This is a genomic window from Paraburkholderia solitsugae, from assembly GCF_013177695.1.
Taxonomy (GTDB): Bacteria; Pseudomonadota; Gammaproteobacteria; order Burkholderiales; family Burkholderiaceae; genus Paraburkholderia; species Paraburkholderia solitsugae.
The window spans coordinates 57672-103045 of the sequence record NZ_WOEY01000013.1 but is presented as its reverse complement, the minus strand read 5'-3'; the positions used below and the strand labels follow the sequence as shown (position 1 = coordinate 103045).

Annotated in this window: 40 protein-coding genes and 1 pseudogene; 9 read left to right on the top strand and 32 right to left on the bottom strand. The window is 59.1% G+C overall.

The genetic code is table 11. The annotated features are described in order from the left end of the window. The 9 genes and pseudogenes from GNZ12_RS02990 to GNZ12_RS02950 all read right to left on the bottom strand — a co-directional run. The coding region (locus GNZ12_RS02990; RefSeq protein WP_172308921.1) for a porin at positions 1-140 on the bottom strand (140 nt) is incomplete at its 3' end. A 485-nt stretch (positions 141-625) separates the two neighbouring features. Further along, positions 626-763, bottom strand: a pseudogene (locus tag GNZ12_RS02985) (IS6 family transposase); the annotation flags it as partial. 111 nt (positions 764-874) lie between these two features. Further along, a complete protein-coding gene (locus GNZ12_RS02980; protein ID WP_172308920.1) occupies positions 875-3112 on the bottom strand; it encodes an NADP-dependent isocitrate dehydrogenase in 2238 nt (745 codons plus the stop codon). 577 nt (positions 3113-3689) lie between these two features. Next, positions 3690-4703 (bottom strand): M14 family metallopeptidase, encoded by a 1014-nt coding sequence (locus tag GNZ12_RS02975; RefSeq protein WP_172308919.1) that lies wholly within the window; start codon positions 4701-4703, stop codon positions 3690-3692. A gap of 15 nt (positions 4704-4718) precedes the next feature. After that, entirely contained in the window at positions 4719-5939 is a 1221-nt protein-coding gene (locus GNZ12_RS02970) for a pyridoxal phosphate-dependent aminotransferase (protein WP_172308918.1), read from the bottom strand. Positions 5940-6008: 69 nt separating this feature from the next. Continuing rightward, entirely contained in the window at positions 6009-6704 is a 696-nt protein-coding gene (locus GNZ12_RS02965; RefSeq protein ID WP_172308917.1) for an ABC transporter permease, read from the bottom strand. Between the two features lie 33 nt (positions 6705-6737). Continuing rightward, positions 6738-7454, bottom strand: coding sequence for an ABC transporter permease (locus GNZ12_RS02960; RefSeq protein ID WP_172308916.1), 717 nt, complete (start codon positions 7452-7454; stop codon positions 6738-6740). A 33-nt stretch (positions 7455-7487) separates the two neighbouring features. Then, positions 7488-8285, bottom strand: a complete 798-nt coding sequence (locus tag GNZ12_RS02955; RefSeq protein ID WP_172308915.1) for a transporter substrate-binding domain-containing protein — start codon at positions 8283-8285, stop codon at positions 7488-7490. Between the two features lie 101 nt (positions 8286-8386). Further along, a complete protein-coding gene (locus tag GNZ12_RS02950) occupies positions 8387-9193 on the bottom strand; it encodes an ABC transporter ATP-binding protein (RefSeq protein WP_328805937.1) in 807 nt (268 codons plus the stop codon). Positions 9194-9526: 333 nt separating this feature from the next. Here GNZ12_RS02950 and GNZ12_RS02945 point away from each other — a divergent pair, with 333 nt between their 5' ends. Continuing rightward, positions 9527-10183, top strand: coding sequence for a TetR family transcriptional regulator C-terminal domain-containing protein (locus GNZ12_RS02945; protein WP_328805936.1), 657 nt, complete (start codon positions 9527-9529; stop codon positions 10181-10183). A gap of 202 nt (positions 10184-10385) precedes the next feature. Here the strand turns inward: GNZ12_RS02945 and GNZ12_RS02940 are convergent, their stop codons facing one another. From GNZ12_RS02940 to GNZ12_RS02900, 9 genes are all read right to left on the bottom strand, one after another. Then, complete coding sequence (locus GNZ12_RS02940) at positions 10386-11978, bottom strand: 5-guanidino-2-oxopentanoate decarboxylase (RefSeq protein WP_172308914.1); 1593 nt, start codon at positions 11976-11978, stop codon at positions 10386-10388. A gap of 66 nt (positions 11979-12044) precedes the next feature. Continuing rightward, the gene (locus tag GNZ12_RS02935; protein ID WP_235993546.1) at positions 12045-12677 is read right to left on the bottom strand and encodes a MarC family protein; all 633 of its coding nucleotides are present in this window, start codon (positions 12675-12677) and stop codon (positions 12045-12047) included. 11 nt (positions 12678-12688) lie between these two features. After that, positions 12689-13624 carry an electron transfer flavoprotein subunit alpha/FixB family protein gene (locus tag GNZ12_RS02930; RefSeq protein WP_172308912.1) on the bottom strand — a complete coding sequence of 312 codons (936 nt, stop codon included), beginning with the start codon at positions 13622-13624 and terminating at the stop codon, positions 12689-12691. 79 nt (positions 13625-13703) lie between these two features. Further along, positions 13704-14453, bottom strand: coding sequence for an electron transfer flavoprotein subunit beta/FixA family protein (locus GNZ12_RS02925; protein ID WP_172308911.1), 750 nt, complete (start codon positions 14451-14453; stop codon positions 13704-13706). 29 nt (positions 14454-14482) lie between these two features. Next, positions 14483-15211 (bottom strand): NAD(P)H-dependent oxidoreductase, encoded by a 729-nt coding sequence (locus GNZ12_RS02920; protein WP_172308910.1) that lies wholly within the window; start codon positions 15209-15211, stop codon positions 14483-14485. 28 nt (positions 15212-15239) lie between these two features. Next, complete coding sequence (locus GNZ12_RS02915) at positions 15240-16034, bottom strand: ABC transporter permease (RefSeq protein ID WP_172308909.1); 795 nt, start codon at positions 16032-16034, stop codon at positions 15240-15242. Positions 16035-16055: 21 nt separating this feature from the next. Further along, a complete protein-coding gene (locus GNZ12_RS02910; RefSeq protein ID WP_172308908.1) occupies positions 16056-16931 on the bottom strand; it encodes an ABC transporter permease in 876 nt (291 codons plus the stop codon). Positions 16932-16971: 40 nt separating this feature from the next. Further along, positions 16972-18081 (bottom strand): ABC transporter substrate-binding protein, encoded by a 1110-nt coding sequence (locus GNZ12_RS02905; RefSeq protein ID WP_172308907.1) that lies wholly within the window; start codon positions 18079-18081, stop codon positions 16972-16974. A 48-nt stretch (positions 18082-18129) separates the two neighbouring features. Further along, positions 18130-19347 (bottom strand): ABC transporter ATP-binding protein, encoded by a 1218-nt coding sequence (locus GNZ12_RS02900; protein WP_216673080.1) that lies wholly within the window; start codon positions 19345-19347, stop codon positions 18130-18132. A gap of 138 nt (positions 19348-19485) precedes the next feature. Here GNZ12_RS02900 and GNZ12_RS02895 point away from each other — a divergent pair, with 138 nt between their 5' ends. From GNZ12_RS02895 to GNZ12_RS02885, 3 genes are all read left to right on the top strand, one after another. After that, complete coding sequence (locus GNZ12_RS02895; RefSeq protein WP_172308906.1) at positions 19486-20274, top strand: enoyl-CoA hydratase/isomerase family protein; 789 nt, start codon at positions 19486-19488, stop codon at positions 20272-20274. Positions 20275-20277: 3 nt separating this feature from the next. Continuing rightward, positions 20278-21435 carry an acyl-CoA dehydrogenase family protein gene (locus GNZ12_RS02890; RefSeq protein WP_172308905.1) on the top strand — a complete coding sequence of 386 codons (1158 nt, stop codon included), beginning with the start codon at positions 20278-20280 and terminating at the stop codon, positions 21433-21435. Positions 21436-21555: 120 nt separating this feature from the next. Beyond that, positions 21556-23682 carry an acetate--CoA ligase family protein gene (locus tag GNZ12_RS02885; protein WP_172308904.1) on the top strand — a complete coding sequence of 709 codons (2127 nt, stop codon included), beginning with the start codon at positions 21556-21558 and terminating at the stop codon, positions 23680-23682. 102 nt (positions 23683-23784) lie between these two features. Here the strand turns inward: GNZ12_RS02885 and GNZ12_RS02880 are convergent, their stop codons facing one another. Beyond that, the gene (locus GNZ12_RS02880) at positions 23785-25146 is read right to left on the bottom strand and encodes an FAD-binding oxidoreductase (RefSeq protein ID WP_235993544.1); all 1362 of its coding nucleotides are present in this window, start codon (positions 25144-25146) and stop codon (positions 23785-23787) included. Positions 25147-25248: 102 nt separating this feature from the next. Further along, positions 25249-26379 (bottom strand): porin, encoded by a 1131-nt coding sequence (locus GNZ12_RS02875; protein ID WP_172308902.1) that lies wholly within the window; start codon positions 26377-26379, stop codon positions 25249-25251. Positions 26380-26772: 393 nt separating this feature from the next. On the opposite strand from GNZ12_RS02875, the gene GNZ12_RS02870 reads away from it, so the two are divergent. Beyond that, positions 26773-27342: a thioesterase family protein gene (locus tag GNZ12_RS02870; protein WP_172308901.1), complete on the top strand. Its 570-nt coding sequence runs from the start codon at positions 26773-26775 to the stop codon at positions 27340-27342. Positions 27343-27356: 14 nt separating this feature from the next. Next, positions 27357-28841 (top strand): aldehyde dehydrogenase, encoded by a 1485-nt coding sequence (locus GNZ12_RS02865; protein ID WP_172308900.1) that lies wholly within the window; start codon positions 27357-27359, stop codon positions 28839-28841. A 180-nt stretch (positions 28842-29021) separates the two neighbouring features. On the opposite strand, the gene GNZ12_RS02860 is transcribed toward GNZ12_RS02865, so the two are convergent. The 7 genes from GNZ12_RS02860 to GNZ12_RS02830 all read right to left on the bottom strand — a co-directional run bounded on the left by GNZ12_RS02860 (position 29022) and on the right by GNZ12_RS02830 (position 37589). After that, positions 29022-30587 (bottom strand): DUF3138 family protein, encoded by a 1566-nt coding sequence (locus GNZ12_RS02860; RefSeq protein ID WP_172308899.1) that lies wholly within the window; start codon positions 30585-30587, stop codon positions 29022-29024. Positions 30588-30966: 379 nt separating this feature from the next. Continuing rightward, the gene (locus tag GNZ12_RS02855; protein ID WP_172308898.1) at positions 30967-32361 is read right to left on the bottom strand and encodes an aminotransferase; all 1395 of its coding nucleotides are present in this window, start codon (positions 32359-32361) and stop codon (positions 30967-30969) included. Between the two features lie 34 nt (positions 32362-32395). Continuing rightward, entirely contained in the window at positions 32396-33277 is an 882-nt protein-coding gene (locus GNZ12_RS02850; protein WP_172308897.1) for an ABC transporter permease subunit, read from the bottom strand. A 2-nt stretch (positions 33278-33279) separates the two neighbouring features. After that, a complete protein-coding gene (locus GNZ12_RS02845; protein ID WP_172308896.1) occupies positions 33280-34188 on the bottom strand; it encodes an ABC transporter permease subunit in 909 nt (302 codons plus the stop codon). Continuing rightward, positions 34185-35378, bottom strand: a complete 1194-nt coding sequence (locus GNZ12_RS02840; protein ID WP_172308895.1) for an ABC transporter ATP-binding protein — start codon at positions 35376-35378, stop codon at positions 34185-34187. The genes GNZ12_RS02845 and GNZ12_RS02840 overlap by 4 nt, the downstream gene beginning before the upstream one ends. A gap of 347 nt (positions 35379-35725) precedes the next feature. Continuing rightward, a complete protein-coding gene (betI, locus tag GNZ12_RS02835; RefSeq protein WP_172308894.1) occupies positions 35726-36367 on the bottom strand; it encodes a transcriptional regulator BetI in 642 nt (213 codons plus the stop codon). Positions 36368-36494: 127 nt separating this feature from the next. Further along, the gene (locus GNZ12_RS02830; RefSeq protein ID WP_172308930.1) at positions 36495-37589 is read right to left on the bottom strand and encodes an extracellular solute-binding protein; all 1095 of its coding nucleotides are present in this window, start codon (positions 37587-37589) and stop codon (positions 36495-36497) included. Between the two features lie 422 nt (positions 37590-38011). On the opposite strand from GNZ12_RS02830, the gene GNZ12_RS02825 reads away from it, so the two are divergent. Further along, positions 38012-38665 (top strand): TetR family transcriptional regulator C-terminal domain-containing protein, encoded by a 654-nt coding sequence (locus tag GNZ12_RS02825; RefSeq protein ID WP_328805935.1) that lies wholly within the window; start codon positions 38012-38014, stop codon positions 38663-38665. Between the two features lie 219 nt (positions 38666-38884). Further along, the gene (locus GNZ12_RS02820; protein ID WP_172308893.1) at positions 38885-39136 is read left to right on the top strand and encodes an MCP four helix bundle domain-containing protein; all 252 of its coding nucleotides are present in this window, start codon (positions 38885-38887) and stop codon (positions 39134-39136) included. A 197-nt stretch (positions 39137-39333) separates the two neighbouring features. Here GNZ12_RS02820 and GNZ12_RS02815 read toward each other — a convergent pair whose 3' ends face one another. Further along, the gene (locus tag GNZ12_RS02815) at positions 39334-39606 is read right to left on the bottom strand and encodes a DUF4148 domain-containing protein (RefSeq protein ID WP_172308892.1); all 273 of its coding nucleotides are present in this window, start codon (positions 39604-39606) and stop codon (positions 39334-39336) included. 1085 nt (positions 39607-40691) lie between these two features. Between GNZ12_RS02815 and GNZ12_RS02810 the strand changes: the two genes are divergently transcribed. Next, on the top strand, positions 40692-42317 hold the full coding sequence (locus GNZ12_RS02810) for an adenylate/guanylate cyclase domain-containing protein (RefSeq protein WP_328805934.1): 1626 nt from the start codon (positions 40692-40694) through the stop codon (positions 42315-42317). 76 nt (positions 42318-42393) lie between these two features. On the opposite strand, the gene GNZ12_RS02805 is transcribed toward GNZ12_RS02810, so the two are convergent. The 4 genes from GNZ12_RS02805 to GNZ12_RS02790 form a co-directional block, all read right to left on the bottom strand. Further along, on the bottom strand, positions 42394-42690 hold the full coding sequence (locus GNZ12_RS02805; RefSeq protein WP_407947677.1) for a cupredoxin domain-containing protein: 297 nt from the start codon (positions 42688-42690) through the stop codon (positions 42394-42396). Positions 42691-42775: 85 nt separating this feature from the next. After that, the gene (locus GNZ12_RS02800) at positions 42776-43720 is read right to left on the bottom strand and encodes a metallophosphoesterase family protein (RefSeq protein ID WP_172308927.1); all 945 of its coding nucleotides are present in this window, start codon (positions 43718-43720) and stop codon (positions 42776-42778) included. A gap of 404 nt (positions 43721-44124) precedes the next feature. Continuing rightward, the gene (locus GNZ12_RS44105) at positions 44125-44298 is read right to left on the bottom strand and encodes a hypothetical protein (RefSeq protein WP_328805939.1); all 174 of its coding nucleotides are present in this window, start codon (positions 44296-44298) and stop codon (positions 44125-44127) included. 690 nt (positions 44299-44988) lie between these two features. Beyond that, positions 44989-45333 carry a hypothetical protein gene (locus tag GNZ12_RS02790; RefSeq protein ID WP_235993542.1) on the bottom strand — a complete coding sequence of 115 codons (345 nt, stop codon included), beginning with the start codon at positions 45331-45333 and terminating at the stop codon, positions 44989-44991. Between the last annotated feature and the right edge of the window lie 41 nt (positions 45334-45374).

Sequence of the window (45374 nt, the reverse complement as noted above, 5' to 3'; positions counted from 1 at the left end):
CCAGTCGTCGAACCGAGCGACGTCTGGCTGCTCTGGTAGCCGATCCCCGTATCGACGATACCGTACAACGTCACGCTGGTTTGAGCGTGCGCGCCGAGGGCGACCAACCCAAGGGCCGAGGTTGCTAATGCCTTTTTCATTTCTGCTCCTCTGTAAAAAATCTTTTCTCAATCTCTAACACCAGCAATCGCCCCGGCAATCTAAGGTGTGCAGAGCTAGCCGGCTCAGCGTGCCGGTGCAAATGCGAAGAGGGGTGAGCACTGAGTGGCGCCTGGATTTGCAAACCAGCCCGAAGTGTCGTTCAAACGCGATCTGATGTCTTTCAGGGTTTATACGAATTTGTACGATCTAGTTAGTTTTTTTCTGGCGTAGGTTCGGTTGAGCTAGGGTAGCCGCTTTGATTGCGGTGAAGCGAGATGGGGAAAAAGCTGGAGGATCTGGACGAACTTTTAAAAAAGTCAAAACCAGTATCCGCAGATGCAAGAGCTAAGCTCGAATCTGGTGCACGGGGGAGTTGAGGCGGGAGACGGCGCTGTCACGTTAAATTGTGCGCGACGCAATGGCGGAGAGGACACACGCTTGCTCAGAAAACGGACGGAACTTGGGCGGCCTCAGTGAAACGATGCTAGGCGGCGAAGCGTGCGACGAGCTGTTTGCGATAGAGTGAGGCGCGTAGCATGTGTCGTTTGAGCGCGAAGTGCTGACGGATCGGACCGAAGCTCGATAAGAAAGCCTGCGTACGTTCAGGATCGCGGGATACGCGCAGGTGCTCAACGTGTTGCGCCACTGCTGGATGAACCAAGCGCGCTAATCAGTGGAAATCGCAATGCGGCAGATCATAGGCAGCCCTGATTGACAGGGCAGCCGGAACTTCTTAAGCCTGAGTCGCCGACAACGCCGCATTCAGCGTCTTGCTCGGGCGCATCACGGCGTCCAGCTTTTCGCTGTCGGGCTTGTAGTAACCGCCAATGTCCACCGGCTGGCCTTGCACGGCCGAGAATTCGGCCACGATGGCCTGCTCGTTCTCAGTCAGTTGCTTCGCCAACGGCGCAAAATGCGCGGCAAGCTCGGCGTCTTCGGTTTGCGCGGCCAGTCCCTGGGCCCAGTACATGGCGAGATAAAACTGACTGCCGCGATTGTCCAGTTGTCCTGTCTTGGGCGACGGGTTCTTATTGTTTTCCAGTAGCTGGCCCGTGGCGGCATCCAGCGTCTTTGCCAGTATTTTGGCCTTGGCATTGCCGGTCTTGATGCCCAGGTCTTCCAGTGACACCGCCAGCGCCAGGAATTCACCCAGAGAATCCCAGCGCAGGTGGTTTTCTTCCACCAGTTGCTTGACATGCTTGGGCGCCGAGCCGCCCGCCCCGGTTTCGTACATGCCGCCACCGGCCATCAGCGGCACGATGGAGAGCATCTTGGCGCTGGTACCCAACTCCATGATGGGGAACAGATCGGTCAGGTAGTCGCGCAGGATATTGCCCGTGACCGAGATGGTGTCCAGCCCGCGAATGACGCGCTCCAGCGTATAACGCATGGCTCGCACCTGCGACATGATCTGGATGTCCAAACCGGTCGTGTCGTGGTCCTTGAGGTAGGTCTCGACCTTCTTGATCACCTCGGCCTCGTGAGGGCGGTACGGGTCCAGCCAGAAGATGGCCGGCATGCCGGAGTTGCGGGCCCGGGTGACCGCCAGCTTGACCCAGTCGCGGATCGGCGCGTCCTTGACCTGGCACATGCGCCAGATGTCACCTTCTTCGACGTTCTGCGTGAGCAGCACTTCGCCTGTATCGATATCGACGATGCGGGCTTCGCCTGCCTCGGGCACTTCAAAAGTCTTGTCGTGCGAGCCGTATTCCTCGGCCTGCTGCGCCATCAGCCCGACGTTGGGGACCGTGCCCATCGTGACCGGGTCGAAGTTGCCGTTGGTTTTGCAGAAGTTGATGATCTCCTGGTAGATGCGGGCGAACGTGCTCTCCGGGATCACGGCCTTGGTGTCCTTCGGACGACCGTCGGCGCCCCACATCTTGCCGCCGATGCGGATCATGGCCGGCATCGAGGCGTCCACGATCACGTCGTTCGGTGCATGCAGGTTGGAGATACCCTTGGCCGAGTCCACCATCGCCAGCTCGGGGCGATGCTCGTGGCAGGCGTGCAAATCGCGGATGATTTCTTCGCGCTTCGAGCTAGGCAGGCTTTCCAGCTTGTCGTACAGATTGACGAGGCCGTTGTTGACGTTCACACCCAGTTCGTCGAACAGCTTGCCGTGTTTCTCGAAGGCTTCCTTGTAGAAAATCTTCACCGCGTGGCCAAAGACAATCGGGTGCGAGACCTTCATCATCGTGGCCTTGACGTGTAGCGACAGCATCACGCCGGTCTTGCGGGCGTCTTCCATCTGCTCTTCGTAGAAGTCGCACAGCGCCTTCTTGCTCATGAACATGCTGTCGATGATCTCGCCGTCCAGCAGCGACACCTTGGGCTTGAGCACGATGGCCTTACCGCTTTGGGTCAGCAGTTCCATCTTCACGTTGCGGGCGTGGTCCACCGTCATGGACTTTTCGCCGTGGTAGAAGTCGCCGTGCTTCATGTGCGCCACGTGGGTGCGCGAAGCCATGCTCCACTCGCCCATGCTGTGCGGGTTCTTGCGGGCATAGTTCTTCACGGCGGCGGGTGCGCGGCGGTCCGAGTTGCCCTCGCGCAGCACGGGATTGACGGCACTGCCCAGACACCTGGAGTAACGCTGACGGATGGCCTTCTCGGCGTCGGTCTTCGGTTCCTCAGGGAAATCCGGCACGTTGTAGCCCTTGCCCTGCAGCTCCTTGATCGCACCGACCAACTGATGCACTGAGGCACTAATATTGGGCAGTTTGATGATGTTGGTATCGGGCAGCAAGGTCAGACGACCGAGTTCGGCCAGGTTGTCAGGCGCCCGTTGCGCCTCGGTCAGGAATTCTGGAAATTCGCCCAGGATGCGGCCGGCCACTGAGATGTCGCTCGCGGTGACCTGGATGCCGGCCGACGCGGTAAACGTGCGGATGATGGGCAGGAAGGCACTCGTTGCCAGCAGCGGGGCCTCGTCGGTCAGGGTGTAGATGATGGTAGGTTGCTGGGTAGCCATTCATTGCCTCAAGAACGTGAAGTGGGTTGGCGAACTGCATCAAAGACCGGCATCGATGCTGGAATTTTGCCTGAGTTCGTGCACCAGCGGCGCTGAACCGCACGCCTTTTTTACATTACGCTTTCATTGCAATCGCAGAATGGAAAATCCGCTTACAAGCGGACCTTTCTATACCTGGATCGTGTCAGTTCGTGGTCGTATGATTACGACATGAACACACGCTGTTGGCAACCGTTACCGGCCGCCTGGCGTTCACCAAACCATCGCCTAGGTTGATCAGTCCTTTCCGCGGCCGAACCCGTTCGGCGGATCGCCCGGCGTACGCACACCGCTTACACGAGCCGACGACATCGCTCAGTTGCTGCCGCATCGCGGGTCACCGATCATTACTGCCTGATAGAGCGCTACGGCGCTTTCACCGGGTGCTTACGCTCGAGTGGAGCAATGCTGCGTAAATCTGGTGCCGTAAACGCAGAAACTCCACCTTTTTTGGTGGAGTTTCTGAAGAGGAATCTTACGCGACCACCTCGCCAACGTGACAGAGCCCTCAAGACGAGTGTCACGTCCTCAGTCCGCGTCATGGATCGAGCACACCACCGGTCCAGCTGGCAGATGGCTTCGACCCCGTCAACTTGACTGCTACGTCGCCCTGCGCAATCAGACGATCGCGGCTGCGTGTAACAAGCCGCCCCGCTTGAGGCGCCCGCAAAACATGCTCGCTGCTCGGGTCGCCCGGGCGCGCGACGATTCGCGCGATGCGCTCACCCTCGGCGACCTGCGCGCCCAGTTCGCGTTCGTACACAAGCACGCCCGACACCGGCGCGAACACCGTTTCCATGTGGCCCATCGGTATCGTTTCACCCGACCATTCACGCTGAACGCGACGATCCTCTATGACGCCCCGGCCGCACAGAAACGCGTAGATGCCTTGAGCGTCCCGATCGGCCAGGTCATCGGAGACGTCGGATTGACCACGCAACTCGACGGTTGCCGCCAGGCGGCCCTCGATTTGCTGCGCCCGCAGCCAGTGCGACACCATCGCACCTTCGAATGCGCCATCGTCATCGTTATCCCAGAGAATGGCGACGTCCGCTTCCAGCGCACCTGCCAGATCACGCGCATCCGGCCAGAAGCAGCGGTTGACGTAGATATAGGGCAACGCCTCGGAATCGGTATGCAGATCGAGCACGATCTGTGCGTCGACCGCGAGACCGACGATCGCTTTCTGCCACGCGGCGAACGTCGTGGCCGGCCGTTGCAGCGCAGAAGACTCAATGAAATGACGATTGAAGTTGCGACTTGTCGATTCATGAAAGCGGCCGAGGATGTGGCCGTTGCGAAACTGCGCGATGCCGAGCGGATTGGCTTGCGGCACAACAGTCACCGTGCCGCGTAGACGTCTGTCCGCGTGCGCATGCTCGAGGCGCGGCAGCAGTTTGTGCAACACCAGCATGCCGGCGATCTCATCGGCGTGAACGCCCGCCTGTAAATGCACACGCGGGCCACCACCCTGCCCTGCAAGCCGCCACGCCCGAACCGGCACGGGATGGCCCGAATCGCTGTTCACTGTCAGGGAAATATCTTCGAGCATGAACAGGCTCCTGATTCAGGCGCACCGCGCCGCTTCACCCGCCGCTTCACCTGCTGATGCACCGATACCCAGACCCCGGACAAACGTGGTGATGCGCTCACACGCATCCACCAACCGCGCTTCATCGACGACGAAGCCGAAACGCACGAAACCGTTTGCCGTATCGCCAAACGCACTGGCATCGAGCAACGCCACGCCTTGCGCGCGAAATAGCTGCCATGTGAAATCGAACGCGTTGAGGCCCGTGCCCGTCACGTCCACCATCATGAACATGCCCGCTTCCGGCAACAGGCAACGCAAGCCCGGCACCTGACGCAAACGGTCGTAGACCACATCACGCCGACGTCTGTAGACCTCGCGCATATCGGCGACGATCTGCGCTTTGTGCTCCAGCGCCGTCAGCGCCGCCTGCTGGATAAAACCCGGCAAACCATAGAGCATGCATAGCGCGAGGCGTTCAAGATGTCCGACGAGCGGCGCGGGCCCAATAACCCAGCCTATCCGCCAGCCGGGCATCGCGTGGGACTTCGACAGACTGCTTATCGTCACCGTGCGCCCGGCCATGCCGGCGAGGGATGCAATACTCACGTGCTCGCGCTCGAAGGTCAGGTCTGCGTAGACCTCGTCGGCGAGCACCCACAGATCGTGCTGGCAGGCCAGCTGTGCAATCCGTTCGAGATCGGCCCGTGGCATCACGACGCCAGTCGGATTGCAGGGGGTGGCAAAGAAAATCGCCTTCGTGCGCGGCGTGATGGCCGCTTCGAGCGCATCGCAATCGATATGAAAGCCGCGCGCCGGATCAACCGGCACGGGCACGAGGGTAGCGCCCGATGCGCGCACGCTTGCCTCGTAGGTCAGATACATCGGCTCCGGCACGATCACCTCATCGCCTGCCTGGCACAGGCAGAGCGATGCGGCGAACAACCCATTTTGCGTACCCGCCACCACAATCACATTCTCTGCGGCGACAGCGTGGCCCGTCGCACGCGTATGTTCCTGTGCAATCGCCGTGCGCAACGCGGCGCGGCCCGCCACCTCGCTGTAATGCGTATCGCCGCTGCGCAATGCCGTGACCGCGCGCTCGACGATGACATCCGGCGTAGCAAAATCGGGATCCCCTACGCTCAGCAGAATGACGTCCTCGCCTTGGGCAAGCGCCTTCTGTGCGGCGTAGTGAATCTCCCAGGCCGAGGTCCGCTTACCTTGCAGGCGTTCCACCAGATTCGAATACTTCATTCAAACACTCCTTGCAGCGGCAGACGCGAGACAGCTTGTTTGCGCGAGGCCCATCGCCGCGGTTCGGGTTCAGCGTGACGAACGGACCGGCACGCGATGTTCCAGATAGCCAAACGCCTTTTCAATGACGAAGGCGAGCACGACATAAATGATCGCGATCGCGAGCAACGGCTCGTAGGTGCGCAGGGTTTGCGCGCGAATATAGTTCGCGGCACCCAGCACATCCATGACCGCGACCGTCGACGCCAGCGCGGTCGATTTCAGCAGCATGACCGTTTCACCCGCAAGGGTCGGCAACAGGATCTGGATTGCGCGCGGCAGCCAGACCCGACGTATCACAAGACGAGGACGCATCCCCATGGCGCGCGCGGCTTCTATTTCGCCTTTCGGCACACCGCGCAGTCCGGCGCGGATCACTTCGCCAACATACGCGCCCACGCTGATCACGAGCGCAAGCGCGACATACCAGAAGCCATCGCGCAGAAACGGCCACAAGAAGCTCTCACGCAGCGACGGCCAGCCGGCAAAGAGCGAGCCGAGCCCGTAGTAAATGAGGTAGATCTGCACGAGCAGCGGCGTACCGCGAATCACCTCGGTAAAGCCTTTGCTCAGACGCGCAATCAGCACGTTGTGCGAAATCCGCGCGAACGCCACTGCGACGGCGAGCAGAAAACCGAACACGCCAGAAATCACCAGCAGCTTGAGCGTCGTGACCACACCCAGCAGGAGCAACGACGCATACGACGACAACACACTCAAATCCATGGCAGGCACCCGGCTAAGATCGATAAGCGGCAATCAGGAATTCGGCATCCAGCGGCCGAAGCGGCGCTCGATCTCACGAAAGAGCAGACCGGACAGCGACGTGATGACGAAATAAACCGCCGCCACCATCAGGTAGTAGCGGAGATATTCACGCGTCGAACCCGCCGCCTGCTTGGCGGTGTAGAGCAATTCGTTGTAGCCCACCACGCTGATAAGCGCGCTATCCTTGACGAGGATCAGCCACAGGTTGGCGAATCCCGCGAGCGCGTAAGGCGCCATCGCCGGCAGGATGACGCGCCGGAACACTAGAGCCGGCCGTGCGCCAAACACCCTGCCCGCTTCGATCTGGCCATACGGAATGGCAAGGATCGCGCCACGGATGATTTCCGCCGCGTACGCGCCCTGTACGATACCCAGCACGATAACCGCTGCTGCGAAGCCATTGACGTTGACCGGCCCGATGCCCACCGCCGTCATGAGCAGATTGATGGCGTCGGTGCCTGCGTAGTAAAGCAGCAGGATCAGAAGCAGTTCCGGAACCGCGCGGCACACGGTGGTGTACCCCTGCGCGATCCGCTCGAGCGCGCGCACACCTGAGAGCTTGGCGAATGCACCAGCCAGTCCAAGGACGATGCCCACCACGAACGCGCCAACTGAGATTTCGAGCGTCACTATGGCGCCCTGCAGCAGCGCTACGCCCCAGCCGTCCGGGTCCATCCCCAGGTACGCTACCCAAGCCCATGAATTCATGCGGTCTCCCGTCTGTGGTGGCGTCGATGGATATCAGTGCGGCCAGAGATCGATCGGGAAATACTTCTTCGAGATCTCTGCGTACTTACCCGAATCGTGCAGTTGCGTCAGCGCCTGGTCCATACGCTGTTTGAGCGCGGTGTCGCCCTTGCGCATACCCGCACCCACGCCGGAGCCGTAGACGGCCGGGTCCATCTTGACGCTGCCCGGACCTTTCAGTTCGAGCGCGGCGCCGTCCTTCGTCTTGAGGAAATCAATGACGCCCAGCTGATCGAGATACATCGCGTCGATGCGGCCGGCCACGAGATCCGCATTGCAATCATCCTGGGTGTTGTACAGGCGCACAGTCGCCGTCTTGCCATAGCTGTTCTTGATGAACTCGGCGTTCGCAGTGGAACCCTGCACGCCGATGATCTTGCCCTTCAGGCCTTCCGGCGAGAAGGTCATCTTCACGTTCTTCGGCCCCACAAAGGCACCGGGCGTTTCATAGTAAGGACGCGAGAACGCGATGACCTTCTCACGCTCCGGCGTGATCGACATCGAATTGAATATCACGTCGATCTTGTCGCTTTGCAGCGCGGGGATGATGCCGTCCCACGCCATTTCCTTGATCTCACACGTGGCTTTCATCTGGACGCACAGTGCGCGGATCAGATCGGCTTCAAAACCGGTCCATTGACCTGTCGGCGACTTCATCGAAAACGGCGGGTAGGGTTCAGCGGCCACACCGAAACGCAGCGTATCCTGTGCTGCGCCGGCAGGCACCGTGAAAGTGAGCAAAACGAGGACGGCGCTTGCCATGAAGCCCAGATTGCGCAATATTTTTTTCATGATCGATCTTCTTCTCTGTTGGGATTAGTCGGGCGCTGCGAACGAATGATTCACTGAAAGATTCACTGCCAGACTCGAACTCACGAGCCTCGATGCGTTACTCAATGGCGTTGCTTGTGCGCGGTTACGAACTGGCGGCATCGCTCGCTCTGCGGTGCGTCGAAAACCTCCGCGGGCGCACCGCTCTCTTCCACGCGGCCTTGATGCAGGAACATGATCTTGCTCGAGACGTCTCGCGCGAAGTCCATTTCGTGCGTCACCAGAATCATGGTGCGGCCTTCGCAAGCCAGATCGCGGATCACCTTCAGCACTTCGCCGACACGTTCGGGGTCGAGCGCGGAGGTCGGCTCGTCGAACAGCATGACTTTTGGCTGCATCGAGAGGGCACGTGCAATCGCGACACGCTGCTGCTGTCCACCGGAAAGGAAAGCTGGGTAGATATCGCGTTTATCGGCAAGGCCGACACGTTCGAGCAGATGTTCGGCACGCGCGACAACTTCGGTGCGCGCTTCGCCAAGCACGTGAACAGGCATTTCGATGACGTTTTCGAGCACAGTACGATGCGCCCAGAGATTGAAGCTTTGAAAGACCATGCCGAGCCGGGTGCGGATTCGCTCGACCTGCCGCGGATCGCGCGCGACGGGACGTCCCTTTCGGTCGACACCCAACTGGATCTGTTCGCCGTCTACGACGATCTTGCCTTGTGAAGGTATTTCCAGCAGGTTGATGCATCGAAGCAAGGTACTCTTACCGGAACCGCTTGCGCCAATCAGGGAAATCACTTCGCCTTCATGCGCTGTGAGCGAGACGCCTTTGAGAACCTCCAGATCACCGAAGCTCTTATGGAGATTCTCGATACGCACTCGCTCCGCCATCTCTACTCTGCTGCCATTTACTGGGGCTAACATGCTGTCTCCTTACTCCCTCGCTGGCATTTCCCGTAACCGGTGCCGCGATGTCTTGTTGAATGGTCGACCAACCTGCATGTGCGCACGAGTATATGTTCTGCTGAACAATGGTTCAACAGTTTTCAATATTCGCTGGCAGAAGATTTTCCCGGTCTTCCCTGGGCTTGTAAGCAGGTCTCGCACAATGCGCTGAATACACTTGCTTGCAGGGTTCGAATCGCAACGGCGCCTTGTCCAGGAAAAGCCTGGAAGCGAAGCTCGGTACAGATCAATTGAACAATCGTTCTGTACTCACATATAATCGGCCGCGTAACGACTCTGAAAGGCCATGGAGTGAAAAAGATCATCGGTAAGGAACCCGTCCCGACGCGCGGACGCGGTGTCCGCGAAATGCCGGCTGTGCGTCAGCAATCGATCATCGACGCGACGATGCGCTGCATTGCCCGCTACAGCTATTCCGAAACCACCATCGACCGGATCTGCGTCGAGGCGAAAGTCTCGCGCGGCCTGATCAACCATCATTTCCAGTCGAAAGACGAACTGATGGCGCAGACTTACAAACGGCTGGCAGCGGATCTGCTTGCAGTTTCCAGGGAGGCAGCGGCGAATGCCGCAGGCCCTGAGGAGAAACTCGACGCCATCATCAAGGTGTGTTTCGCTCCGCCCGTGTTCGCGCCCAAGAACGTCAAGGTCTGGCTCGGGTTCTGGAGTGTCGCGCATAGCGACCCCGTGATCCGCAAGGCGCACAAGGAACTGTACAGCGGCTACAAGCAGGCGCTGAAAAGACTGTTCGACCAGATCGGCGAGGTGCGCGGTGCGCCGATCGACAGCGAACTCGCTGCATTGACGCTGACAGCGGTCATCGACGGGTTCTGGCTCGAACTTGCACGCGACCCCACCTCGTTCACGGCCGAAGACGCGCTGCGCAGCTGTCTGCAGGTCGTGGAAAGCTTCCTGCCGCCGGCGAAGACCAGCAGGAAGCGGGCGTGACGAGTGCGTAAACAGTACGTAAGTTTTCGCGTGCCGGCCGGTTGACCGGCCGGGTAAAGAAAAAGCCGCCGTCCCGGGTTTGAACTGCACCCCAAAAGTTGGACACTCGCCCAACGATTTTGGGGTGTTTTTTCATGAGCAGGTACAGCCCGATCATCCGTCATGGGCCTACCGGCGTTGCAGCAATAGCGGCTCGGCGGACTCAAGCGGCCGTGATTTCGATCAGCGAGGGTACCCTCTGCTGCGCCGCGCGTGCGAGTGCTTCAGCTAGCGGCGTGCCTTCGTCGAGTCGCTCGGCGGCCCACCCATAGGCCTGCGCAATCGCGACGAAATCGGGTGTATGCAAATCGACTCCGATCGGTTCGACCTGGCGATTGAGCATCGCGCTTTTGATTTCACCGTATCCACCGTTGTTGAGCAAGAGCACGATTACGCGCGCCTCATGTTGCGCCGCCGTGCCGAGTTCGCCCAAGGTGAACTGAAAACCGCCATCGCCGGCGAGACACACCACGGGACGGGTGGCGTCGCCAAGACTCGCGCCGATCGCGGCAGGCAGGCCGTAACCGAGCGAACCGAACCCCACTGATGCGTTGAACCACGAACGCGGGCGCGGCGCGGCGTAGCCGATATTGCCGGAGTACACAAAACGCGTAGAGTCGCCGACGATGCTCGCGTTCGGCAAAGCCTGCCTGACACAAGCCAGCACGTCGAGATCACGCCGCGTGACGGCATCGAGTTCGCGCTTGCCAGCGGCACGGCACGCCGCCGCCCGAGTGGCCCCGTTGCCGCGATGTTCAGGCGCGGACCACGCCCGACGCAGCGCGGCCAGCGTCTCGCCGACATCGCCTAGCATGGGCAGCATCGGCGCCGCGTTGCGAAAGAGCTGCTGCGCGTCGATATCCATGCGCAACAGGTTCGCTGGCGGCACAAAACTGCCGTCCGCGTAAAGATCGTAGTCGGTCGGTCCGAGCTCGGTGCCGAGCGCGACAATCAGATCGCTCTCACGCATCAAGGCGCGCACTGCCTGGCTCGATGCCGACAGCGAGATGCCCAGCTCATGCTCAGGTGGCAGGATGCCGCGTCCGTTGATGGTCATGATGACGGGCGCGTCAAGCGCTCGTGCAAACCGTTGCACTTCATCGGCCGCGGCTAGTGCCCCACCGCCCGCAAGAATCAACGGTGCACGCGCAAGGCCGATGAGTTCGAGCGCCTCCTCGATAGCGCGCGGCGCGGCCGGTCCCGCGCTCACGCGTGGGGGTGCCGCGGGGATAGCGGGCAGATCCTGCGCCGAAGCGGTAATGACGTCGAGCGGCAACTCGATATGCACCGGGCGCGGCCGTCCACTCGAGAACACCGCGAATGCACGCGCCACCACTTGCGGCAACTCCTCGGCACGCGTGACCGTATGACTGAACTCGGCTACGCCGCTCGTGAGCTGCCGTTGATCGGGCAATTCATGCAGGTGGCCATTGCCGGAGCCGAGATGCCCCAAAGCATTGACGCTGGAGATCACCAGCATCGGAATCGAATCGGCATAGGCCTGCGCCATCGCCGTGGCGATATTGGTCACGCCAGGGCCGGTGATCACGAAGCACACGCCTGGACGGCCGGTTGCTCGCGCGTAGCCGTCCGCCATGAAACCCAGTCCCTGTTCATGGCGCGCCGTGATATGGCGTATCTTGCTTCCGGAAAGTCCACGGTACAGGTCGATCGTATGCACGCCTGGAATGCCGAAGACGGTGTCCACGCCATAGGCCGCGAGGAGTTCGACGAGATACATACCCACTGTTTTCATGCGTTTCACCCATCAGTCAGGAGGCCGGTTCAATGCACTGTTCCGGTGTAAATCATTGTTTTACGCTCACGAAGCGAGACCAGGTAACAGTTCGCGGATGCCTTGCGCCAGCATCTGGAAGGCGATCGCGGTGAGCACAATCCCCGAAAGCCGTTCGACAAGGGTCATGCCTATCTCACCGAGACGCTTGCACCATGTTCCCGAAAACACGTACGTCAGACCAATCACGCCAGCGTGCAATACGCACACCATGCTGATAATGCACAGGTCCGCAACGGTGTGAAAGCGCGTCGCGGTCGTGATCACAAGCGAGACGACAGCACTGCCGATCGACAGCGGAAAGATCAATGGCACAGCAATAAAACTGCGCCATTGCGCGTATTCAAGTTTGACCGTTCCGCCGCGCCGCTCATCGTTATTGGTGCCGCGCATCATCGGAATCGACCACAGGCAAAGCACGAGGCCGCCCGTCAATGTCAGCGCGCCAAGGGTCAAGCCGAGCATTCGCAGCAAGAACTGGCCGCCCCAAACCGCACCTACCATTAATGCCCCAATCCAGACGAATAGGCGCCATGCAATTTGCCGTTGCGTCGAATCGGGAAAATGTCCGGTCACGGACGCATACATCGGCATCGCCACCGGTGGGCAAAAGAGCGTGAGAAGCCCCGTGATGAAGAGCAGTACGTCGCTGGACGTCATGGTCATCGCGTTTAGCTCAATTGCGCGTCCAGTTCCGGCACCACCGTGAACAGGTCACCCACCAGACCATAATCGGCGACGCTGAAAATCGGCGCTTCCGGGTCCTTGTTGATGGCGACGATCACCTTCGAGTCTTTCATGCCGGCCAGGTGCTGGATCGCACCCGAGATGCCGACCGCCACATACAGTTGCGGCGCAACGATCTTGCCGGTCTGGCCGACCTGGTAGTCGTTCGGCACGAAGCCCGCATCCACTGCGGCGCGTGACGCACCGAGTGCTGCGTTCAGCTTGTCTGCCAGCGGTTCCAGAATCTTGGTGTAGTTCTCGCCATTGCCCAGACCACGGCCACCCGAGACGATGATCTTCGCCGAGGTCAGTTCCGGACGGTCCAGCTTCGTCACTTCACGGCTCACGAATTGCGAGAGGCCCGTGTCGGCTGCCGCTTCGATCTTCTCGACGGTTGCGCTACCGCCTTCTGCTGCCACCGGGTCGAAACCGGTCGTGCGGACCGTGATGACCTTGATCGGGTCTTGTGACTGAACCGTCGCGATTGCGTTGCCTGCATAGATCGGGCGTTCAAACGTTTCGGCCGAATCCACTGCCGTGATTTCGCTGATCTGCGCGACGTCCAGCTTCGCGGCGATACGCGGCGCGATGTTCTTGCCGTAAGCAGTCGCCGGCGCGAGGATATGCGTGTAGTCCTTCGCGATGTTCAGCACCGTCGCTTCGACGTTTTCTGCCAACCCTGCTGCGAGTTGCGGCGCGTCGGCCAGCAGGACCTTCGAAACACCTGCAATCTTCGCTGCCGCATCCGCTGCGGCTTGCGCGTTGTGACCCGCCACCAGCACGTGAATATCGCCGCCGATGTTCTGTGCGGCCGCAATCGTATTCAGCGTCGCGGCCTTGATCGACGCGTTGTCATGTTCTGCAATTACCAGATGCGTCATTTCGTCCGTCTCCTGTGTCGACCGGAGTTAGCCCTTTAACGCTTACTCCGGTCCCATGCAAGTTGATTGCGCGTTGTCCTTAGAGCACCTTGGCTTCGGTCTTCAGCTTCTCGACCAGCGTCTTCACATCCGGCACCTTCACACCGGCGGAGCGCTTCGGCGGCTCGACGACCTTCAGCGTCTTCAGGCGCGGCGTCACATCAACGCCGAGGTCTTCCGGCTTGATGACTTCCAGCGGCTTCTTCTTCGCCTTCATGATGTTCGGCAGCGTCACGTAGCGCGGCTCGTTCAGGCGCAGGTCGGTCGTGATCACGGCGGGAAGCGTCAAGGACAGCGTCTCAGCGCCGCCGTCGACTTCACGCGAAACAGTAGCTTTACCATCTGCAACAACAACCTTCGACGCAAACGTAGCCTGCGGCAAGCCAGCCAAAGCAGCCAGCATCTGGCCGGTCTGGTTCGAATCGTCGTCGATGGCCTGCTTGCCAAGGATGACCAATGAAGGCTGCTCTTTATCGACCAGCGCCTTGAGCAGCTTGGCGACCGCCAGCGGCTGCAACTCTTCGTTCGACTCGATCAGGATCGCGCGGTCCGCGCCGATTGCCAGCGCCGTGCGCAGCGTTTCCTGCGCTTGCGTCACACCCGCCGACACGGCGATCACTTCAGTCGCCACGCCCGCTTCACGCAGACGCACGGCTTCTTCAACCGCTATTTCGTCGAACGGATTCATCGACATCTTCACGTTCGCGATGTCGACGCCCGTGCCGTCCGATTTCGCCCGGACTTTCACGTTGTAATCGACTACTCTTTTCACCGCCAGCAAAATCTTCATACTCGTTCTCACTATTCCCGTTCGTCGGTTCAGTCCTGCTCCGTCATCTGCGGCGTTCGCACGCGCGGGTACATTTCCGCATCGAAATCATCGAGCGACGGGAAAGACAGCGGTTCAAGCTGATCGAGTTTCGTCAGATAGTCGCCGTACCGCCCGAGCATCGCCTCACGCTCGGCCGGCTTGACGTAAGGCACGTGATAGGCCACGAACGACGGCAGCACCTCAAAGCCGGCATAGCCCAACGTGCCGCGCAGCACATGACGCAACATCAGGTCCATTTCGCCGTGAACGCCCTCTGCATCGAACATGAAATCGCGGCCGCCGCACGTATAAGCCAGCATCGCGCGCTTGCCGCGCATGCCGCCGCGGTCATAGAAGCGCTGCCCGCCATAGACCTTGCCCGATACCAGCACGCGGTCCATCCAACCTTTCATGATCGCCGGCACCGAGCACCAGAAAAGCGGAAAGCTGAAGATGATCAGATCGCAAGCGAGCAGCTTGTCGAGTTCCGCGCGAATGTCCGGCCCAATTGTGCCCGCGGCGACGTTCTCGCGCTGTTCGAGCGCATAGACCAGATAGTCGTTGTTCTTGCGCGTGCCAAAGTCGGCCGCACTCGCCACCGGGTTCCAGTTCATCGCGTACAGGTCCGACACCATCACTTCGTGCCCCTGTCCCTGCAATGTTTCCACTGCGTGTCGTTGCATCGACGCGGTAAAGGACTGTGGCTCGGGATGAGCGTGAACGATCAATACCTTCATGTTGAAAACCTCTCCAAAGTAGCCGAATTCAAAGGTCGCCGGCCGCCTGCTTGCGGATCAGCGACAAGGCAATCACGACGCAGGTGGCCAGCAGCAACAGCGTGGAGACGGCGGCAATCGCCGGATCGACGTTTTCCCGCATGCCGTCCCACATCCTGCGCGGCAGCGTATAGATGTGCCGGCTCGAAATGAACAGCGTCACCACCAGTTCATCCCACGACAGGATGAAGGCGAACACGGAGGCCGACAACACGCCTGGGCGGATCGCCGGCAGAATCACGTAGCGCAGCGTCTGATACAGGTTCGCGCCCAGGTTGCGCGATGCCTGCTCGATCTTCACGCCGAGCGTGGCCAGCGACGCCGACACCGCCACCACGACATACGGCACGGACAACACGACGTGGGCAAGGATGGTGCCCGGGTAACTGTCGAGCAGTCCCCAGTCCGCCCAAAGACGGTAGAACGCCAGCGCTGACACAATCGGCGGCACAATCAGCGGAAATAGAACGATGAGCCGCACCGCTTCGCCGCGGCTCGACGCGATCTTCCATAAGCCGATCGCGCAGAGCGTGCCGAGAAACACCGAAATCGTCGCGGAGACGAGCGCGATCAATCCGCTTTGAAGAAAGCTCGTCGGCCAGTCATCATCCGTAAACAGCACTCGGTAGTGATCGAGCGACAGATGTCCCTGCGGCATGGAGAGGTAATCGTTTGGCGTAAACGAAACCGGTACCGACACCGCTAACGGCAACAGCAGGAATAGAATCGCTGCCCATGCAAGCCCGATCACCAACGCGCGCTTGAGGGTGAGTTTTTGGTTCATCGCATTCCTCGTCTTGGGCGACTACTTGGCGCCGAACAGTTCGCGCAGATTGACGAACCTTGAGAGCACCGCAAGTGCGAGCAGAATCGACACCAGCAGCACCGAAGCGAGGACCGCGCCGTTGCCCCAATCCACCAGTTGCAGGATCTGGATGCTGATGTACTCGGCGATCATCACCGTACGGCCGCCGCCCAGAATCACCGGGGTCACGTAAAAGCCGAGCGAGAAGATGAACACGAGAATTGCCGCGCCGTAGATGCCTGGCAACGTCTGCGGAAAAAACACTTTGCGAAACGTCAGGAATGCGCCGGCGCCGAGCCCTTGCGAGGCGCGCGCCAACTGTGGATCAATCCCCTTCATGTTCGAGTAAAGCGGCAGTACCGCATACGGAATCATGAAGTGCACCATGCCGATGACGACACCGATCTGATTGCGCATCAGCGCCAGAGGATGATCGATCAGGCCGGCCGACATCAGCATCGTATTGACGAGCCCCTGCTCGCCGAGCAAGAACAGCCACGAGAACGCGCGCACCAGCACCGACGCCCAGAACGGCACCAGCAGCCCGAAGAATAGCGCCATCCGTTGTCGCGGTCCGACATGCACCATCGCAAACGCAATCAGATAGCCAATCGTCACTGAAAACACCGTCGTGATGCTGCATATGCGCAGCGTGGTCAGCAACACGCGGTGAATACTGTCGTTGGCGATGAAGCGCGCATAGTTCTGCAACCCCGGCTCCGGCACCGTGAAGCTCAACCACAACACGCGCAGCAGCGGAAACACATACAGCACGGCCAGCAGCGCGAGAAGCGGCCAGACCAGCAGCCAATACCGGTCGAGCCGTGCCCTGTGGGTCGAGGTCCCGACCGGAACCGGTGAAGAGAGAGTATTCATGGCACGCAGTGCTCCATGGAGGATCGTGGCCCGGGTCCGCTCACGACGACATCAAATCGGTGTACTTCTGCAAGGTGGCGTCGTAGTTCTGCGCCCACCACTCGGGATTGATCTTGCACTGGCGTGCCCAATTCTCAGGCGTCCCCGGATTATCTTCACGCAAGGCTTGCGGAACCGCCGCGGTCGCGGCAGGCGTCACCGGGCCGTTGCCCAGTTGGCTCAGCAGCTTGAGTTGCGGCTCGATCCCCTGCACGAACTTGATGAACTGCCAGACGTCATTGCCGGCCGGATTGTTCATCGGCACGCCCCACACATCGCACGACGCGAGGCCCTGCTCCCACGTATAGCGGAATCGGCCTTTGCTTTCGCGCTGGATCACGTTGGCGCGCGTGTGCCACACACAGGCCATGCTGACCTCGCCGTTGCGCAGCAACTGCAGACTGTCCGCGCCCGAATCCCACAGCAACACATTCGGCTTGAGTTCCTTGAGCTTGTTCATCGCGCGGTTCACGTCGAGCGGGAACACCTTGTCCTTGTCGACGCCATCCGCCATCAGCGCGGCTTCGAGCGAGCCGCCCATCCATTTCCACAACCCGCGCTTGCCGGAAAATTTGCCGACGTTCCAGAAGTCCGCCCAGTTCTTCGGCGGATTCGCACCGAACTTCTGCGCGTCATAGACGAGGACATAACTGAGCAAATAGGCGGGAGCACCGAAATCCGACGCGAGACCTGGCAGCGAGACCCGGCTCACCACCGAATAATCGATCGGGCGCAGGAAGCCTTGCTTGCCCAGTTTGATCGCCGCGAAGCCGTCGAGATCCATCACGTCCCAGATGACGTTCTTGTTCTCCACCATCGCCTTGATCTTGCCGTCGTCGGGCGACGAGTCGTAAGCCATCTTGACGCCCGAGGCGTTCGAGAACGGATCCATGTACGAATTGCGAAATGCGTTTCTGGCTTCGCCGCCCCAGGCGCACAACACGATCTCCTTGGCGGTCGATGCGCGCGCGCTGGCGCTCCACACCGACAGCAGCGTCGGCGCGATGCCGGCCACCGCGCACAGCTTGATGAAATCGCGGCGTCCCTGCACAGTGCGCGGTTCGAGGTCCTGTGCCTGTTCGATCAGGTCGCGCAAATGCCGTTGCGTCATGGTGTCTCCTTCCTTGTTTTCAGGTAATGGGTGAGCCGAACGAGATAACTAGCGACCTGCCGCTGCGGCGGCATTCCGATATGGCGCCTGATGAGGTGCTGCCTGATGAGTTTCCGCCGCGAGCCGGCAGGTGGCGCTGCGCTCCCAGTTCACGAAGACTTCCATGCCGGTATGTGGCGACGCGAGTCCTTTCCATGCCGGCACGTCGGCCGTCACGCGGCCAAGTTCCGCCGTTTCGATTTCGAAGCGAAACGATGAGCCGAAGTAGTTCCAGTGCAGAATGCGCCCACACACTTCATTGAGCGTGCCGCCGCATGACGTCGCGGATACGCCGACTTTCTCCGGGCGCAACGCGAACACCACGGCTTCGCCGGGCAGCGCGCCGCATGCCTCCGCGCCAAAGCGCCGGGCCCCGCACTGATAGACCGTCGCGCCGTCTGCGTTGCCTTGCGCCACGCCTTCAATGAAATTACTCTTGCCCAGAAAATCCGCGACAAACCGGTTGCCGGGCCGCTCGTATAGCTCACCCGGTGCGCCGATCTGCTCGAGCTGTCCGTCGCGCATGATCGCGATGCGGTCGGACATCGACAATGCCTCTTCCTGGTCGTGCGTGACGAACAGAAAGGTGGACCCGAGCCGCTCATGCAGCGCCTTCAGCTCCACCTGTACCTCGCTGCGCAGCTTACGATCGAGCGCGCCGAGCGGTTCGTCGAGCAGCACGACATCCGGATTGAACACCAGCGCGCGCGCCACCGCGACGCGCTGCTGCTGACCGCCGGAAAGCTGGCGCGGCAGGCGCCCGGCAAGATGTCCAAGCCGCACGAGTTCCAGCGCGTCCTTGACCTTCTTCATCGCGTCCGGCCCTTTCTGCCCGCGCACCATCAGCGGATACGCAACGTTTTGCTCCACTGTCATATGCGGAAACAGGGCATAGCCCTGAAACACCATGCCGAAATTTCGCTTCTCGGGCGGCAACGCCACGATGCTTTTCGCTCCGACCCTGAGGTCTCCACTGGTCGGTTGCTCGAAACCGGCCACCATCATCAGCAGCGTCGTTTTTCCCGAACCGGAGGGACCGAGAATGGTGAGAAACTCGCCACGCGGAATATCGATGGTGGTTTCCCGCACCGCCATCACCTTCCCGTAGCTCTTTGACACACGGTCGATCATCAAACCCGCGCCGCTCGATACCCGGCTTGCGCTCATCCGCGCCACCGGCGAGCGCCACGCGGCGGCTTCGTTGATATGTGCATGACCTGCTTCCATTCCTTGTCTCCCGGCCATTTCCCGATTTGGGTTGAACGTTCATTTAATTGAACTTATACTATACCGAAATGCAGGCCGCAAGTAGCGCCGACCCTTGCTGGCTATGAGATACAACCACGAAGGAGACAGGCGATTACCATGACAATCGAAGACATTCATGTTGAGCAACGTAACGGTGTCAGAACCATTCGTCTCGACCGTCCAGCTAAACGCAACTCGCTGGCACGCCCTCATCTAGACGGTCTGCGCGAACTACTCATCAGTTATGCAAAGGATCCGTTGGTGCGGTGCCTGGTGATTACGGGAACCGGCAAAGCTTTCTGTGCGGGTGCCGATGTCGACGAATGGGCCGAAGCTGAAGCGCGCGGCGAACTTGATACCTATGGCTGGACCGATAAGGCGCATGCTCTGGTGCAGGTGCTAGCGGCCTTTCCGCGCCCCACGGTGGCCGCCATCAACGGCTCGGCTGTCGGCGCCGGCACGGACATCAGTTTCGCCTGCGATTTCCGGATAGCCAGCGCATCGGCCTCGCTGCGATGCGGGTATACGGGAATGGGCTACAGCCCCGACATGGGCGGCACCTGGTTTTTGCCGCGCATTGCACGGCCGGATGTGGCGAAACGCTTCATCTTTCTGAACGAGCGCTGGTCGGCGCAGGACGCCTGCGCCGCCGGGCTCGTCTCCGAGGTGATCGAAGACAACGCCTTTCAGGAACATGTCGACCGCTTTGCCGACCGGCTCGCGAGCGGCCCGAGTGTCGCATTCGGTCACACAAAGGCCTTGCTCTCCACCTCGTTGTCCGCCACGCTGGCCGAACAACTGGAGCGCGAGATGGCGGCCGGTGTCGCTTGCGGACATAGCGAGGATGGTCAGGAAGCATTGCGCGCATCGGTTGAAGGACGCGCCCCACAGTTTGCAGGGAGATAATTCATGGATTTTTCGCTAACCCACGAGCAGGACATGCTGGTCTCTACACTGCGCACTTTCGTTGAGAAGGAACTACAGCCTCACGAATTCGCGGTCGATCGCGCGGACGAAGTTCCACCAGAACTGGCCGCCTCCATTCGCAAGAAAGCCATCGAGCTCGGCTTCTATGCCTTCAACATGCCCGAGAGCGTCGGCGGTGCAGGACTCGACTATTTGACGCAGGCACTCGTCGAGCGCGAACTGGGTCGTACGAGCTGGGCGCTGCATGTGTTCGTCGGCCGTCCGAGCAAGATCCTGATGGCCTGCAAAGGCGACCAGATCGAGCGTTATCTGAAGCCGACGGTGCGCGGCGAACTGGTGGACTGCTTCGCGCTGACCGAACCGGGCGCCGGCTCTGACGCGATGGGCATTCGCACCCACGCGGTCCGCGATGGCGGCGACTACGTCATCAACGGCAGCAAGCATTTCATCAGCCACGCTGAAACCGCGGACTACGTGATTCTTTTCGCGGTCACCGGTGAAGAGGAATTCCGTGGACGCAAACGCAAACAGGTCACCTGCTTTCTGATCGACAAGGGTACGCCTGGCATGACGATGCATCGGGGCCCGCATTGCACGAGTCTGCGCGGCTATCATCAGTCGGAAATCTTCTTCTCGGATTGCCGCGTCAGCGCGCAGCAAATACTTGGCGAAGAGCACCGCGGCTTCGAGCTGGCGAGCGAGTGGTTGACGGCCGGCCGCGTGATGGTGGCGGCAAACAACATCGGCCGCGCACAGCGGGCGTTCGAAATGGCCGCCGAATGGGCGGCCACGCGGCAGCAGTTCGGCAAGCGCATCGGCGAATTCCAGGGGACGTCGTTCAAGCTCGCCGACATGGCGACCGAGATTCGCGCCGCGGAACTCGTGACACTCTTCACTGCCGACAAACTCGACAAGGGCACCATGACCGATGGCGATGCCGCGCTCGCCAAGCTCCTCGCGACAGAAACACTCGGGCGCGTCACCGACCATGCTGTTCAGATCTATGGCGGAATGGGTCTGATGGACGAACTGCCGATCGAACGCTTCTGGCGCGACGCACGCATTGAGCGTATCTGGGAAGGCACTTCGGAAATCCAGCGGCATATCCTCTCGAAGGAAATCCTTAGAAGGTATAGCTAAAGCCGTTGTACTTGCGGCCGGCGCGGCGATCGTGCGCACACCCTGCACGATCCGGCGCTACCAACAAAAAATGCAGGGCGCGCATTGCAGGCGCGTCCTCAATCTTTCAAGAGACATGCCATGGGACATACTCCCGCCGCCGCGAACCGCGACGCTCTGCGGGCCGCGAATCTGCGCCGACTTCTCAATCCCGCCAGCATCGCGTTTATCGGTGGCCGCAGCATCGCCGGCGCCGTGCAGCGTTGCCGCGACTTCGGCTTTACCGGCGATATCTATCTCGTCAATCCGACCCACGCCGAGATCGACGGCGTCCGCTGCCACGCGAGCATCGCCGAGCTGCCCTCTGCGCCTGACGCGGTATTCATCGCGGTGCCGGCGGCACAGACGGTCGGCGTCGTGCGCGATCTCGCCGCGCGCGGAGCCGGCGGCGCAGTCGCGTATGCATCGGGCTTTTCGGAGATGGGAGGGGACGGCGCCGCCTTGCAAGCCAGCCTGCTCGAAGCCGCCGGCGACATGGCCGTGCTCGGTCCGAACTGCTATGGTTTGCTCAACGGCCTGAACGGTAGCGCGCTGTGGCCGGTCGCGCACGGCGCCGCGCGCGTCGACGAGGGCGTGGCGGTCATCACGCAAAGCGGCAATCTCGCGTACAACCTCTCGATGAGCAGCCGTACGGTGCCCTTCGCGTATCTCGTGAGCGTCGGCAATCAGGCGATGATCGACGTGGCCCTGCTGATCGATGCGTTTCTCGACAACCCCAGGGTCCGCGCCATCGGCGTCCATCTGGAAGGGCTCAGGAACGTCCATGCGTTTAGCGCTGCGGCCGCCCGCGCCCTGGCGCGGGGTGTGCCGATCGTCGCGCTCAAGAGCGGCGTATCGAAGCTCGGCGCGCAACTCGCGCTTAGCCACACGAGCTCGCTCGCGGGCTCCGACGCGTTGTACGACGCGCTCTTCAAACGGCTCGGCATCATCCGCGTCAAGGATCCTGTCAGTCTCGTGGAAACGTTGAAATTCCTGTCGCTAGGCGGTGTGCCGAAAAACGGCAAACTCGCGGCGCTCGCGACGTCCGGCGGCGATGCGGGTCTCGTCGCCGATCTCGCGGAAACACACGGTATCGAGTTTCCGCCTGTCAGCGCACAAGGCCGAGCCGCGCTGCGGCAAGTACTGCCCGCTTACGCGAACATCGCCAACCCGCTCGACTTCACGACCACGCCGTGGGGCAATCCGGAAGCGATGCGCGCCTGCTGCGACGCCTTGCTGAGCGATAGCCCGGGTGCGGCAGCCATGATTCTGGACTACCCCAAAGAAAGCACCGGCGAGCGCCCCGATTGCGATATCGCCGCCCACGCGTTCGCCGATTCGGCTCGCCGGCATGGTGTAACCGGCGCTATCATTTCGGTGTTCCCCGATCTGACACCACCCGACCATGCCGCGCAAATGGCGGCCGTCGGCGTCGCGCCCTTGCAGGGACTCGCGGAAGGTATCGCGGCAATCGGTGCGGCGATGTGGTACGGCGCCACGCGCTCAGGCATTCTGGAAGCGGACAGCCTCTCAGCGCTGCCGGTGTTGCAAGCAGGACAGGGCACGGGGTCGAGCCGCCTGTACGACGAATGGGACAGCAAGCGAATGCTCGCGGAATACGGATTGACGGTGCCCGCGAGCGAACTGGTGGCGCCCGCCGATGCACCGGCTGCGGCCCAACGGTTAGGTTTTCCGGTGTGCGTGAAGGTCGTGAGCGAGCAGCTCCCGCACAAGACCGAAGCCGGCGCGGTGGCACTCAAACTGGATTCGCCGCAAACCGTCGCGCAGGCAGTCGAGCGCATGACGCAAAGCGTCGCGCAGTATGCACCGGAGGTGAAGGTTGGGCGCATTCTGGTCGAGCGCATGGCAGGCGCCCCGATTCTGGAACTGATCGTCGGCATCAAGCGTGAGGACGATTTCGGGTTGGCGCTCGTGCTTGGCAGTGGCGGCGTGCTGGTTGAACTGATCCGCGATACGGCAACCCTGCTGTTGCCCGTTCGCGAGGAAGACGTGCGCGCGGCGCTGTTGGGTCTGAAGCTCGGCCCGCTCCTCACCGGCTATCGCGGTAGCCGGCATGCCGATCTCGATGCGGTCGTGCGCAATATCATGGCGATTGCCCGATTCGCGCAGACACACGCCGACAGGCTGATGGAACTCGATGTCAATCCGCTGTTGGTGCTCGAACACGACGCGGTGGCGGTGGACGCCTTGATCCGTCTCGACGCTTGATGCAATGCCGCTTGCCCGCTTTGACCTGGGTGGTTAAGGCGGGCAAATAAGGCGGGCAACCAAGGCTAGCAACTAAAGCGGCCAACTAAAGCGGCCAACGGTTCAGATGACCTTACCCGGATTGAGAATGCCGAGCGGATCGAAGGCACGCTTGAGCCGATGCATTGCTTCGATTTCCTCGTGGCTGCGGGAGCAATGAAGCCACGCGCGTTTATGGACGCCAATGCCGTGCTCCGCTGAAATGGAGCCGCCCGCATCGCTCACCTGCCCATAAACGACAGCTTCGACATCGTGTGCGCTTTCGCCCTGCGCATAAGGGGCCGACACACACAGATGCAGATTGCTGTCGCCGAGATGACCGAAGAAAAACACATGCGCCTCTGGCCAGCGCGCTTTTAACGCACGTTCGCAGGCCACGACAAATGCTTCCATGCCGCCGTGTGGCACACCCACATCGAAATTGATCAGATCGGGCAGGCTATCTATCGCGAGCCCCTCGCGTATCGTCCAGAAGGCCTGGGCTTCAGCGACGTTCTGGGCCACCACGGCATCGACGACAAGTTCGCTTTCGAGCCAGCGTTCAAGCGTAGCGTTAAAGCGCGCGGCCGTTTCCTCGGCATGGCTCCCCGCGCATTCGAGCAAAACCGGAAAGCCCCCGTCAACGAGTTGCGGCGCGCGAACCTCGGGCGTATGCACCGCCACGAATGTGTAGAACGCCGGCCACATCGCTTCGAAGCTCAGCAATTCGGGGAGCGCGGCGCGCGCCGCATGCAGCAGTTCGAGCGCCGCCGGGAAGTCCTTTGTCACGCAAAGTGCTGTACTCGACGCGGCAAGCCGCGGATGCATTCGCAGCACCACGCGCGTCACGACGCCGAGTGTCCCCTCACTACCGACGAACAGTTGACGCAGATCGTAGCCCGTGTTGTTCTTCAGCATCTTGTTCAGCGACGACAGCACCGTACCGTCGGCCAGCACCACCTCCAGGCCGAGCACCTGCTCACGCGTCGTTCCGTAGCGGACCACGCGATTGCCACCCGCGTTGGTCGCGACATTTCCGCCGATCTGGCACGAGCCGCGCGCGCCGAGATCGAGGCCGAGCGTGAAGCCGGCATCCGCTACCGCCTCTTGGATGGTTTGCAGCGTCGTGCCGGCCCACGCGGTCACCGTCGCGGCATGGCGGTCGATCTGCTCCACACCGCTCAAGCGTTCGAGCGACAAAACGACCTCACCGGCTGCCGGTGCGGCACCGCCAGCCAGCCCCGTCATCCCGCCTTGCGGCACCACCGGCTGAGCGAATGCCGAGCAAATGACCAACGCGCGGCTGACCTCATCGACGCTGCGCGGCCGAAGCACGGCAAGCGGCCGCACACCCGCCGCTTCGCCGTAGTTCGTGAAGTAGCGCTCGCCGACGTCTTCGCCGCGGAGCACGCATTCAGGGCCCAGCGCATCGACAAGCGCTGCCATGACGTCGTCCGCGTTCGCCTGTGGGACGCCGTTTGTATCGTTTCGCCGCGTGCTCATGATAAGAAACGAGCGCCAGAGAGACCGGCGCCACCCTCATTACAGTTAGAAGTTGTGCCGCATGCCGACGCGTGCGGCGGTCTGATTGCGGCTCGAAGACGGTGTAAAGCTATAACCGATCACCGCATCGACGCCCTCGGATGCGCGCATCCAATCCACTGCAGCATACACGTCAGTGGTTTTGGACAGTAAATAGTGCGTACCCAGCGCCACCTCATGCCAGTGGTGACCTTCGAAGGTCGTGTACTGGTAACCGGCAATCAACGAAAGCGGCGCCGTTGCCTGGTACTGCACGCCGGTTTCGTAGACGCGCATTGTGGACGACTGCCCAAAACCCTTGAAGGTCGTATTCGAGAAGTCGCCGTTCACCGTCAACTTGTCAAAGACGTAAGACCCGCCAATGCCGAAGATCGACTGTGAATCGACCTTGAACGGCGTGCTGGAGTACGAGTCGGTGACAGCGCCTGTGGCCGGATTGACGGTTGCGACCGTCTGGCCGAGCATGCTCGTTACACCGATCTGCGCATAGGGATCGAGACCCGCAAGTCCAGTGGGCGAATTCAAGCGCGTGTAGTTGCCGGCGGCGGAGAAGTTGCCCATGTTGTAGGTCGAGCCCACGCTCCATGAACTGCCGTCGCGGAAATCGCCCGCTGTATTGCTGAACGAATACATACCGCCCACCACGAGCCCGTGAAAGCTGTTGCTCACGAACTTGATCGAGTTTTGCAAGCGGTCGCCGCTCTGGCGGTCGAAATCACCCAGGTGAACGCCATAGCCGCTGCCGAACGCGCTGACGTTGTTTGCAGCGGTGAAATCAAACGCGAAATCGTACTGGTTGCCGAACGTGAGCGTGCCCCAGTCGTTGGCGAGGCCCACATAGGCCTGGCGGCCAAACAACGCGCCGCCCTGGTTCAGCCGGCCGGTGCCGAGTCGAAACCCGCTTTCCAGCTTGAATACCGCCTTGTTACCGCCGCCCAGGTCCTCGGTGCCCATGAAACCAACACGGTTTCCGTACGAAACGCCGTCGTCAAAAAGGTACGCATGTGCACCGCCGGTATTGCTCACGTACGTCAAACCCGCATCGATGATGCCGTACAGCGAAACACTGCTTTGCGCAAACGCCTGTGCAGTGGCAAATGCGCAAAAGGCGCCGACAGCCATGGTTTTTTTATTCATCGTCAAGGTCTCCACTCCATCAATAGATCTGTGTCGTGCGGTTGCGGGAAAACGTCACGCCGAAAACCACCGGAATCAAACCGGCAGCGGTCATTCGAAGTACTCGGAAGTCTGTCGAACAAGTCGCGAACACGCCTTGTGATACGCGCACATGCAACGGAGGCTGAGTATATGTATGACTGAACGAATGTTCAACATAAACCAGAACAACAACACCTCAGTGTTTACATGGAGGTACTTTTCTTGATGTTGAAAAAACGTTCAATTCGATCTACTATCGGCATACTGGCGCGTGAGCGGTCTCGAGAGACGCGACTGACGCCCCTTCAACACGCTGTCCAGTTCATCGCTCGACCTCGGTCGAAACCACTCCAAGTTGGGAGCGCAACTCACATGAGCAACAACGATGTCGCATCCGTCCATCAGCTACGTTCGGCCTACGAAGGGCAAAAGGCTGGGTCGTTCGATCTGAACGCCACGATCGCCACCCCGCTCGAACTGCATCAGTGCACGGTGAAGCCGGAATGGGTCGACTACAACCAGCACATGAGTGAGTCGTGCTATCTGCTCGTGTTCGGCGACAACAGCGACGCGTTCTTCCGCTACTTCGGCATTGATGACGACTACAGGTCAGGCGGTCATTCGATTTACACAGTAGAGACGCACATACGCAACCTTCGCGAAGTGGCGCTTGGGGAGCCCTTGCGCCTAACGCTGCGTCTGCTCGATTTCGATCACAAGCGGCTGCACATCTTTCACGAGATGTGGCACGCGCAGAGCAATACGTTGCTCGCTACGGGAGAACAATTGCTGATGCACGTCGACATGCAAGCAGGACGCGCGGCGTCCTTTCCGTTCGAACTGCAGACGCGGCTCGAGGTGATCCGGACTGCACACTCACGAGAGCCACGTCCGGTCGACGCAGGACGCGCCATTGCAATCAACCATCGCCGCCCTACCTGATAAAACACCGGAATATGACACTTGAATCATGGAGTCGCCGCGCCGTCGAGCTCGGCATTGAAGGCCGCGCTTTCATCAACGGCGCCCTCACCGAGGCGTGCGATGGTGCGACATTTCCCTGCACCAGCCCGATCGACGGACGCGCGCTCTCAGCGCTCGCGCGGTGCAGTGAGGAAGATGTGAATCGGGCGGTCCGCGCCGCACGGCGTTGCTTCGAGAGCGGCGCATGGCGGGACATGGAACCGCGCGCGCGCAAGGGCGTGCTGCTGCGCTGGGCAGAACTCGTACGCCAACATTCGGATGAGATCGCCCTGCTCGAAACGCTCGATACCGGCAAGCCAATCGCCGACACAACGAGCGTGGACATTCCATCAGCCGCTTACTGCATCAGCTGGTTTGCGGAAGCCATCGACAAGGTCGGCGGAGAGGTGGCGCCCACCAGCGCGCATCTGCTCGGTCTGGTGACGCGCGAGCCGGTGGGCGTCGTCGCTGCTGTCGTCCCGTGGAATTTTCCTGCGCTCATCGCGATGTGGAAATGTGCGCCGGCGCTCGCCTGCGGCAATAGCGTCGTACTCAAACCCTCGGAGAAATCGCCGCTCAGTGCAATCCGGCTTGCCCAATTGGCCAGCGAGGCCGGGCTGCCGCCAGGCGCGCTCAACGTTGTGCCTGGGTTTGGTGACACAGGACAGGCGCTCGCGAGCCATATGGACGTCGACTGCATCGCCTTCACCGGATCGACGGCGGTAGGCCGCAAGATCGCGCGCTACGCCGCTGAATCAAATCTCAAGCGTGCGTGGCTCGAACTGGGCGGCAAATCGCCTCAGATCGTGCTGCCCGACTGTCCCGATCTCGACCGTGCGGCACGCACTGTCGCCCATGCGGTGTTCTACAACACAGGGCAGATGTGCACGGCAGGTTCGCGCCTGCTGGTCCATCGCGAGATCAAGGGAGACTTCATCGAACGGGTGCTCGCCGCCGCGCAGGGCTATGCGCCGGGCAATCCACTTTCACCGGACACACGCATGGGCAGCCTGATCGACGCATCCCAAGTTGATCGAGTGTTGAGTTACGTCCAGCAGGGACGCGACGATGCCACGCTGTTGACAGGCGGTCGCCGCGCGTTGAACGGCAGCGGCGGTCAATATATCGAACCGACAGTATTCGACTGTCCGCGCGCCGATATCGCTCTCGTGAACGAGGAAATCTTCGGGCCTGTGCTGTCAGTCGTGACGTTCGACTCGCTGGACGAGGCGGTCGCCCTCGCCAACGATACGGTGTACGGGCTCGCCGCATCGGTCTGGAGCGCCGACCTGTCGACCGCACACGAAACGGCGCGCCGTCTGCGCGCCGGTACGGTGTGGGTCAACTGCTATGAGGAAACCGACGATATGAACTTCCCGTTCGGCGGTTTCAAGGAATCAGGCAACGGTCGCGACAACTCGCTGCACGCACTGGAAAAATACACCGAACTGAAATCGACCATCGTCAAACTGCGGTGACGGCACTGTACAGCCGGGCAGTGGTTTTGGGTCCTCGTCGTTTTGAACCCGAAGCACTGACCGCCACGTTGCCCGGCGATCGTCATCAGTTTCGCTGTGGTGCAAATAGCGATCAACGAACCGGTTGGAGTGTCGAACTGATCGATCCGCTGATCGCTATTTTCACCACAGCCTAAAACACTAGTATGCGTAGATGAACTGTACACCGAGTACGTCGTTCGATTTAACGTACTCTCCATCGAGCCTCTGAAACACGCGCTCGTTCGACCAGTCGTGCCGGTATTCAGCCTTGACTGTAATCTGGTTCGTCGGGTAGAACAGCAGTGCGCCAGTGATTTCCATCCGATTTGCCCCCTTGCACTCGCTGCCATTCGTCGCAGACGACGCAAGACACGACGGGGCAATGCCGAAACCATTTAATCCGTCCGTCCCACTCGGGATAGAAGTACCGCCGCCTCCGCCGCCATTTCTCTGGTCATTCAGATAGTCGAAACGAAGTGTTGCTCCCATCCGCCCCAACAGTTCCATGGTCCACTTACGATGCGCGAGCAAAGACAGGCCATACCATTGAGCAGTACCGCCGCTCCATGCGCCGCCCTGCAACTGTCCATAGTCGAGTTGGGCATTCAGTTGCACGTCGGCCAACGCGTAAGTCAGATCCCCCTCCACATAAAACTTACTGCCAAAAGGCGACGAGGAAGTACCCTGATAGCCAAAGCCGGAGCCACAGGTGCCGGCCTGCCCACAAGACGGCGATTGCGCAGGCAGTGTGTTTCGCCCCCAACTGAACGAGCCACCAAGATCAAGCGCACTTGACCAGGTGTAGTCGACGCGCCCCGTCACGGTCGGCGTGCGGTTGCTCCATTGACCGATCGTGGCTGCGGATGACTGATACTCCTCGTTACCCAGGAAAGTCTTCCACGCCCAATTGCCGGTCGCGTAATTGAGGCCGGCGCCGATGTAAGTCCCCGGTTCGGAAAAGTCGAATAGCAAGCCGTGCGACATCGCCAGGTTCAAAGTGGACTGCTGATATTCGTAGCCTGCGAAACTCGGAATGTAGCCCGCAACGAACGTCGTCGTGTCGGACAGCGGTACATTGACAACAGCTGAGTTGAAGATGTTCCCGAAGGTCGAACCGCTGCTGTTTGTCGAGAACGTGCCATATCCACGACTCGGCATGATCTGCAGTTCGACGCTAGGCGCGTAGGTGCCTTGTCCGAAGGTCTTCTTGATATCCAAATAGACGTCACCGATCGAAGAATCGTAGTAAGTGTACGGATCCCCTTTATTCAGGAAGCGAAACGACGAAGACCGCTGATCGTGTGAGGCGACATAGGCAGGATCGATATAGCCCGTTACGCTCAAGCCTGCGAGAGGGCCACTGTTGGCCGCGTCGTTCAGGTTGTTCACTTTAAGTTGCTGGTTTGCAATCTGCTGCTTCATTGTGGCCAGTTGGCCCTGCGTCAACAGCGCAGGCGCATCGTCGCTATCCGGCGCGGAATCATTCGACACGTCTTTCGTCATCTGAGGACCAGGGAAGCTTGCGGCCGGGTCTTTCGCCTGAAGCTTCACCTCCAGCGTCTTGATTTTTGCTTCGTCCTTCTTGTGGTCGGCCAGCGCTACAGCGGTCAATGCTTCCAGCGCTTTGACCTTTGCTTCGAGTTGTTTGACCTGATCCTCAATCGGACTCGCCATGGCAAAACCCGGCAACCCGGCGAGTAACGCGCAAACTGTTCTTACCTTCATGTCGTCTCCTCTATTTATGTCTGCAGGCTAAGGCGCCCCTTGCGGCGAAACGCCTGCTCGCAAGCAGGCGTTTCGCATCGATCACGCATTTCGTGATCTAAGACAGTTGAAATTCAGACCGTCATTCCGTTCGTACCTTATCGGCGATACGTTCATTCAATTAGAACCATTTCCTGTTCGGATATCTCGACGTATGATGCCTAGAACGTTGTGCTAGTCAGATCGACTACGACGCAGTTTTTACGCACCTTGCCGCTTACCAAGCGTCGGTAACGTCGTTCGCGAGACACCCTTCCAACGCACAACAGGGACAGCGAGAGAGGGCCGCTTCACCCTCACCGTCCCTATCAACCGGTTTGTTGACGCAGTTGTGACAGCATCACGCGATCGTGATGCCTAGTTCCTGCTCAATGTCGTGCATGGTGCGCAAAATGCCTTCGCGCAGCGCGTCGATCATTTGGTCAATCTGCGCTTTACTAATGACGAGTGGGGGCGAAAAGACGCACTGATTGACAATCGGCCTAAGCATCAGCCCCAGTTCATGGCAATGCCGGTCGATCCGCGCACCGAGGTTGCTGTCGAATTCCAAAGAGTTCTCGGCGATCTCTTTGACCGTGCACTCGACGCAGCCGACCAACCCCATTCCCCTTACGTCAAGTACGATGGGAATCTCTCGCAATTCCTGCAAGCGCGCCTGGAAATATGTTCCCACCTCGCGCACGTGTTCCAGGATCCTTTCGCGCTCGATAATCTCAATGCTCTTGAGTGCCGCGACGCAGCAGACTGGATGGCCCGAGTACGTAAATCCGTGCCCAAAAGTGGCCCCACGTGCACGCTCGCCCGAGATCTCCGAAAACAGACGATCTGAGATCAGGCATGCCCCAAGCGGCAGATAGCCCGAGGTAAGTCCCTTCGCGCAGGTGATGATGTCGGGTTCAACGCCGAACACGTCCTTCGACGCGAACCAGTGACCCAGTCGGCCAAAACCGGTCACCACTTCGTCAGAAATGTAGAGGACATCGTACTTTCGACAGATTTCCCAGCATTTGCGCAGATACCCCTCCGGCGGCACGATGACGCCACCCGACGACTGGATCGGCTCGGCGATAAATGCACCGACATTCTCAGCCCCCAATTCGAGGATCTTCGCTTCGAGATCGTTGGCCTTTTCGTCAGCGAACGCGTGGACGGTCATTCCGGATGGCCGACGCGACGGATTGACCGACGGCAAGAAGTGGACAAATGGCGAACCGATATCGAACCAGTTCTTGTCGCGGTCCTTTCCCGTCACGAGCGAGCACAGGTAAGTGCTGCCGTGGTAAGCAGAGGCGCGTGAAATGATGTGCTTCTTGCCCGGACGCCCTTTGACATTGTTGTAGAAATGCACGAATCGAAGCGCAGTATCGACTGCTGTTGACCCCCCTGTTGTCAGGAAGACATGATTCAGATCGCCAGGCGCCAGTTCCGCCAATTTGGCGGCTAGCCTGGCCGACGGTTCACTCGTCAACGAGAAGGGGTTCATGTACGGCACCTGCATGATCTGCTGTGAGATCGCATCGGCCATTTCCTGACGACCGTATCCGATCTGCATACACCACATGCCGCCGGGTCCATCGATCAGCCGCCGCCCCGTTTCATCGTAGACGTAAATTCCGACAGCACGAGAAATGACGGTACGGTTCGTGCCCCCCGCATCAGCCATCGACTCCCACGGGTGGAACCACGACTCATTGTCGTTCTTGCGGATTTGATCCAGATTTTCCAGAGCCTTCATATTTACTCCATGAAATTCGCTTGCACGTACGTCGTTATGCTGTTTGCGTTGCACGTCCCACTACGGGTCTATCGGTCTGCACGTTCGTCAACGCGCGGCTGATCTCGCGGTCACGACTTCGAAGCCGCCTGAGCATAAAGTGGTTGTTGACCACGACAGCAGAGGTGACGAACACAATGACGAGCGTTCCCAGCGCATTGATCTCGGGGTTAAGCCCAAGCCGCACCCGGGATAGCACAACCAGCGGCAACAAGGTCGAACCAGGTCCCGACAGGAACGCCGACATGATGATGTCGTCCATGGAAATCGTGAAGGATAGAAGCCACCCGGAAATCAGCGCCTGGGAGATGAGCGGCAATGTCACATCGAAAAACACACGCAGCGATGTTGCACCAAGATCTTGCGCAGCTTCTCCAAGCGATTTATCCATTCCCGAAAGCCGGGATTGCACCGTGATAGCGACGTAGGACAGGCAGAGCATCACGTGACCAATCCATATCGTCACCATCCCGCGCCCGCCTGGCCAACCGGTTACCTGCTGCAAGCCGACGAACAATAGGAGCAGCGAGATCCCCTGAATAACTTCTGGCAGCACGAGCGGCGCATTCGTCATGGCGGCGAATAGTGTGAATCCGCGAAACCGCCCTGAGTTGGCGATGACAAAGCCTGCCCATGTCCCGATGAACACAGAGGTGAAGGCCGTTGCAATCGCAATTTTTAAACTTGTAACCGCTGCATTCAGAAGTTCTGTGTCCTGCGTCAACGCGTAGTACCACTTGAACGAGAAACCGGTCCACACAGTGACGAGCTGTGACTCGTTAAAGGAATAGAAAACGACGCTTAGCATCGGCACGTAGAGAAACATGAATACAAGAAACAGGAAGGTGCCCGGAAGAAATGCGCGCAGTTTGTCCATTTTTATTTGAGTTCCTTAGCCTGGATTGTCTGAAACCACGCCATGGGGATCAGCAGCAATGCGACCATCGCACAAGCAGCCGCGGCTGCAACCGGCCAGTCCGTATTGTTGAAAAAATCATCCCACATCACGCGACCAATCATGAGCGAGTCGGCTCCGCCCAACAGCTCCGGGATCACGTACTCACCAACAGCAGGAATGAATACCAGCAGGCAGCCGGCGACAATGCCCCTCGCCGACAAAGGGACAGTGACCGTGAGGAAAACCTTCCATGGTTTTGCGCCAAGATCGCGTGCAGCTTCGAGCAGTCTCACATCCATCTTCACGAGGTGTGCGTACAAAGGCAGGATGAGATAGGGCAGGTATGAATAGACCATCCCGATGTAAAGCCCCCAATCGGTGTGATACAAACGCAGCGGTTCATCGATCACATGGCTCCAGATCAACACCGAATTGAGCAGACCCCGCTCCTTCAGAATGCCAATCCACGAATAGATACGAATCAGATACGACGTCCAGAAAGGCAACATCACGCCTACCATCAGCAGGTTGCGTCGGGCCGGAGTGGAGCGCGCGATGATATAAGCCGTTGGATAGCCAATCACAAGACACAGCAACGTCGAGAAAAGCGCGACCTCTACGGACTTCAGATATGCGCCGATATACAGGCCATCAGTCAGCACCGAACGGTAGTGTGAGAAATTCAGTTTGATTTGCAGAACACCGTCGCTAAAGTCCATCAGGGACGAGTACGGTGGCATCGCCATGCGTAGGTCTGCAAAACTGATCTTGGCCACGACAAGGAAGGGCACCATAAAGAACAGCAGCAGGAACGCGAACGGAACGGCGATCACTACCGAGCGGCCGGATGGTTTGATCTGGCTGCAAATTTTGAGGAGAGGCGAGTTCATTTCTCCACCACCACAACGCTGTCCGGGTCCCACGCGAGATACACCGACTCACCATAGGTGAGACAATGATCGAAGCTCTTCAATGTCAAGCGGGAGACATTGACAGTCATCAGCTTTCCGCTGCGCAGCCGAATATAGAAGAGCGTATAGCTGCCCATGTAGGCGTATTCCTCGATCAGACCCTCCGCGATGTTGCTATTAGCCATGGGCGGATTAAGACTCATGCTCAAGCGTTCGGGACGAATCGAGATATGGACCGCCATGCCCTGACGTAAATTGATGGGGTTTTTCGCACGAATCGGCGCAGCCAGATCGGTGGAGTCGATCAGGACCGACTGATCGTCGATCAACATGCCCTCAAACATATTCGTCGAGCCGATGAAGGCCGCGGCAAACCGACAATTTGGAAATTCGTAAACCTCCTCCGGGGCGCCAATTTGCATGATCCGGCCATGGTTCATGACTGCGAGACGATCAGCCATCGTCATCGCTTCATCCTGGTCGTGGGTAACCATGACGCACGTCACACCCACTCGCTGCAAAATGTTGCCAAGCTCAAACTGGGTCTGCTGACGAATTTTCTTGTCCAGTGCGGACATTGGCTCGTCCAGAAGCAACAATTTGGGGCGCTTGATCAAACTGCGTGCAAGCGCTATGCGCTGCTGCTGACCTCCGGACAACTGGTGCGGCTTGCGCATTCGATAGGCGGACATCTGAACCAGATCGAGCACCTCGTTGACCCTTTCTTTGATCTCGGTCTTCGGTATGCGCTCCTGCTTCAAACCATACGCGACGTTTGCCTCAACTGTCATATGGGGAAACAACGCGTAGGACTGAAACATCATGTTGGTCGGGCGGCGGTGAACCGGCAATTTGGCCAGATCGTGGCCCTCAATCAGTATTCGTCCTGACGTGGGCGTCTCCAGCCCTGCCATCATGCGTAGCAGGGTTGATTTCCCACATCCCGAACTGCCGAGTAGCGCAAACAATTCGCCCTTTCCAATCGACAGATTCACGCAATCGACCGCCTTAGAATCGCCGAAGCTCTTCACTACATCGACAATCTGAACGAAATCCGGGTACCGGCTGCGGGGCGCGATTTGCTCAAATTTCTTCGATCCATCAATTACATGGCCATACGCGACTGCGTCCCACCCAGTTCGATCTATTTCGATTGGTGCATTGTTCATATGCAAGCCTAATTAGTACGATTAAGTAACAACGTGACATGACTGTACACATGCCCTTTACATCGCCTTCATTTTCAATCATTGCGACCCGGGAGACCGTACCGCAGTTGCCCGTACACGCTAATCACCGATGCTTATGTTGAACCAACGTTCATTCAACATTACGAGCAAAAAAATGTGTGAAACGCTCGATTCTCACTGCATCACACTTCGGTTCTCTCCAGTCGGTGACAGTTCGGTCATCTCAATGCAGAGACAACAGAAACTGCCGCCGACTGGCCATCTGGAATCGCCCTCCCAGCAGGCAATGCTTGCGCATTGCCTTCGTGGTGCAGCAAAGTCCGTCGTCAGGCAAGCGTCTTCGCCAGGAAGTCCAGACAAGCGTCCTCGGCCTCTTTGGGGCTGAACCCTTTCGGATCGAGCCCCCATTCCAGCCACAAGCCGTCTATCAATCCGATCAGCGAGATGGCGGCCCTTCGGGCGTTAATTTCGCACCCACGCTTTTGTCCGGCCAGCTCGAACAGCGCCTGGTATGTGTCACGATCCTGCTTGTAGGTCTCGCGATGCAGGCGCCTCAAATCCGGCGACTTCGCAATCACACTCCAGTACCCCACCCATATCCCGAGGTATTCGGGCTTGAAAAGCGTTGGCCCGAAGCACACGCGAATGAACGCGCGCAGGCGATCCTCCGGCTCGCTGTAGGTATTCATCACCATCTGCTGCGTGTGAAACGCCCATTCGTCACAAAGCTCCCTGTACGATTGGCGCAGCAGTTCCTCCTTCGTATCGAAGTAGTGATTGATCATTCCTCGCGAGACCTGCGCTTCCGCGCAAATATTCTCAACGGTGGTACCCGAAAACCCGTACTTCGCAATCGAGCGCATGGTCGCCTGAATCAGCGACTTGCGACGGACCTCAGGATCTTCACGGCTGCGCGTGCGCGCCGTCTGTTTTCTCGCGCTCTCTGCGTTGGGTTCGGATTTCGCCATCGTCATGCGCCTCAATGAAATTTTCTGGATATTGGCAGCTATTATATGAGGCCTCGTTCTCCCGCGCGGCCATGCACCCAGACAACCTTCAGCGTTACGGGACAAGTATCTCCCTGATACAGCCTGATCAGCGATCCGCCTTGAAATCGAGCCAAAGCTTGTTGATGGTGTGGCGAATGTCGGGATCGATCGGCTGAAGCACGAAATACGTTTTGACCTGCTCGCTCGTTGGATAAATGGAGGTGTCGTTCACCAGGTTAGCGTTGATCATGCTACGTGCGGCCACGTTGCCCGTGGGGTACGTCGTATCGTTCGTAATTCCCGCCGATACATCCGGTTTCAGAATGAAATTGATCCATTTGTAGGCGTCTTCTTTATTCTCGGCATCTTTGGGAATAGCCATCATGGTGAACCACACGCCGCCGCCGCCTTTCGGGACCAGATATTTGATTTCGAAGTTGCGATGAGCCTCCATGACACGACGCTTGATCATTCCCGCGTCGCCCGACCAGCTGTAAGCGACGCAGACATCGCCGCCGGCCACGTCGTTGAGATAGGTCGAGCTGAACTGGGTAACGTAGGGTCTGATCTTCTTCAAGACATTGTAGGCATCCCGGTAGTCACTGACGTTTTTGCTATTCGGATCGCGGCCCATGTAGGACAGGACGATCGGGAATACATCAGCAGGAGAATCGACAATCGAGACCCCGCATTTGCTCAGTTTGCTGACTACGGCCGGATTAAACAGGAGATTCCATCCCAGTGCATCGAGGTCTACGTCCTTCCCGAGTACCGCACCCACTTGCTTGAGATTGATTGAAATGCCTTCCGTACCCCAGGCGTACGGCACGCCATAACGATTACCGGGATCCATTTTGGAGATCTTCTTCATCAACTCTGGATCGATATTCGACCGGTTTGGAATTTTCGTCCAATCGAGTTTTTCATAAACCCCGGCTTCAATCTGGTTTGCCATGTAGGTCAGCGTCGGATACACCACGTCGTAGCCGGTGTGGCCACTGAGCAGCTTGGCCTGCAGCGTGTCGTCGCTGTCGAGCGCATCGTACTTTACCTTGACACCCGTCGCCTGCTGATACTGGGCGACCGTGTCCTTCCCAATGTAGTCAGACCAATTGAGCACATTGAGCGTGCCAGTTGCGGCGAGGGCAGCGCCGTGGCCAAGAACAACGCTTACGAAGACAAGTGGTATGGACGCTTTCATGCACTTCACGGCGTATCCTCCTTCGGGAAATTAGGGTCTCTGAGCGGCGCTCTTCTGCCCTTCCTGCAGCACTAACATTCCTGCGATGGATCTCAGTCTACTATTTAACGATTGTTCAATAGCATAGGCAGAACTACCTAGACGCGAACAATTTTCGAGGTGCCGGCACCCACCAACCAAGCATCGCAGCTTATTTCTCACGGAACCATAAAATTCAGCCAAACTCTTTACCAGTAAGTCTTCAAACGGAGTGACGGAAGATTTCAGAGCGCAACAAGCAGATCGAACGACCCCGCTTTTCAAGGTATTTCCTTACGAATTCAACCAACTTGATCTCAATGGACCGTGTCCATATTTTTATTGAACAATCGTTTTATAACGGCATATACTTAAGCGTGTCATGACTTCCGCGAGGCGGTAGAGTGAAAAGGACCATCGGCAAGGAGACGGTGCCGGCACGCGGTATCGGTGCCCGTGAGATAGCGGCTTGGCGCCAGCAATCGATCATTGACGCGACTATGCGCTGCATCGCCCGTTACAGCTATTCTGAAACCACCGTCGACCGGATCTGCGCCGAAGCGAACATCGCGCGTGGCCTCATTCACTATCACTTCGGGTCGAAAGATGCACTGATGGCACGGACCTATCAGCGATTGGCCGCAGACCTGCTAAACGCTTCCCGGGAAGCGGCAGCAAAAGCAACAAATACGGAGGAAAAACTCACTGCGATCATCGAGGCGTGTTTCGCTGCACCCGTATTTAAACCGTCGACAGTTAAAGTCTGGCTTGGATTCTGGAGCGTTGCTCAAAGCGACCCCGTGATCGGCAACGCGCACAAGGCGCTATACAACGCCCACCGCGACACGCTTAAGAAACTCTTCGACCAGATCGTCCAAGTGTGCGGTACGCCCGTAGACGGTGAATTCGCCGCCGCGACGCTTACAGCAGTTATCGACGGTTTCTGGCTCGAACGCGCCCGCGACCCCTCGTCTTTCAAATCCGTGAATGCGCTGTGCGGCTGCATGCAAGTCATGGAGACATTCCTGCCCCACAAACCCTGCGCACAGAACGTATAGATGGCTATGTTCAACAATGCGCGCGGCAATGGGGAACAGCCGATTCTGGCCGTTCCCGAGCCGAGGGAGAAATTATTCATGCGGCTGCGGAGTGGCTCATTGAGCGCAAGCTGATAACCATTCACACGGATTCGGAACCGGGCGCAGCCCGTATCGGCCGCATTGACGTACTGCAAATGTCAAAAAACAGTTACTTCCGCTACGGAGCGTGCACTAGCATTGGCCAGCATCCGAGGCAAACTCCACGACCTCGTCGAGGTCCACGATACCGAGACGGCACTCGCTACAAACCTGCGGGGCGCCGTCAACGGCATCGCCATTGCGACCCGCAACATGGCCTTGTTGGCGGACGAGAAAGAAGTCGCGAATGAGCAGGCGTCCATTGCGACGCAAGAAGCGGTTTATACCGAGAACTATCAGGCGCTTGGGCGCCTGTCCAACGCATTCGCCGCACTTCGGCTTGCAACGTGACAACGTGACAAGATCCGCCTATGAGTCCGACTTCAACCGTAACCAAGGAGGAGCCGGGGCAACAGAATCATGCGGCGGCACTATCTGCCACTAAATTGTTGACCTTGACCAGATAGCCGTTTTTCCTCGCGTCCACGATTCCGGACGAACGGATTGGTGTGGCCTCCCGTCTCGCGCCTCGCACGCCGTGCGCCGGATCAACTTCCTCCGCCATAGAGCAGCGAGTTCAGGCGTGCCATCGTGCCATCCTGCTGCGCCCGAATCAGTTCCTGGCGAACCTCCTTTCGAGTCTTTCCGGAAGAAGCTGTGCTGCCCTTCATAGGCGTGATCAGCTGTGCCGATGAGGGATCCGCTTGCGACACCGTGGCAGCATTTTCGTAGGTTCCGGCCGGGACGTCCATGTCGCCGGCATACGCGTTCGCAGCGCCCAGTGCGAGGGTAACCGCCGCAATCAGACTAAGATTTTTCATCTGAAATCTCCAATTCACAATTAATTTTCAATCCAAAATATACGACGGTAAGCCAGTCGCTTCTGGAACGTCCCGTCGCACAAGTCGCATGAGATCTTCTCGATCGTTTCCAACCGTCCGGCGTGTACTTGTTAAACCGCAACATTGTCGGTTCTATTCCCGACTAGCAACTTTAGGTGCTTACCTCTTCGAGAGTGCTCGCTCTGCACATATGGCTCGTACTCGATGAATTGATCCAGAGCGATCGGGCGTGGTCCTCATCGGTAGCTGCCGGTTGACGAAGTTTTTCGGAATGGTGGTGCTTCAAAGCTCGCACCCTTTGTGGATTTCAGAGATCCGCTGTCCGACGTCGGCGGTATTTCTCGCCTATTCGACAAATACCCGCCCGATTGCGCTACCCGCGAATGCCGAGGACGCATCGGGAAGACGCGCAGCTGGGTTGCTCCAAAGGAACGGTCAGACCGGCTTCTGGTGTAAGCCCCTGCTCAATGTTCAGAAGAAACTCGCAATTTCCCGCTGCTCAAGGATATGAATTTACGCGTGGCATCATCACGGATTGGCCGGGCCCAACCGACAGTTTTGCAAGCCGGAAGACACGACTGCTGGACGCGAGACGGAGTATGCCTTTCGGCGCATGAAACACTGCTGATCGCCTACCTCAATCCGATCGAGCGCCGCGGACCGACGGGATCCTCGGCGGAAATCCTGAACCGTATAAACTAGATGTTGATCAACTCACCATTGAAGCGCGAGTCGCGTGCGCTCAGTTTAGTCAGTCGTTTGATCGACAGTAGTAATATTCCTGAAGGCACGCTTTGAAATATCCAGCTCCACAATAAAAGTGTCGAGGCACGTGGTCGCCCGGCTTGGCGTCGCAAGCAAGCCAGGTCCTAGCTGGTGTTTCTTGAAAGCTCCACGACCTTGGCGACAAGACGATGCAACCACATCGAACCGAGCCCCGCCGGTCGATCTCCCAACGAAATGCCTCTGATCGAGAGGGTGGAGAGCAGAGCATGTTGCGCTTTCCCAGTATTCAAAGATGGCGGCCGGCGGGTGTGCGATCGGTTCGGCTGACCACCGGACTGGTGCTGTTCACCTATGTAGGGGGACACCTCCTGAATCACTCGCTAGGGAATATCTCGCTCGCGTGGCTGGAGCGTGGTCTGCTTGTACAGAAGTTTATCTGGCAGGGATGGCTTGGAACAGGCGTGTTATACAGCGCCCTCGTGACGCATTTCTTCCTGGGCCTGTGGGCGCTGTATGAGCGGCGCTCGGTGCATTGGAATCGGGGTGAGGCGACGCAACTCGTCCTCGGTCTATGCATTCCGCCGCTGCTAGCCAACCATCTCGCCAATACGCGGATCGCATTTGCCGCGTTCGGCCTGAACAAGGGTTACGCGCAGTTGTTGTACTCGTTCTGGATCGGTTCGCCGCTCTTCGGCCGAGCACAGTTGGTGCTGTTGGTGGTCGCCTGGTCGCACGGGTGTTGTGGCGTCTGGTTCTGGTTGCGGTTGAAGCCATGGTTTGGGGCGTGGCGGAGCGTGTTGCTGAGCGTCGCCGTGCTGCTCCCGGTGCTCGCTCTGCTAGGCTTCCTGCAAGGCGGACGGGAAGTGATCGCGCTTGCGCAGGATCCCGTCTGGCGCGCCGCGGCGACTCGGCCGACGGTCGTCGGGACGGGATTGCAAAATCTCTGGCTCGCCGATCTGCGCAACGACTTTCTGCTCTTCGATGGTGGCGCGCTGCTGTTGGTACTTGGGGCGCGGCTGCTGCGCACGGTCCGGGAGCGCCGGCACGGACGGCTCTGCATCTTGTACCCAGAGGGGCGTAGGGTATTCGCGCCGCTCGGATTTTCGGTGCTGGAAGCTAGCCGGATGGCCGGAGTTCCCCATGCCAGCACGTGCGGTGGCCGTGCTCGCTGCACATTGTGTAGAGTGCGCGTGCTCAGCGATGTGCCGCTGCCCACGCCAGCCGAGGCAGAGCGGCGCGTCCTGGAGCGACTGGGAGTTGACTCGCAGACAGTGCGTCTTGCGTGCCAGTTGCGGCCGATCCATGATCTCTCCGTGTGGCCATTGGTGCCGCCGGCCGCATCCGCGGCCTTCCTGCAACGGCGTCAGCGGGACGTCATGCCGCAAGAGCGATTCGCGGCGTTCATGTTCGTGGACATGCGGGGTTCTACACAGCTTGCGGCGGCGCAACTACCGTTCGACAGCATATTCGTAGTCAGTCGCTTCCTGAGCGCTGTCTGTGCCGCGGTGGTAGAGGCGGGTGGTATGCCAAACCAGTTCATGGGCGACGCTGTGCTCGCGATTTTTGGCTTACGCGACGAGCCTGCCGTTGCTTGTCGCCAGGCGCTCTGCGCGGTGCCGTTGGTGGCAGCCAACATTGATCAACTCAATGCTGCGCTCGAACAGCAACTGCAAATGCCCATCCGGTTTGGCATTGGATTGCATTGCGGCCCGGCTGTAATGGGTGAGATTGGCTTTCGCGAGCATGTGACATTCACGGCAATTGGTGACCCACTGAACGTGGCCTCAAGACTTGAGGAACTGACAAAAGAAATCGCTTGCGATGCTATTGTGTCCGAAGAGGTATTCCAGCATGCCGGCGTTTCGGCGGCAGACCTGCCGCAGCTTGATGCACACCTGAAAGGCCGCCATGAGCCGGTTTCCGTCCGCGTGCTATCCAAGGCGTCCCAGATGCCTCAGGCCTGACAACAATACCGCGCCCTGCCGCACTCTTCCAGACGGTTACTCAACCTCTGGCGGCATGCGCTCCGGGATAGCGCACCTACTTGACGGTAATCGTCTCCTTCATATATGGGTGGATGGCGCAGAATACCTTGTAGACACCCGGCTTATCGAACTTGAACTGAAACGTGTCGTTCTGATCGAGCGCGCCGGAACGGAACAGGCCGGCATCGTTGACGACCGTATGCGGTTCGCCATCGAGATTTTTCCAGGTCACTGTCGAGCCGACCTTGACCGTGAGGGACATCGGCGAAAACATGAAGTTCTTTATCACGACGGCATTGGACTCCTGCGCTTGCGCGACGGCAAACTCGGAAGCGAATCCCGACATCAGCATCCCGACGGCAAGCGAGACGACGAAGGCGCGACGAAAGAAAATGGTTCGCATGATTAGGATCCTTGTGGATGAGTGGTGGCCGGAATCAGACGAGTGTCGTGTCGGCAAGTGTCGCCTTCAGCGGGTGGCGCACGATCTTGATGCTGGTTACGCCAAGCATCCTGGGAAGCTGATCGCTCGCCACCGTCAGCGGCATGGGTCCTGGGCCATTGCCGGCCGTCGGCTGCGGATACGCCGTCGAGCGCGCCGTATGGAAGGTGATATTGCCTTCCACCTTCGACACGATCTGATGGATATGCCCGTTCAGGACGGTGACCGAACCAAAGCGCTTCAGATAGCTCATCGCCTGGCCGGCATCGCCGGTGCCCCACCCCCACGGTTCGTAAATCGTCCACATCGGCATGTGCGCAAAGACGACGATCGGCGTGCTGGACGAGCGCCCCTTCAGATCGCTTTCCAACCAGGCGAGCTGGTCGTCGCCCAAGCCTCCCAGACCATTCGGCTTGAAATGCATTACGTTGACGAGCCCGATGAAGTGCACGCCATTGTGGTCGAAGCTGTAATAACCTCTATTGTCCGAGGCTTGACCGAAGCGGCTGAAGTATTCCGTCCCTGGCCCGTCGGTGACGTCATGCTCGCCCGGAACGGTATGCAACTCGGTGATATTCAGGCCCGACAACAATTGGGCCGCGAGGTCGAACTCTGACGGTTTGGAAAGATGGGTAATGTCGCCTGTGTGAATCGTCAGCGCCGGTTTGATCGGCATGGCGTTGACAAAATCAATCGTCTGCTTGAGCGTACCGGCGACATCCGGATTGGCTTCCTTGTTGAAGCCTATATGGGAGTCGCTGATCTGAAGGAACAGGGGAACACCCGAGGCAACTGACGAATCCTTCGCTGTGGCGGCGAGGGCCAGTTCCACCGGCGTGAGAATACCGCCGGCCAGAACAAACACGGTCCCAACGCCACCGAAGGCGAGACATTTCAACGCGCCGCGGCGCGACGGATCGGATGGAAGATCTGACGACATAGTGCCCTCTCGACTAAGGTTCGGGAGGTAGACCGCCGGATCATCCAACGGGCCTCCCGACTCGCTTCAATGCGTAGACTGCCGGAACATCCGTTTTATTCCAGACCGCCGCACATTTCGAATCCGGTCGTGGGGTCAGCGCAACCGCTCGCGTTCTGGTTGACGGCGGTGGCCGCGCGCCAGGATCGCCGTGAGCCGCGCGTCACGGCGACGTGATCAGAATCGGTGGCCGATACCGACCCGCTACCTGATGCTGGTGAGCTGACGGTGCGCCTCCGATGCCGCTCACTATCGATGTCACCTTGCCAGACGCTTTGCGTCGTGGCGCATTTTTTGCAGCAGCACCCAAGGTCCGGTTGTCACTTGCTGAGCAACGCGATGCCTGTACGCGCAATCCGTCGCAGTCATGGCGTGGGCTTCGTCTGCGCTATCTGGCTCCCTCCCGTCAGCGCATTCTTTTCCGCTTGATGTTTAGCCTCCAGCCTTTGTTCCGCCGCCTGAATGTCATCTGGGTAATAGAGATCATTGGGAATAGGGCGATATCCGACCGCCTCCAACTCCTTGAGTTCATTCCGCACTTCTGCGCGGGTGATCTGATGCGTGCCGGGCTCCACCGACGTTTGTCGCGTACACACAGGCTGACGTTGCCATCAGCACCGCACTTACGATGAGCGAACCACGCGCGGATTGAGCAACCAGCCGATTAAGCGAATTCGATTTCATGTTGCTACTCCTTGGTTTTCGAGCGTGTGACGTCCACAGCCCACTTGACTCAGGCGCACGACGCTCTGCACGGGTAAACCACCGGGCCGGCCTTCTTATTCCCTACTCTCTTTCGCAGACCTGAAACATTAATACCCGGTTCATCTTGTTCCGCACAACATCCCCGATGACACTCGGACCCTGCCCTTCGCGCATCGCTCCATCCCACCCGAAGATGCGGTCAGATGACCCGGTCAACGGGACCATGGCTCGTTGACCTACATCGCAATCGACCTCATTTTTATGTGCTTCAGTCGCGCAAGTGTTCTTTTTTTGCAGGACGCGGGAATATCTGGTGACGAAACGGAGTCTACTCATTGCGTATCGCACAAAACTCACGAAACACTAAGGAGTCTGAAATAGATAAATCCATTGTGATCGTCATTTCTCTGACCGCTCTAGCATCATTGCGGATTTCGGGGAAGCTGAACGCTCGTTTCGGTGAAGTCGAACAAGCTGGAGGGCGGTGCTGCGTAGTGTATGGATTGTAGCGTGAGTGTTCGGGATCAGGTGGTTTCAGGCAGCATGACCGGTTGTGCCGTGGCCATGTTTCCTCCTTTTTCATGCATGTGATCGTCGTCGTTACTGCGTAACGACGTGACGGCGAAGTATGCATGCCACTGCACCGAATCAGGTTCAATCTCCGCGAGGGTACGTTCATCTTCCGCCATGACCAGTCGCTCGATCAACGCCCGTTGCGTTACTGCGTAACGACGCGCCAGTCTTGCAAGTGCCAGGGAGGCGCGGGTGTCGATCCAGACGTTCAGGCATCGCTCGCCGTTGCCGTCACTGCCTGCATGAGGGCGCCGCGCCCTGTACGCGGCTTGCCGCTGCGCCGCTGTTTTTGCCATGTTCTTCTCCAATCTGATTTCGTTACTCCGTAACGGCTTCC

Bases quoted from the DNA above. Each gene is read 5' to 3' on its own strand.
- GNZ12_RS02980 (WP_172308920.1), bottom strand. From the start codon at position 3,112: ATGGCTACCCAGCAACCTACCATCATCTACACCCTGACCGACGAGGCC.
- GNZ12_RS02975 (WP_172308919.1), bottom strand. From the start codon at position 4,703: ATGCTCGAAGATATTTCCCTGACAGTGAACAGCGATTCGGGCCATCCC.
- GNZ12_RS02970 (WP_172308918.1), bottom strand. From the start codon at position 5,939: ATGAAGTATTCGAATCTGGTGGAACGCCTGCAAGGTAAGCGGACCTCG.
- GNZ12_RS02965 (WP_172308917.1), bottom strand. From the start codon at position 6,704: ATGGATTTGAGTGTGTTGTCGTCGTATGCGTCGTTGCTCCTGCTGGGT.
- GNZ12_RS02960 (WP_172308916.1), bottom strand. From the start codon at position 7,454: ATGAATTCATGGGCTTGGGTAGCGTACCTGGGGATGGACCCGGACGGC.
- GNZ12_RS02955 (WP_172308915.1), bottom strand. From the start codon at position 8,285: ATGAAAAAAATATTGCGCAATCTGGGCTTCATGGCAAGCGCCGTCCTC.
- GNZ12_RS02950 (WP_328805937.1), bottom strand. From the start codon at position 9,193: ATGTTAGCCCCAGTAAATGGCAGCAGAGTAGAGATGGCGGAGCGAGTG.
- GNZ12_RS02940 (WP_172308914.1), bottom strand. From the start codon at position 11,978: ATGAAAACAGTGGGTATGTATCTCGTCGAACTCCTCGCGGCCTATGGC.
- GNZ12_RS02935 (WP_235993546.1), bottom strand. From the start codon at position 12,677: ATGACGTCCAGCGACGTACTGCTCTTCATCACGGGGCTTCTCACGCTC.
- GNZ12_RS02930 (WP_172308912.1), bottom strand. From the start codon at position 13,624: ATGACGCATCTGGTAATTGCAGAACATGACAACGCGTCGATCAAGGCC.
- GNZ12_RS02925 (WP_172308911.1), bottom strand. From the start codon at position 14,453: ATGAAGATTTTGCTGGCGGTGAAAAGAGTAGTCGATTACAACGTGAAA.
- GNZ12_RS02920 (WP_172308910.1), bottom strand. From the start codon at position 15,211: ATGAAGGTATTGATCGTTCACGCTCATCCCGAGCCACAGTCCTTTACC.
- GNZ12_RS02915 (WP_172308909.1), bottom strand. From the start codon at position 16,034: ATGAACCAAAAACTCACCCTCAAGCGCGCGTTGGTGATCGGGCTTGCA.
- GNZ12_RS02910 (WP_172308908.1), bottom strand. From the start codon at position 16,931: ATGAATACTCTCTCTTCACCGGTTCCGGTCGGGACCTCGACCCACAGG.
- GNZ12_RS02905 (WP_172308907.1), bottom strand. From the start codon at position 18,081: ATGACGCAACGGCATTTGCGCGACCTGATCGAACAGGCACAGGACCTC.
- GNZ12_RS02900 (WP_216673080.1), bottom strand. From the start codon at position 19,347: ATGGAAGCAGGTCATGCACATATCAACGAAGCCGCCGCGTGGCGCTCG.
- GNZ12_RS02895 (WP_172308906.1), top strand. From the start codon at position 19,486: ATGACAATCGAAGACATTCATGTTGAGCAACGTAACGGTGTCAGAACC.
- GNZ12_RS02890 (WP_172308905.1), top strand. From the start codon at position 20,278: ATGGATTTTTCGCTAACCCACGAGCAGGACATGCTGGTCTCTACACTG.
- GNZ12_RS02885 (WP_172308904.1), top strand. From the start codon at position 21,556: ATGGGACATACTCCCGCCGCCGCGAACCGCGACGCTCTGCGGGCCGCG.
- GNZ12_RS02880 (WP_235993544.1), bottom strand. From the start codon at position 25,146: ATGGCAGCGCTTGTCGATGCGCTGGGCCCTGAATGCGTGCTCCGCGGC.
- GNZ12_RS02875 (WP_172308902.1), bottom strand. From the start codon at position 26,379: ATGAATAAAAAAACCATGGCTGTCGGCGCCTTTTGCGCATTTGCCACT.
- GNZ12_RS02870 (WP_172308901.1), top strand. From the start codon at position 26,773: ATGAGCAACAACGATGTCGCATCCGTCCATCAGCTACGTTCGGCCTAC.
- GNZ12_RS02865 (WP_172308900.1), top strand. From the start codon at position 27,357: ATGACACTTGAATCATGGAGTCGCCGCGCCGTCGAGCTCGGCATTGAA.
- GNZ12_RS02860 (WP_172308899.1), bottom strand. From the start codon at position 30,587: ATGAAGGTAAGAACAGTTTGCGCGTTACTCGCCGGGTTGCCGGGTTTT.
- GNZ12_RS02855 (WP_172308898.1), bottom strand. From the start codon at position 32,361: ATGAAGGCTCTGGAAAATCTGGATCAAATCCGCAAGAACGACAATGAG.
- GNZ12_RS02850 (WP_172308897.1), bottom strand. From the start codon at position 33,277: ATGGACAAACTGCGCGCATTTCTTCCGGGCACCTTCCTGTTTCTTGTA.
- GNZ12_RS02845 (WP_172308896.1), bottom strand. From the start codon at position 34,188: ATGAACTCGCCTCTCCTCAAAATTTGCAGCCAGATCAAACCATCCGGC.
- GNZ12_RS02840 (WP_172308895.1), bottom strand. From the start codon at position 35,378: ATGAACAATGCACCAATCGAAATAGATCGAACTGGGTGGGACGCAGTC.
- betI (WP_172308894.1), bottom strand. From the start codon at position 36,367: ATGGCGAAATCCGAACCCAACGCAGAGAGCGCGAGAAAACAGACGGCG.
- GNZ12_RS02830 (WP_172308930.1), bottom strand. From the start codon at position 37,589: ATGAAAGCGTCCATACCACTTGTCTTCGTAAGCGTTGTTCTTGGCCAC.
- GNZ12_RS02815 (WP_172308892.1), bottom strand. From the start codon at position 39,606: ATGAAAAATCTTAGTCTGATTGCGGCGGTTACCCTCGCACTGGGCGCT.
- GNZ12_RS02805 (WP_407947677.1), bottom strand. From the start codon at position 42,690: ATGCTGATGTCGGGATTCGCTTCCGAGTTTGCCGTCGCGCAAGCGCAG.
- GNZ12_RS02800 (WP_172308927.1), bottom strand. From the start codon at position 43,720: ATGTCGTCAGATCTTCCATCCGATCCGTCGCGCCGCGGCGCGTTGAAA.
- GNZ12_RS02790 (WP_235993542.1), bottom strand. From the start codon at position 45,333: ATGGCAAAAACAGCGGCGCAGCGGCAAGCCGCGTACAGGGCGCGGCGC.